General features: G+C 65.2%; 41 protein-coding genes, 4 tRNA genes and 1 pseudogene (1 of these 46 running past the window's edge). 20 read left to right on the forward strand and 26 right to left on the reverse strand.

The annotated features are described in order from the left end of the window. The 9 genes from ACYPXD_RS14220 to ACYPXD_RS14260 all read right to left on the reverse strand — a co-directional run. Positions 1–695, reverse strand: partial view of a 3-hydroxyacyl-CoA dehydrogenase gene (locus ACYPXD_RS14220; protein ID WP_459712248.1) — the 5' portion only. 301 nt of this gene lie to the left of the window's left edge; the window shows 695 of its 996 coding nt (coding positions 1–695); its start codon is at positions 693–695; its stop codon lies beyond the left edge, outside the window. Between the two features lie 120 nt (positions 696–815). Continuing rightward, a complete protein-coding gene (locus ACYPXD_RS14225; RefSeq protein ID WP_459712250.1) occupies positions 816–2,927 on the reverse strand; it encodes an ABC transporter permease in 2,112 nt (703 codons plus the stop codon). 57 nt (positions 2,928–2,984) lie between these two features. Further along, on the reverse strand, positions 2,985–4,514 hold the full coding sequence (locus ACYPXD_RS14230; protein WP_459712253.1) for a sugar ABC transporter ATP-binding protein: 1,530 nt from the start codon (positions 4,512–4,514) through the stop codon (positions 2,985–2,987). 112 nt (positions 4,515–4,626) lie between these two features. Beyond that, a complete protein-coding gene (locus tag ACYPXD_RS14235) occupies positions 4,627–5,778 on the reverse strand; it encodes a sugar ABC transporter substrate-binding protein (RefSeq protein ID WP_459712255.1) in 1,152 nt (383 codons plus the stop codon). 117 nt (positions 5,779–5,895) lie between these two features. Next, positions 5,896–6,666 carry an N-acyl homoserine lactonase family protein gene (locus tag ACYPXD_RS14240; RefSeq protein WP_459713316.1) on the reverse strand — a complete coding sequence of 257 codons (771 nt, stop codon included), beginning with the start codon at positions 6,664–6,666 and terminating at the stop codon, positions 5,896–5,898. Between the two features lie 44 nt (positions 6,667–6,710). After that, positions 6,711–7,643, reverse strand: coding sequence for a beta-keto acid cleavage family enzyme (locus ACYPXD_RS14245; RefSeq protein ID WP_459712257.1), 933 nt, complete (start codon positions 7,641–7,643; stop codon positions 6,711–6,713). 151 nt (positions 7,644–7,794) lie between these two features. Then, a complete protein-coding gene (locus ACYPXD_RS14250; RefSeq protein WP_459712260.1) occupies positions 7,795–8,613 on the reverse strand; it encodes an SDR family oxidoreductase in 819 nt (272 codons plus the stop codon). Between the two features lie 188 nt (positions 8,614–8,801). Continuing rightward, positions 8,802–9,506, reverse strand: a complete 705-nt coding sequence (locus tag ACYPXD_RS14255) for a GntR family transcriptional regulator (RefSeq protein ID WP_459712263.1) — start codon at positions 9,504–9,506, stop codon at positions 8,802–8,804. A 173-nt stretch (positions 9,507–9,679) separates the two neighbouring features. Further along, a complete protein-coding gene (locus ACYPXD_RS14260; protein ID WP_459712265.1) occupies positions 9,680–10,120 on the reverse strand; it encodes a hypothetical protein in 441 nt (146 codons plus the stop codon). 501 nt (positions 10,121–10,621) lie between these two features. Between ACYPXD_RS14260 and ACYPXD_RS14265 the strand changes: the two genes are divergently transcribed. The 5 genes from ACYPXD_RS14265 (at position 10,622) to ACYPXD_RS14285 (ending at position 11,861) form a co-directional block, all read left to right on the forward strand. Beyond that, a tRNA-Glu gene (locus ACYPXD_RS14265) sits at positions 10,622–10,697 on the forward strand. Between the two features lie 101 nt (positions 10,698–10,798). Further along, positions 10,799–10,875 (forward strand) — tRNA-Asp (locus ACYPXD_RS14270). Positions 10,876–11,002: 127 nt separating this feature from the next. Then, a tRNA-Glu gene (locus ACYPXD_RS14275) sits at positions 11,003–11,078 on the forward strand. Between the two features lie 48 nt (positions 11,079–11,126). Next, a tRNA-Asp gene (locus ACYPXD_RS14280) sits at positions 11,127–11,203 on the forward strand. 193 nt (positions 11,204–11,396) lie between these two features. After that, the gene (locus ACYPXD_RS14285; RefSeq protein WP_075156839.1) at positions 11,397–11,861 is read left to right on the forward strand and encodes a GNAT family N-acetyltransferase; all 465 of its coding nucleotides are present in this window, start codon (positions 11,397–11,399) and stop codon (positions 11,859–11,861) included. Here ACYPXD_RS14285 and ACYPXD_RS14290 read toward each other — a convergent pair whose 3' ends face one another. Next, complete coding sequence (locus tag ACYPXD_RS14290) at positions 11,862–12,767, reverse strand: AraC family transcriptional regulator (RefSeq protein ID WP_459712268.1); 906 nt, start codon at positions 12,765–12,767, stop codon at positions 11,862–11,864. It lies immediately after the preceding gene. A gap of 326 nt (positions 12,768–13,093) precedes the next feature. Between ACYPXD_RS14290 and ACYPXD_RS14295 the strand changes: the two genes are divergently transcribed. Continuing rightward, positions 13,094–13,498 carry a gamma-glutamylcyclotransferase family protein gene (locus ACYPXD_RS14295; RefSeq protein WP_459712272.1) on the forward strand — a complete coding sequence of 135 codons (405 nt, stop codon included), beginning with the start codon at positions 13,094–13,096 and terminating at the stop codon, positions 13,496–13,498. Between the two features lie 106 nt (positions 13,499–13,604). On the opposite strand, the gene aceB is transcribed toward ACYPXD_RS14295, so the two are convergent. After that, a complete protein-coding gene (gene aceB / locus ACYPXD_RS14300; RefSeq protein WP_459712275.1) occupies positions 13,605–15,197 on the reverse strand; it encodes a malate synthase A in 1,593 nt (530 codons plus the stop codon). Between the two features lie 166 nt (positions 15,198–15,363). Between aceB and ACYPXD_RS14305 the strand changes: the two genes are divergently transcribed. Further along, a complete protein-coding gene (locus tag ACYPXD_RS14305) occupies positions 15,364–16,266 on the forward strand; it encodes a LysR family transcriptional regulator (protein ID WP_459712278.1) in 903 nt (300 codons plus the stop codon). A gap of 231 nt (positions 16,267–16,497) precedes the next feature. Further along, positions 16,498–16,932: a universal stress protein gene (locus tag ACYPXD_RS14310; protein ID WP_459712280.1), complete on the forward strand. Its 435-nt coding sequence runs from the start codon at positions 16,498–16,500 to the stop codon at positions 16,930–16,932. Positions 16,933–17,154: 222 nt separating this feature from the next. Here the strand turns inward: ACYPXD_RS14310 and aceA are convergent, their stop codons facing one another. The 3 genes from aceA to ACYPXD_RS14325 all read right to left on the reverse strand — a co-directional run bounded on the left by aceA (position 17,155) and on the right by ACYPXD_RS14325 (position 21,286). Then, the gene (aceA, locus tag ACYPXD_RS14315) at positions 17,155–18,477 is read right to left on the reverse strand and encodes an isocitrate lyase (protein WP_459712282.1); all 1,323 of its coding nucleotides are present in this window, start codon (positions 18,475–18,477) and stop codon (positions 17,155–17,157) included. 395 nt (positions 18,478–18,872) lie between these two features. After that, positions 18,873–20,600 (reverse strand): DEAD/DEAH box helicase, encoded by a 1,728-nt coding sequence (locus tag ACYPXD_RS14320; protein ID WP_459712284.1) that lies wholly within the window; start codon positions 20,598–20,600, stop codon positions 18,873–18,875. A 422-nt stretch (positions 20,601–21,022) separates the two neighbouring features. After that, positions 21,023–21,286 (reverse strand): acyl-CoA-binding protein, encoded by a 264-nt coding sequence (locus tag ACYPXD_RS14325; protein WP_459712286.1) that lies wholly within the window; start codon positions 21,284–21,286, stop codon positions 21,023–21,025. Positions 21,287–21,438: 152 nt separating this feature from the next. Between ACYPXD_RS14325 and tsaB the strand changes: the two genes are divergently transcribed. Genes tsaB through ACYPXD_RS14345 form a run of 4 tightly spaced genes read left to right on the forward strand, consistent with a single transcriptional unit; the run spans position 21,439 to position 25,094 of the window. Continuing rightward, complete coding sequence (gene tsaB / locus ACYPXD_RS14330) at positions 21,439–22,476, forward strand: tRNA (adenosine(37)-N6)-threonylcarbamoyltransferase complex dimerization subunit type 1 TsaB (RefSeq protein ID WP_459712289.1); 1,038 nt, start codon at positions 21,439–21,441, stop codon at positions 22,474–22,476. Next, the gene (gene rimI, locus ACYPXD_RS14335) at positions 22,473–22,967 is read left to right on the forward strand and encodes a ribosomal protein S18-alanine N-acetyltransferase (protein ID WP_075156847.1); all 495 of its coding nucleotides are present in this window, start codon (positions 22,473–22,475) and stop codon (positions 22,965–22,967) included. The genes tsaB and rimI overlap by 4 nt, the downstream gene beginning before the upstream one ends. Then, the gene (locus tag ACYPXD_RS14340; RefSeq protein WP_459712292.1) at positions 22,954–24,123 is read left to right on the forward strand and encodes a uracil-DNA glycosylase; all 1,170 of its coding nucleotides are present in this window, start codon (positions 22,954–22,956) and stop codon (positions 24,121–24,123) included. Before rimI ends, ACYPXD_RS14340 begins: the two co-directional genes overlap by 14 nt. After that, positions 24,123–25,094: a DUF1853 family protein gene (locus ACYPXD_RS14345; protein WP_459712294.1), complete on the forward strand. Its 972-nt coding sequence runs from the start codon at positions 24,123–24,125 to the stop codon at positions 25,092–25,094. Before ACYPXD_RS14340 ends, ACYPXD_RS14345 begins: the two co-directional genes overlap by 1 nt. 30 nt (positions 25,095–25,124) lie before the next feature. On the opposite strand, the gene thiD is transcribed toward ACYPXD_RS14345, so the two are convergent. Both thiD and lplT read right to left on the reverse strand, forming a co-directional pair. Further along, positions 25,125–25,931 carry a bifunctional hydroxymethylpyrimidine kinase/phosphomethylpyrimidine kinase gene (gene thiD, locus ACYPXD_RS14350; protein ID WP_459712297.1) on the reverse strand — a complete coding sequence of 269 codons (807 nt, stop codon included), beginning with the start codon at positions 25,929–25,931 and terminating at the stop codon, positions 25,125–25,127. Between the two features lie 70 nt (positions 25,932–26,001). After that, positions 26,002–27,309 (reverse strand): lysophospholipid transporter LplT, encoded by a 1,308-nt coding sequence (gene lplT / locus ACYPXD_RS14355; RefSeq protein WP_459712300.1) that lies wholly within the window; start codon positions 27,307–27,309, stop codon positions 26,002–26,004. A 219-nt stretch (positions 27,310–27,528) separates the two neighbouring features. On the opposite strand from lplT, the gene alr reads away from it, so the two are divergent. The 3 genes from alr (at position 27,529) to ACYPXD_RS14370 (ending at position 30,510) form a co-directional block, all read left to right on the forward strand. Then, positions 27,529–28,599 carry an alanine racemase gene (gene alr, locus ACYPXD_RS14360; RefSeq protein ID WP_459712302.1) on the forward strand — a complete coding sequence of 357 codons (1,071 nt, stop codon included), beginning with the start codon at positions 27,529–27,531 and terminating at the stop codon, positions 28,597–28,599. 103 nt (positions 28,600–28,702) lie between these two features. Next, positions 28,703–30,079, forward strand: coding sequence for a DNA repair protein RadA (radA, locus tag ACYPXD_RS14365; RefSeq protein WP_459712305.1), 1,377 nt, complete (start codon positions 28,703–28,705; stop codon positions 30,077–30,079). Between the two features lie 167 nt (positions 30,080–30,246). Then, positions 30,247–30,510 (forward strand): DUF2866 domain-containing protein, encoded by a 264-nt coding sequence (locus ACYPXD_RS14370; RefSeq protein ID WP_459712307.1) that lies wholly within the window; start codon positions 30,247–30,249, stop codon positions 30,508–30,510. Positions 30,511–30,705: 195 nt separating this feature from the next. Here the strand turns inward: ACYPXD_RS14370 and ACYPXD_RS14375 are convergent, their stop codons facing one another. Beyond that, a complete protein-coding gene (locus tag ACYPXD_RS14375; protein ID WP_459712309.1) occupies positions 30,706–31,827 on the reverse strand; it encodes a CaiB/BaiF CoA transferase family protein in 1,122 nt (373 codons plus the stop codon). A gap of 120 nt (positions 31,828–31,947) precedes the next feature. Next, positions 31,948–33,930, reverse strand: a complete 1,983-nt coding sequence (locus ACYPXD_RS14380; RefSeq protein ID WP_459712311.1) for an ATP-binding cassette domain-containing protein — start codon at positions 33,928–33,930, stop codon at positions 31,948–31,950. Positions 33,931–34,055: 125 nt separating this feature from the next. On the opposite strand from ACYPXD_RS14380, the gene ACYPXD_RS14385 reads away from it, so the two are divergent. Continuing rightward, positions 34,056–34,556, forward strand: coding sequence for a glutathione peroxidase (locus tag ACYPXD_RS14385; protein WP_459712314.1), 501 nt, complete (start codon positions 34,056–34,058; stop codon positions 34,554–34,556). 37 nt (positions 34,557–34,593) lie between these two features. Here the strand turns inward: ACYPXD_RS14385 and ACYPXD_RS14390 are convergent, their stop codons facing one another. From ACYPXD_RS14390 to dapC, 7 genes and pseudogenes are all read right to left on the reverse strand, one after another. Continuing rightward, the gene (locus tag ACYPXD_RS14390) at positions 34,594–36,021 is read right to left on the reverse strand and encodes a cardiolipin synthase (RefSeq protein WP_459713318.1); all 1,428 of its coding nucleotides are present in this window, start codon (positions 36,019–36,021) and stop codon (positions 34,594–34,596) included. Between the two features lie 171 nt (positions 36,022–36,192). Beyond that, positions 36,193–36,357, reverse strand: a pseudogene (locus ACYPXD_RS14395) (cardiolipin synthase); the annotation flags it as partial. A gap of 326 nt (positions 36,358–36,683) precedes the next feature. Continuing rightward, positions 36,684–37,613 carry a 50S ribosomal protein L3 N(5)-glutamine methyltransferase gene (prmB, locus tag ACYPXD_RS14400; protein WP_459712316.1) on the reverse strand — a complete coding sequence of 310 codons (930 nt, stop codon included), beginning with the start codon at positions 37,611–37,613 and terminating at the stop codon, positions 36,684–36,686. Between the two features lie 17 nt (positions 37,614–37,630). Then, a complete protein-coding gene (gene dapE, locus ACYPXD_RS14405) occupies positions 37,631–38,770 on the reverse strand; it encodes a succinyl-diaminopimelate desuccinylase (RefSeq protein ID WP_459712318.1) in 1,140 nt (379 codons plus the stop codon). A gap of 125 nt (positions 38,771–38,895) precedes the next feature. Then, positions 38,896–39,270 (reverse strand): ArsC family reductase, encoded by a 375-nt coding sequence (locus ACYPXD_RS14410; protein WP_459712320.1) that lies wholly within the window; start codon positions 39,268–39,270, stop codon positions 38,896–38,898. After that, positions 39,270–40,097 carry a 2,3,4,5-tetrahydropyridine-2,6-dicarboxylate N-succinyltransferase gene (gene dapD / locus ACYPXD_RS14415; protein WP_459712322.1) on the reverse strand — a complete coding sequence of 276 codons (828 nt, stop codon included), beginning with the start codon at positions 40,095–40,097 and terminating at the stop codon, positions 39,270–39,272. The genes ACYPXD_RS14410 and dapD overlap by 1 nt, the downstream gene beginning before the upstream one ends. 52 nt (positions 40,098–40,149) lie before the next feature. Beyond that, the gene (gene dapC / locus ACYPXD_RS14420; protein ID WP_459712324.1) at positions 40,150–41,391 is read right to left on the reverse strand and encodes a succinyldiaminopimelate transaminase; all 1,242 of its coding nucleotides are present in this window, start codon (positions 41,389–41,391) and stop codon (positions 40,150–40,152) included. A gap of 258 nt (positions 41,392–41,649) precedes the next feature. On the opposite strand from dapC, the gene ACYPXD_RS14425 reads away from it, so the two are divergent. The 3 genes from ACYPXD_RS14425 (at position 41,650) to ACYPXD_RS14435 (ending at position 47,704) form a co-directional block, all read left to right on the forward strand. Beyond that, complete coding sequence (locus ACYPXD_RS14425) at positions 41,650–42,654, forward strand: DMT family transporter (protein WP_459712326.1); 1,005 nt, start codon at positions 41,650–41,652, stop codon at positions 42,652–42,654. Positions 42,655–42,769: 115 nt separating this feature from the next. Further along, positions 42,770–46,288 (forward strand): chromosome segregation protein SMC, encoded by a 3,519-nt coding sequence (gene smc / locus ACYPXD_RS14430; RefSeq protein WP_459712329.1) that lies wholly within the window; start codon positions 42,770–42,772, stop codon positions 46,286–46,288. Positions 46,289–46,429: 141 nt separating this feature from the next. Then, positions 46,430–47,704: a cell division protein ZipA C-terminal FtsZ-binding domain-containing protein gene (locus ACYPXD_RS14435; protein WP_459712331.1), complete on the forward strand. Its 1,275-nt coding sequence runs from the start codon at positions 46,430–46,432 to the stop codon at positions 47,702–47,704. Positions 47,705–47,791: 87 nt separating this feature from the next. On the opposite strand, the gene ACYPXD_RS14440 is transcribed toward ACYPXD_RS14435, so the two are convergent. Continuing rightward, positions 47,792–48,187: a hypothetical protein gene (locus ACYPXD_RS14440; protein ID WP_459712333.1), complete on the reverse strand. Its 396-nt coding sequence runs from the start codon at positions 48,185–48,187 to the stop codon at positions 47,792–47,794. Positions 48,188–48,429: 242 nt separating this feature from the next. Here ACYPXD_RS14440 and ACYPXD_RS14445 point away from each other — a divergent pair. Beyond that, on the forward strand, positions 48,430–49,181 hold a 752-nt coding region (locus tag ACYPXD_RS14445; protein ID WP_459712335.1), incomplete at its 3' end, for a DNA ligase LigA-related protein.

Raw genomic sequence — 49,181 nt, forward strand, 5'->3', positions numbered from 1 at the left:
TCGAGGTCGGCCGCGTTCGCGTAGCCCTGTTCGTAAAGGCTCAAGGCTTCGTCGAGCAACGCGCCTTGCAGGCGATTCAGCAGAAAACCCGCGATTTCGCCTTCGACCAACACCGGCTTCTGGCCGACCGCTTCATAGAGCGCGCGGGCGCGCGTCAGCGTGTCGGCGGCGGTCCATGGCGCGCCGCATAGCTCGACGAGCGGTACCAGCGAGGGCGGATTGACCGGATGCGCGACGAAGCAGCGCGCGCGGCCGGCGAGCGATTCGGTGAAGGTCGAAGCGGGCAGGCCGGAGGTCGAACTGGCGAGCAGCGCGCTGGGGCGCGTCAGGCGGTCGAGTTCCGCGAACATCGTACGCTTGAGCTCGAGCTGCTCGGGGATGTTTTCCTGCACGAGTTCGGCATCGCGCACGGCGTCGGCGAGCGTCGCGCAAGGCGTGATGCGCGCAGCGATGACGTCGGGCGTTGCGTCGATCAGGTTGAAGCGCGCGAGATCCGCAAGGCTGTCGCGAATCGCGGGCAGCGCGTTGTCGAGCATCGCACGGTTCGCATCATGCAGCTTGACGCTCAACCCCGCGCGCGCGAAGACGATCGCCCATGCGCGGCCGATGCGGCCCGTGCCGATGATTGCGATGGGGCCGGCGGGCTTGCCGTTGCCTCGCCCGGCAGTTCGATTCGATTGCTTCGGATTCGCCATCGATCACCTCGTCGTGGGCGGCGTGTGCCGCGTGGGTGTTGCCGCTTGCGTGACCTGTCTTGGGGTCTTATTCCCCGGGTTTTATCCCCGGGTCTTATCCCCGAGTCTTATCCCCGGGTCTTATCCCTTACGATCGCGCAACGTAATTACCGCCGCGAGCACGACCAGCCCGTTAATGATGTCGCGCACCGCGGGCGGCACGGTGGTGCCCGCGAGCAGCGTGCCGAGCGCCGTGAGCAGCAGCGCGCCGCCGAACACGCCGAGATAGTGGCCGCGGCCGCCGGTAATCAGCGCGCCGCCGACCACCACCACCGCGATCGACGGCAGCAGATACGGATCGCCCATCCCAAGAAACGCCTGGCTGCTGAAGCCCGCGAGCAGCACGCCGACAATCGCCGAGCACAGCGCCGACAAACAATAGACGGCGACGAGCGTCGCACCGACGCGCACGCCCGACAGCTTCGCCGCGACCGGCGAATTGCCGACCGCATACACACGCCGGCCGAAGGCCGTGCGATGCAACAGCAGCAGCGCGACGGCGAGCACGAGCGGCACGCTCCACGCGGCCAGCGACAGCGGACCCGCGCGGTCGTTCGTGAAGCTGCTGATGGCCGATGGCGCCCAGCCTTGCGGCGAGCCGTTGCAATAGATCAGCGTGATGCCTTGCAGCAGGCCGTTGGCCGCCAGCGTCACGACGATCGGCGGCAAGCCGAGCACGACCACGCCGATGCCGTTGAAGAGGCCCACCACGAGACCCGCGGCGAGCACGGCGGGCACGGCCCACCAGGCGGCTTCGTTGACGCCATGCGTGAAGCCCGTGAGCAGCACGCCCGACATCGTGATCAGCCACGGCACCGACAGGTCGAGGCCCCCGGTCAGAATCACCGCGCCCTGCCCGAGGCCGAGAATCGCGAGGAACAACGTGAGCGTGAGCAGGCTGCTGTAGAAATTCGAACTGACGAGCACGCCGGGCCCGTACACCACGCCGGTCATCGCCACGACGCCGAAAAACAGCAGATACGCGGGCACGATGTACTTCGCCCACTCGCGATTGCGCTCGATCCAGTCGGTCAGCCAGCGTCCGGAAAGCTCGGTGTTCGCGATCGGTTTGAAGTGCTCCACTTCGAACGCGACGCGGCGCGCGCGATCGGGTCCGTTGCGGCCATGTCGCGCTCGCGTGCCCGTGCGCCACGCCTTGAACCACTGCAGCGCGTGCCGCGCGCTTTCGTGCGCAGCCGATTGCTTCCCGATCGACGAGCCGAGCACCGCGAGAATCAGGATCAATGCTTCGGCGATCGTCGTGAAGAATGCGGACACGTTGAGCACGAGCAGGATATTGACGGTCACCATCAGCGTCATCGCCGCGAACACGGTGCCGACACAGCCGCCGCGTCCGCCGCCGAGCCACGTGCCGCCGAGCACGACCGCGGTGAACATCGACAGCAGCAGCGGGCGTCCGACGAGCGGATCGGCCGAGCCGGTTTGCGCGGACACGTACAGGCCCGCGAGCGCATAGAACATGCCGGCGATCACATAGGTCGTAATGCGGTAGCGCGTGACGGGCGCGCCGTTCGCATAGGCGCTATCGGGATCGCTGCCGATCGCATAGAGGCCGACGCCGAAACGCGTGCGCCGGATAAACCCCCACACCAGCAGCGCGACGATCAGGATGCCCGCCGACATCGGCAGCTTGTCCGGAATCAGATCGGACGTGACGAAGCCCGAGAACTGGTCGCCGACACTGCCGCCCGGCTTGTTCTGGATCAGCAGCGTCAAACCCTGCACCATGAACATCGTCGCGAGCGTAACGACGATCGACTGCAGCCGGAACCAGGCGATCAGCGCGCCGTTGATGAAACCGACGCCGCCGCCGATCGCGACGATCAGCGCAGCGCCCGCCCATTGCTCGACGGGCGTGCCGTGCACGAAGCGCACCGCGAGCACGTTGGCGAGCGACAGCACGGCCGATGCGGACAGATCGAAGCCGCCGCTCAGCACGACGATGGTCTGGCCGATGGCGACCAGCGCGAGTGTCGCGGCGCTCGAAATCAATGAGCCGATGTCGTAGAGGCCGACCGGCGTCGCGGACAGCGCAACCCACGCGATCAGCATCGCGACCAGCGCGCCGATCGCGATGATCAGGCCGCGATAATGATCGATGCGGGCGCCGATACCGATGCGCGCGCCGGGCCGCACGACTTCGCTATCGGGAGAGGCGATTGCGTTGCTCATGATGTTTCCTTGTCACCTGAAGGGCGGGCTGCGCGCGCGAAGCGTAGTGCTCGCGGTTTAGCTCGCCAGCATCCTGCGCATGACGTTTTCTTCGGTCAGCCGGTCGCCGTCGAGCTCGGCGACGTTGCGTCCGCGGTACATCACCGAGACGCGGTCGCAGACGTTGACGAGTTCCGGCACGTCGGTCGAATAGAACAGCACCGCGCCGCCCGCCGCCGCGAACGCGCGCATCAGCACGAAGATCTGATGCTTGGTGCCGACGTCGATGCCGCGCGTCGGGTCGAACATCAGCCAGACGCGGCTTTGCGTGAGCAGCCACTTGGCCATCGCGATCTTCTGCTGATTGCCGCCGGAAAACGACAGGCACGGCTTGTAGACCGCGCGCGGGTTCACTTCCATCTGCGCGAGCACGCGTTCGATCGCCGCGCGTTCGCGCTTGCGGTCGATCAGGCCGAAGCGCGTATAGCGCTCGATGACCGGCAGCGAGATGTTTTCGCCGCCGGGCAGGCGCAGGAACAGGCCTTCGGTTTTGCGGTCTTCGGGCAAAAGGCTCGTTGCGACACCGGCCTTCAGCGAATCGGCGGTCGACGTCAAGGTGACGGGCTTGCCGTCGACGAGCATCTGGCCCGCGTCGATGTATTCGGCGCCGAACAGCGCCTCGAACAGCTCGCGCTGTCCCATGCCTTGCAACGCGGCGATGCCGTGCACTTCGCCGGCTTTCAGCGTGAGGCTGAAGTCGTCGACCACACCATCGACACGCACGTTGCGCAACTCGAGCGCGGGCGAGGGCGCGGTGAAGGTGGGCGGCGTTTTCGGCGGGTACTTCGCTTCCATCGAGCGGCCGATCACGAGGCGGATCACTTCGTCGTCGGAAATGTCCTTTGTTTCGAATGCGCCGACATCGCGGCCGTTGCGATAGATCGTGAGGCTGTCGCAGAACTCGCGCACCTCCTGCATGCGGTGCGAGATAAACACGAAGGTGACGCCGCGCGCCTTCATTTCGTCGATGCGGCGCGCGAGCCACGCAACGTCGCGGCCCGATAGCGCGGAGGTCGGCTCGTCGAGCAGCAGCACCTGCGGGGCGCGCACCATGGCTTTCGCGATTTCGATTTTTTGCCGCACCGGCAGCGAGAGGTCGCGTACATACGTGCCGGGACGCACGTCGGTCAGTTCGAGCTTGTCGAGCCACTGCGCGACGCGGCGCTGCGCTTCGGCGCGTTTGATGCGGCCGAGCAGCCCGGACGGCTCGTCGCCGAGCAGCAGGTTCTGCGCGACCGTGAGGTCGCGCACCAGCGTCATCTCCTGAAACGCGGTCTGCACGCCCGCGCGATGCGCGTCCTTCGGCTCGCGCATCTGCACGTCGCGGCCGAGTATCGCGATGCGGCCTTCGTCGGGGCGGATCAGGCCGGACAGCAGCTTGACCGTGGTCGACTTGCCCGCGCCGTTTTCGCCGAGCAGCGCATGCACGGCGCCGCGCCGCACGCGAAACGACGCGTTGTTCAGCGCGACCGTCGCGCCGAAGCGTTTCGTGACGTGCGCGACGTCGATCGCCCAGTGATCCGCGTGGGCTTCGCGAGATTCGGTCATGACCGTCATCGTGTGGACTCCGTGACTGCGGGTGGCGCGTGCTGCTCTTGCGTCGACCGTGTGCGGGTTTGGCATCGTCGTGCCCGCCGGCGCGGACACGACGATGCGGGGCTTAGTCAGGCGTGCCGTGTAACGCCGCATTGAAGCCGACTTCGCGCGTCTCTTCCGAATAGATGTCCGCGAACCAGCCCGGCGGCACCTTGTCCGGCGGGAACGCCGTGCAGCCCGCGCGCAATTCGTCGATCGAGCCGCTCTGGCACAGCTTCGATTGCGCGGTTTCGACGAGCGGAAGCTTCAGCGTCACGCGCGCGGGGAAGTCCTTGCCGTCGAGCTTCTGCACTGCGAGCTTGAGCGCCATCGCGCCGGAGTAGGGCGGCGCGCCATACGAGATCGAGCGGTAGCCGATCGCGCGATACGCGCCTTCGCCCTTCACGCTGCCGGGCGGCAGCATCTGCACGCGGTGGCCATTCGACGATTCGCCCGCGCACGGCTTGATCCTGTCGTCGGCAACGCCGGCGTCGAGCTGCATCGATGCGGCCGTGAAGCAGCCGACCTGCATCCACAAGCCATCGATCTTGTCCCAGCTGTTTGTCGCGAGAATCTTCGACAGTTCGGTCTTCGCGGTCGCCTGGCTCCACATGCCGGTGCCTTCCGCGATGATCTTGATGCCCGGATACTTCGCGAATACTTCCTTGGCGGCTTCGGTGCGCTCGCGGTCGACCGAGGTGCCCGGCACGCCGGTGATCATCACGATGTTGCCCTTGCCGTTCAGCGTCTTCGCCAGCCACTCGGCCGTGACGCGGCCGGCCTGATGCTGGTCGATCGCGACGTTGTGCGCGCACGGCTCGGTGACTTCGCCGTCGTACGCAACCACCACCACGCCCTTCGAGCACGCGTTCTTGATCGCGCGATTGAGCGCGGTCGGCGAGATCGGATAGATGACGATCGCCTTCGCGCCGGCCTGCACCATCGAATTGATCTGCTGGATCTGTTTTTGCGCGTCGGTGCCGGCGACCTGCACTTCGAGGTCGACCTTGTCCTTCAACGCGGGCGTCGCGGCCATCGCCTTGATCATGTTCGCCGCTTCGGTTTGCCAGTCGTTGCCGACGTAGCTCATCGACAGGAAGATCTTGTACTTGCCGGCGGCCGCGGCGCTCTGCGACAGCGTGAGCCCGCCGATACAGGCGGCCGTGAGCGTCGCGCCTAGCGCGGCGCCGCGTAGCAGCCGCCCCGCACGACCAAGGATGTGCGTCAAAACGTTCATGTCTGCCTCCAGATCCTGCAAAGGTTATGGTTCTTACGTTGTGTTTTCTTCGGTTATCGTTGTTTGTCGTGCTGCTGCTGCTGTTGCTGCGTTGCTGCGGTTTGCTGCTGCGAGGTTTCAGGTGGTTGACGGTTGCACCGCCGTGTTTTCGACATGCGGCACGCGTGCCGCAGCGGGCAGACGCAGCCCTGCCGAACCGGGCACGACGTCCGGGTCATGCCCGGGAATCACGATGTCGGCGATCTGCCGGATCCGTTTGAGCGACGCGAGCTCAGCCGCGGTCTCGTACACGATGCCGACCGGCACGCCATCGACGATGTTCTCCATGCAGTTCGCGCAATCGCCGGTAATGACGACGATGCCTTCGGCCGTGTTCACTGCAATCGACTGGTGCCCCGGCGTATGACCCGGCGTCGGAATCACGCGCACGCCGGGCACGATATCGGCAATGCCGTTGACGAACTGCCAACGGAACCACGCGATCGGTTCGCGGCCGATCAGGAACTCCTGGTAGAACGACGCTTGCGTCGGCAGCGGCCGCCCCGCGTATTCCCATTCGATCTGCTGCACGATAAAGCGCGCGTTGCGAAACAGCGTGTTGCCGCCCGAGTGGTCGTAATGCAGGTGCGTGTTGATCACGATATCCACATCGTCGGCGAGCCAGCCGACGTATTCCTTCAGCGCGCGTTCGAGCCGTTCCTCGGGCGCCTGATCGCACGGGCAGATAAAGCTGCTGACCCAGGCGGGATCGTGAATGCCGGTATCGACCACGATCTTCTTCTCCGCGCCGACGATCGCGGTCGACCACACCGGAATGCGGATCTGCTGGCCGTAGTGGCGCGCATAGACCAGCGACGAATGGTCGACGGTGAGCCAGCCGGTCGGCATCGCGACGACCTTCAGTTCGGGAGTAGCCACGCTCGTCTCCGCAATCAGAAATTGACTTCGTTCGCGCCCTTGAGCTTGAGCATCGCGCGCGCTTCGGCCGGCGTCGCGACTTCGAGCGACAAACCTTCGATAACCTGACGGATCTTCAGCACCTGCGCGGCGCTCGATTCGGCGAGCTTGCCGGGCGCGATCCACAGCGAGTCCTCGAGACCGACGCGCGCGTGCGAGCCCTGCGCGACGCCCATCGACGCGAGCGGAAGCTGATTGCGGCCGGCGCCGAGAATCGACCACACATAGTCGTTGCCGAACAGGCGGTCGGCGGTGCGGCGCATATGCGCGAGGTCTTCGGGATGCGCGCCGATACCGCCCAGCAGGCCAAAAACGCTTTGCACGAAGAACGGCGGCTTGACGAGCCCGCGGTCGACGAAATGCGCGAGGTTGTACAGGTGCGAAATGTCGTAGCACTCGTGCTCGAAGCGCGTGCCGTTGTCGCTGCACGAGGTCAGGATGTATTCGATATCGGCGAACGTGTTCTTGAATACGAGGTCGCGGCTTTTTTCGAGGTGCTGGCGTTCCCAGTCGTGCTTCAGGTCCTTGTAGCGCGCGAGCATCGGATACAGGCCGAAATTCATCGAGCCCATATTCAGCGACGCGACCTCGGGCTTGAAGTGATGCGCGGGGCGCAGCCGCTCGGCAACCGTCATATGCGGGCTGCCGCCGGTCGTCAGATTGATCACTGCGTCGGTTTCGGCCTTGATGCGCGGCAGGAATTCCTGAAACACGGCCGGGTCCTGGGTCGGATGGCCGTCGTTCGGGTCGCGCGCGTGCAGATGCAGAATCGCGGCGCCTTCTTTGGCCGCGGCGAGCGCTGCGTCGGCGATTTGCTTCGGCGTGACCGGCAGATACGGCGACATCGACGGTGTGTGGATCGCGCCGGTCGGCGCGCAGGTGATGATGACTTTACGCTTGGATGCCATGTTGTCCTCGGGTTTCGTCGGGCTTCGTTGCTGTGCTCGGTTGCTGTGCTCGGTTGCTGTGTTTCGTTGTTGCGTTTCGCTGTTGTGTTTCGATACTGCGCGTGGTTGCCTTGCTACGCAGCGGGTTCGACAGGCGAAAGAGAAACAGGCGCTACAGCACTTCGACGTTGCCGCACACCGAGATCGCCTGACCGGAAATGCCCATGCCGGCGGGCGAACACAAGAAGAGCGCGGTGGCGGCGACTTCCTCCGGTGTCGTCATCCGGCGCAACGAGATCTTGTCGAGATAGCGCCGCTCCATTTCTTCGTACGACAGATTGAGCTGCTGGGCGCGCGCGGCGATCACGCGCTCGATACGCGGCCCTTTGACGATGCCGGGCTGGATCGTATTGACGCGGATGCCGGACGGGCCGAGCTCGATGGCGAGGCTTTTCGTGAGGCCGACGATCGCCCATTTGGTCGCGGAGTAGGGCGTGCGATACGCGTAGCCGAGGCGTCCCGCCACCGACGACAACGCAACGATCGAGCCGCCGTCGCGCGCGTCGCGCAGGAGCGGCACCGCGCGGCGCGCAAAGTAGAACTGCGCGTTCAGATTGATCTCGACGGTCTGTTCCCATTCGCCGACGTCGATCTCGTCGACGCCGCCGGTCGGGCCGGCGATGCCCGCGTTATTGACGAGCACATCGAGGCCGCCGAGCTGTCTGGCGACGTCGTCGAAGACGCGCTCGACAGCGTGACGGTCCGCGACGTCCGCGAGGGTGGCGGTGATGGGGGAGGGTTTGCGCTTATCGGACGCCTGCTCCTGCGAACGTTGCAGCGCGTCGATGATCTGCTCGCTCGCGTCGCATACGTGCACGCGAGCACCTGTTTCGACGAACGCCTGCGCGATCGCGAGGCCGATGCCGGAGGCGCCTCCGGTCACCAGCACGCGCAGGCCCGCGCGCGGCGTCAACATTGATAGAACGGTCATGCTGTCGTCTCCGTCGTTATTCGTATGAGTGATGACCCGCCGCGTTTGCGTTGCACCACAACGATCTGCAACGATTGCTTACAACGCTTCGGGCTACTACGCGATACTTCGACTTCGGTATGCATGTGCCGCGAGCCGGCGCGGCCGCGCGTGCGGCGTTCGATGCACACCGGCGCGCGCGTGTCCGGTCAGGCGCTTGCTTCCTGCTGTTCGATCAGCCGCTCGCGCAAATCGTCGGCCGCTTCGCCGATGTCCTGCGCGATGCCTGCGCGCGCACCTTCGCCGTCGCCGCGCCACAGCGCTTCGACGATCTTGCGGTGCGCATCCATCGAGCGCCGCATATGCGGAATGTCGGGCGCGACGAGGTTGAGGAACGGGCCGATGCGCATCCACAGGTTCTGGATCGTCGCGAGCGTCACTTCGCTCGCGCCATGCGTGTAGATCGCCACGTGGAATTCGAAATTGCTGCCGAGGTAGGCGCCGACCTCGCCGGCTTCGACATGCGCGTCCATCGTGTCGAACACGTCCTGCAGCGCGGCGAGATGCGCCTGCGACATGCGCGTCGCGGCGCGCGCGGCGACGCAGCCTTCGAGCGCGATGCGCACGTCGCGCAGCTCTTCGAGCAGCTCGAGCGTCATCGGCGGCACCATCAGCGCGCGGCCGGGGCCGTCGATCAGCGCGCCTTCGGCTTGCAGCCGCGTGAGCGCGGCGCGCACGGGCATCGTCGACGATCCGACAGCGTCGGCGACGCCGCGCAGGCTCAGCAACTGGCCCGGCGCAAAGCGGCCGGTCATGATCGCTTCGCGCAATTGCGCGTAGACGCGGCCGGCCATCGTGTCTCTTGCCACGAGCTCGAGCGGCGGCAATTCTTTTGTCGCTACGCGGGTTGTCATGGCTTTCCTCCGGCGCGTCCTATGCAGACTGATTGCGATGTGTGACCTGTGATCACACTTGTTGAGATGCAGTCTGCGCGGCGCCGCCGGAGGCGTCAACTGAGGGAAAACGCGGAGCGCCTGGGTGGCGTGGCCGGTGTGGTGTGCCTGGGGCGGCGTGTCCGGGCGTCGCGCTACGACGGAGGCGTCAGCCGGTTCGACATCAGCTTGGCGCGACGCGGGCTGTCGCCGATCGTTTCGCATTGCTCGGCGGAGAGCCCGAAGGACACGTGAAATCCGTCTTCGGTACGCAGCGTCAGGATGAAGGTCCGCTGGTCGCTCGCAAGTTCGACCGTGCACGTGTACGCGGGGTAGACGATGCGCAGGGTGTCGTCGTTGTGCTGCGCGCGCATCGCCTTCAACGCGAGGTTCGGCAGCGTGAGGATTAATTGCTGCAGGCAGTCGCTCGGCAGATGCAGCGACCAGTCGGCGCCGCCGCCGTCGACGCCTTGCAGCGTGAAGCGCGAGCCGTCTTGCGCAAGCTCGAGGCCGGTCAGGTGACGGGCGTCGATCCGGCTCGCCGCCGTCGCCGCTGCCGTCGCGTTCGTCGCCTTGATAGCGTTCGTAGCCTTCATCGATTCCGTCGGTCGGTTTGCCATTCCTGTTTCGCGAGAGTCGCAGTCGGCCGTGCGTGGCGCCGGCTCCGATGCTGATCGAATCAAAGCTTAGTGATTTGCGGCGGCGGGCAGTGTTCCCAGGTTGTCAGGTTAGTTGACTGCCAGTGGCATTGCGGTCGGAACTGCGCTTAGGATGACGATCGTGCGGGTCGGTGTGGAATGTTCAGCATGCTGTCAAAATCGCTTGCCTGGCAGCAAGACTGCTGCGTATAATCGCAGGCTTCGCTGACGCAGCAGAACTTTGTGAAGTTAAAGCGCGCTCTGCCGGTAAAAGTCGCTTAAAAACCGCGGAACTTGTAGTAAAAAGCGCTTCACAAAGCATGGTGAGCCAGTTAGAATGGCGTTCTTCGCTGTTTCGCCAGTCAGAAGTTAGCAGAAAATAAGCGAGGAAAGCCGGTGGTAGCTGTCAAGCCGCCGCAGTTTGCAGCAGATGGTGTGCGACAAATCTGTAAAGATTATGTCCCCTTCGTCTAGAGGCCTAGGACATCACCCTTTCACGGTGAGTACAGGGGTTCGAATCCCCTAGGGGACGCCAGAATATCGGCGTGGTTTGCGGTAAGGGCGGTGCAGCGCCTATATTGCAGGCAGCGCAACTTGCGGGAATTAACCGACGCTCGCAAGCAAGGTAGAAAGACTGGAGTGGTAGTTCAGTCGGTTAGAATACCGGCCTGTCACGCCGGGGGTCGCGGGTTCGAGTCCCGTCCACTCCGCCAGCTTTAAACCACTTGGTTTGAGCCAAGTTGGGTTTAAGCCAGAATGAAAGCCCGTTAGGGTGCGCGTCGAAGGAGCGCCTCAACGGGCTTTTTCATTAAAGGTGTAAGCGTAGTCGCAGTAGCGTATGTCCCCTTCGTCTAGAGGCCTAGGACATCACCCTTTCACGGTGAGTACAGGGGTTCGAATCCCCTAGGGGACGCCAGACATCAACCGCGGAAATACCGACTTCCGCGGGGTAACGCGCAGTACTGGAGCGGTAGTTCAGTCGGTTAGAATACCGGCCTGTCACGCCGGGGGTCGCGGGTTCGAGTCCCGTCCGCTCCGCCAGTCAAGAGAAAGCCCGCTGATCCGTCAGCGGGCTTTTTGCTTTGTGCGGCTTCGTTTGCTTTCCGGCCTGGCATGATTCGCTGTCCGACCCGAACGCCGGGGCATTCGTCGGGCAATCAGCCATTGTCAGCCGGTCCGGGGTATCTTAACGTGATCGCACCCTGCCGAATCCACCCGATTGCCGCAAGCAAGCATGCTCGACCCCACCGAAGAACCGTGCCCGTTCCAGTTACGCGAGGCCAGCATGGACGACTTCCCGTTCGCGGAGGCGCTCACGCGCAACAACATGGGCGGCTACTACCGTCGTCATCATCTGGTCTGGCGCGGCGATCTGTTCCTCGCGAGCTGGCGCGAATCGGAAAACTTCATTCTCGAAGCCGACGGCGAACGCATCGGCGTCCTGCGCATTACCGAAGAAGGCGACTCGCTGCATATTCGCGATGTGCAGATCGCGGAAGGGCACCGGCGGCGCGGCGCGGGGACCTATCTGCTGAACGTGTCGCACCGCTGGGCGCGCGCGCGCGGATTGCGCGAACTGCAGTTGCGGGTATTCGTCGATAATCCGGCCGCGCGGCTCTATCAGCGCATGGGCTATCGGCTGGCCGGGCCGCGTCTCGCGCAGCTCGGCTCGATTCGCCATATGGCGCGGCGGGTTTGATCAGCTTGCCGCGCGATCCGGTAGCGCGGCGTCTTCAGATTCGTTGTCCGCAAGCATCGGCTCCGCGTCCGAGATCTCCTCGCCATTCGCCTCGCGATGCTCGGCGCCGCGCACGATAAACGCGCGCGGGCTTTCGCCGAATTGCCGGCGGAACATCGCCGAAAACGCGCTCTGGCTCTGGTAGCCGAGCGCCTGCGCGACCTGCGCTAGCGGCCGCCCCTGGCTCAAGAGCGGAATCGCGCGCGCCAGCACCGCTTGCTGGCGCCATTGTGAAAAGCTCACGCCGAGTTCTTGCCGAAAGAGCCGCGCGATCGTGCGCGTGCTCGCCCCGACGGCCGACGCCGAACGTTCGAGCGAATCGGTGGCGGCCGGGTCGGCGAGCACCGCTTCGCAGAGCGCGCGCAGACGCTTTTCGGTCGGCATCGGCACCGCGAGCGGCAGCGGCTCCGAGCGAATGATTTCATCGAGGGCGAGCGAGCCGAGCAGCCGTTCGCGCGCGGGAGCGAGACCCGGCGTATCGAGCGCCGCAATCACTTCGCGCAGCAACCCCGATACCTCGACCACACGGCACGTATCGAGCGCGGGCGGCACCGCGTCTTCGTACACGTAGAGCGTGCGCAAGAACGCCTCTTCGACGATCGTGACTTCGTGCAGCACATGCGGCGGCACCCAGATCGCGCGCGACGGCGGCACCATCCATGTGGTGCCGACGGTCGTCATGCGCAGCACGCCGCGCGATGCGTAGGCGACTTGCGCCCACGCGTGCGTGTGGCGCGCGACGCGCACGCCGGCTGGCATCGGCCGCGAGCGCACGCGGATCGGATGCTGCGGCGTCGGCGCGAATTCGGGCGGAATATCGGCGAAGTCGACGCGCTCGGACAGAACAGGTTTCGTGGGCTCGATCATGGTGTGCGTAGTGGGCGCGAGCAGGATGAGCGGGTCGCGCGACGGTAATGCATATTGTAGAGGCTCGGCATCGCAAGCCTGACATGTCGGGGCGGCGCACGCGGCACATCGATACCAGGAGCATGTGCGCGTCGCCGATCGCTGGGCGCACCGCGAGGCATAATGGCTGCCGGTTCGTTGACCGCTGCGTTGGCAACGCATTGCCAACCTTGCCGCTGAGTTGCCGACCGAGGCGCCCGACTCGCGCCCCCGACTCGCGCACCTCGCGCACGATAGTACGCGTCATTCATTGCGGTCTTCATCTGACGACGGAGGAACCTGGGGCTATGCGATACGTGTTCGTATACGGCACCTTGCGCGCCGGTGAAGTGAACGACATCGGCAAGGCTGCCGCGCGCAGCGCGCTTGCGATGCCGATTCTGGTCGGCGAGGCCTCGATACGCGGCCGGCTGTTCGATTTCGGCAGTTATCCGGGCCTCGTGCCCGACAACGACGGCATTCACGTGAAGGGCGACGTCTATCAGATCGACGAGCGTCTCGTGTCCGTGCTCGACGAGATCGAGCAGGTCTATCCGGGCGAGACGGGCCTTTTCATGCCGCAGGAGGTGACGATCGACGTCAACGGCGCGGCGCTGCCTTGCCTTTACTATCCGGTGCAGCGCCATGCAGTGGAAGGGCTGCCGGAGATCGGTTCGGGCGATTGGGTCGCGTACCGGCGCACGCGCGGATAAATCGCACCAACACCGGTCACAAAGACAAACGGTGCCGTGAGCAGCGACTGCCCACGGCGCCGTTGATCCGACGCTGAATCAGCGTTGAATCGAAGCCGCCCGCGCGTCAAATCTCCTCATAAAGCGGCAACGTCAAAAACTCGGTGAAATTCGCCGACGTCGACATTTCGCCGAAAATCTGCGCCGCGCGATCGTATGTTTTCGTGTCGCCGCCAACCACCGCTTTGACCTTCTCGAGTTCCTGCGTCGTCAGCGCCCGCACGAGTTCCGCAGTCACCTTGCGCCCGTCGTCGAGCGTGCCCTTCGACGAGCGGATCCATTGCCACACCTGCGAGCGCGAGATCTCGGCGGTCGCCGCATCTTCCATCAGATTGTGAATCGGCACGCAGCCATTGCCCGCGAGCCAGGAACCGAGGTAGTGAATGCCGACGTTGATGTTGTTGCGCAAGCCTGCTTCGGTGATCGGCGCTTCGGGACGGAAGTCGAGCAGATCGGTTGCCGTCACGTTGACGTCCGCGCGTTGCTTGCCGATCTGATTCGGCCGGTCGCCGAGCACCTTGACGAACTCTTCCATCGCGATCGGCACGAGCCCCGGATGCGCGACCCAGCCGCCATCGTAGCCGTCGGTCGCGTCGCGCGCCTTGTCCGCGCGCACCCCGGCCATCGCTTTTTCGTTGGCGGCCGCGTCGCTTTTGATCGGAATCAACGCGCTCATGCCGCCGATCGCCGGCGCATGGCGGCGGTGACAGGTTTTCAGCAACTCGAGCGCATAGGCGCGCATGAACGGCACCGTCATCGTGATCTGCGCGCGGTCGGCAAGGCAGAAGTCCTGATCGTTCCTGAACTTCTTGATCGCCGAAAAGATGTAGTCCCAGCGGCCCGCGTTGAGGCCCGAGCTGTGTTCGCGCAGCTCGTACAGGATTTCGTCCATTTCGAACGCGGCGAGAATCGTCTCGACCAGCACAGTCGCGCGGATCGAGCCGCGCGGTACGCCGACCGCTTCCTGCGCGGCGATAAAAAGGTCGTTCCACAACCGTGCCTCGAGATGGCTTTCGAGCTTCGGCAGGTAGAAATACGGGCCGCTGCCGCGCGCGAGCAATTCCTTCGCGTTATGAAACAGGAACAGCGCGAAATCGAAGATGCCGCCCGACACACGCGCGCCGTCCGCCGTCACATGCTTCTCGTCGAGATGCCAGCCGCGCGGACGCACGATCAGCGTCGCCACCTTATCGTTGAGCCGATACGTCTTGCCGTTCTGCTCGAGCGAAATCGTGCGGCGCACCGCGTCTTTCAGATTGATATGGCCGGTGATCTGGTTGTCCCAGCTCGGCGCATTCGAATCTTCGAAGTCGGTCATATACGAATCGGCGCCCGAGTTCAGCGCATTGATGACCATCTTGCGTTCGACCGGGCCGGTGATCTCCACACGCCGGCATTCGAGATCTTTCGGCAGCGGCGCGATGGTCCAGTCCGCTTCGCGGATCGATTTCGTGTGCGCGAGAAAATCGGGGCGTTCGCCCTGGTCGAGCCGTTTGACGCGTTCGGCACGCGCGGCGAGCAGTTCGCGGCGGCGCGGCTCGAACGCGCGATGCAACTGGGCGACGAGTTCGAGTGCTTCGCGCGTCAGAATCGTTTCGAAACCGGGCTTGATGTTACCGGTGATGTTCATCCCCTGCGGGAGCGGCAGTGGGTGCGCCATGGTTTTCTCCTGGGTCGGTCGGGCTGCAGATTCAGAAAATAATTTTATTAATGACTGAATAGGTTTGAAAAGACGACAGACGTCACTTGATCTTTTACTTCCATCCACCTAATCTGGGGCGATTCGCCATTTCTGGGCGCGCTGCAGTGCCAGCGCGCATCGCTCGATGGACCGCTTCAAGCAGATCGAAACCTTTGCCACCGTTGCCGCGCGCGGCAGTCTGTCGGCGGCCGCGCAGGTCGAAGGCGTGGCGCCCGCCATCATCGGCCGCCGCATCGATGCGCTCGAGGAGCGGCTCGGCGTCAAGCTGTTCGTGCGCACGACGCGCCGCATTACGCTGACGTTCGAAGGCTCGGCGTTTCTCGAGGACTGTCAGCGCATCCTCAACGACATGAACAACGCGGAAGCGAGCGTATCCGCAGGCGGCGTCAAGGCGAGCGGCCATCTGCGCGTCTCGGCGCCCGCGGGCTTCGGGCGGCGCCACGTCGCGCCGCTCGTTGCCGCCTTCACCGCCGCGCATCCCGACGTCACGGTCACGCTCGATCTGTCCGACCGGCTCATCGACCTCGTCAACGAAGGGTTCGACTGTGCGGTGCGTCTCGGCGAATTGCCCGATTCGTCGCTCGTCTCGCTGCGCCTCGGCGAGAACCGGCGCGTCTGTGTGGCAGCGCCGCTGTATCTGACGCGGCGCGGCACGCCGCAGACGCTCGCCGAACTCGCGCAGCACAACTGTCTCGCGCTCGCGGCGAGCGCAAACCAGCAGCGCGGCTGGATGTTCGAGCAGGACGGCAAGATCGCCACGATCAAGGTATCGGGCACGATGGAGTGTTCGGACGGTGCCGTGCTGCACGAGTGGTGCCTCGCCGGCTACGGGCTCGCGTGGCGGTCCTGGTGGGAGGTCGGCGCCGATCTCGCCGCGGGGCGTCTCGTCACCGTGCTCGACGCATTTGCCGCACCGCCGATCGGCATCCACGCGGTGTTCGCGCAGCGCCGCCATATGCCGTTGCGCGTGCGGCTCTTTCTCGACTTTCTTAAGGAGACCTACGCCGAACCCGACTACTGGCAATGACGCGAAGGCGAGCGACGAGGTTCGCTGTCCTGCCGAATCGTGCGTCATGCATCGAAGTGCGCGCCGCGCGGGTTTCCGATATTCGGACTGACCCTCAAACGCCGCGTGTGGGTTATTTCGGCGCACTACAATCGTCTCAGCAGGCCTTCCGCCGCCGCGCCGGTGCACGCGCTGCCGGTGTCGCGGCGCGCGAGGCCCAACGTGCACCCGCAGTCGACGACGGAGAGCACCATGTTCAAACATATCCTCGTACCGACCGATGGCTCGGAACTGTCGAAGAAAGCGATCGACGGTGCGATCGATCTTGCGCAAGCGGTTGGCGCGCGCGTGACCGCTTACGCATGTCTGCCGCAGTATCCGTATTCGCCGTTTTCCGAAGTGGTGGTCGAGCCGCCGGTCGAATTCCAGGACCGCAGCGAGCGCGAGGCGCGCGACCATCTGCGCGAAGTCGAAGAGGCGGCGCGCGGCGCCGGCGTCGCGTGCACGAGCCACACGAGCGTGCATCCGTCGCCGTATCTCGGCATTATCGAAGCGGCCGAGCGGGGCGGCTGCGATGTGATTTTCATGGCGTCGCATGGGCGGCGCGGCCTCGGTAGTTTGCTGATCGGCAGCGAGACGCAACGCGTGCTCACGCATACGAAGATTCCGGTGATCGTTTATCGGTGAATCCGGATCGGCGCCGATCCGGCGCCTGCGCTCGCAGGTGCGCAGGTGGCCGCTCAGGGCGCGCGCGTCCTGGACGTGTCGCACGTGTCACGCGTGCGCGCGTGTGCGTGTGTCGCACGTCTCGCAGGTCTCGCAGAGCAGGCAGGCAGGCCGGGCGGCTTGAACCTGCCGCCCGGCTCGCGCGGCGATATGCGCCGCCCCCGTTGGCTTCCGTTTGCCCGGTTAAGCGACCTTCTTGTCGAGCGTGACCGGCTTCTCGAAGAATTGCTCGTCTTCGGTCGACCCATGCAACGCGGTCGTCGATGCTTCGCGTTCGACCGTCTGCGTGACCGCGTCGAAATACCCGGTGCCGACTTCGCGCTGATGCTTGACGGCCGTGAAGCCCTGTTCCGCGGCCGCAAATTCGGCCTGCTGCATTTCGACGAACGCGCTCATCTGCGTGCGCGCATAACCGTGCGCGAGATGGAACATCGAGTAGTTGAGCGCATGGAAGCCCGCGAGCGTGATGAACTGGAACTTGTAGCCCATCGCGCCGAGTTCCTTCTGGAACTTCGCGATCGTCGCGTCGTCGAGGTTCTTCTTCCAGTTGAACGACGGCGAGCAGTTGTACGAGAGCATCTTGTCCGGGAACTGCTTGTGAATCGCTTCGGCGAACCGCTTCGCGAACTCGAGATCGGGCTTGCCGGTTTCGCACCAGATCAGGTCCGCATACGGCGCATACGCGAGGCCGCGCGACACTGCTTGCGCGAGACCCGGTTTCGTGCGGAAAAAGCCTTCGACGGTGCGCTCGCCGGTCAGGAACGGCTTGTCGTTTTCATCGATGTCGGAGGTGATCAGGTCCGCGGCTTCCGCGTCGGTGCGCGCGAGCAGCACGGTCGGCGTGCCGCAGATATCGGCCGCGAGACGCGCGGCGGTCAGCTTCGCGACGTTTTCGCGCGTCGGCACGAGCACCTTGCCGCCCATGTGGCCGCATTTCTTGACTGATGCGAGCTGGTCTTCGAAGTGCACGCCGGCCGCGCCCGCTTCGATCATCGCCTTCATGAGCTCGAACGCGTTCAGCACGCCGCCGAAACCCGCTTCCGCATCGGCGACGATCGGCGCGAAGTAGTCGAGATAGCCTTCGTCGCCCGGATTCTTGCCTTCCGACCACTGGATCTGATCGGCGCGCGTCAACGTATTGTTGATGCGTTTGACGACGAGCGGCACCGAGTTGGCCGGATACAGCGACTGATCCGGATACATTTCGCCGGCGACGTTCGCATCGCCCGCGACCTGCCAGCCCGACAGATAGATGGCCTTGAGGCCGGCCTTCACCTGCTGCATTGCCTGGTTGCCGGTCAGTGCGCCGAGCGCGTTGACGAACGGCTCCGATGCCATCGCAGCCCAAAGCTTTTCGGCGCCGCGCCTGGCGAGCGTGTGCTCGACCGCGACCGAACCGCGCAGCCGCACGACATCCTCGGCCGTATAGCTGCGCTTGACGTCTTTCCAGCGCGGGTCGGTGTTCCATTGCTGCTGCAGCTGTTGAACCTGTTGTTCGCGTGACATGGTGTGCTCCCTTTCGATGAAGACCGGTTTGAACAGCGAAATGGCTGGCTTCAGTGAGCCGGGGCGGGGTGCGGCGTCTCCGGTTCGCGAAGTCTTATATAAGAGTCTAGACGCGCAGCAGGAACGTCAACAAGCGGTAGCGAACGTTTTTCGATTTAATTTATTTCAATAAAATCAACTATTTGATTGGGTTATTCCGTAATGTGGAAAGCGTTTTTCCATGCTGCAACATCATCGGTTGTGCCTTGCAACACGATTTTTTACGACGCAAAAAAATTTTTCGTATTGTGAAATTTGAGTGGGGCAAAAAAAAGCCCGCCGAGGCGGGCTTTTGCGATGCAGCGTGTTACCTGTTTTTGAAGGCTTCGCTTGCGATCGATTGATGACGCGGGTGCTTAGCTGCCGCGACGCGGATTGCGCGGACCGTCACTGCGGCGTGCGCCGTAGCCGCCGTCGCGCGAACCGGCATAGCTGCCGCCGCCTTCGCCGCGCGATGCGCTGTAACCGTCGCGGCTGCCGCCGGACGGCTTGCCGCTCCAGCCGCGACCGCCGCCATTACCACCCCCGCTGCCGCCGCCGTTGCCGACGTAGCCGCCGCCTTCACGCGAACCGCCGTAGCCGCTGCTGCCGCCCGGCTTGCCGCCGAAGCGCCGGCCGCCACCATTGCCGCCCGGACGGCCACGGCCGCCGCCGAAACCGCCACGGCCACCGGCGGGCGGCGCCTTGCGCGGCTCGAAGCCTGCGATAACGTTGACGGGCAGCGGCGCGCGCACGAAACGCTCGATGCGCTTCAACGCGCCCTGTTCCGCGTGATGCACAAGGCTCACCGCGATACCCGAGCGGCCGGCGCGGCCCGTGCGACCGATACGGTGCACGTAGTCTTCCGCGAACTTCGGCAGATCGTAGTTGAACACGTGCGTGATGCCGGGGATATCGATGCCGCGCGCGGCGACATCGGTGGCGACGAGCACGCGCACGCGACGCTCGCGCAGCGCGCGGATGGTGCGGTTACGCGCGCCCTGCGGCAGGTCGCCGTGCAGCGCGGCGGACTGGAAGCCCGCGTCGGCGAGACGCCCGGCGAGCTGGTCCGCGTCGCTCTTCGTTGCGGTGAAGACGATCGCCTGGTCGAGACCGGCATCGCGCAACAGATGGTCGAGCAGACGGTCCTTGTGGTCGCGGTCGTCGACGTAGTGCACGGTTTGCGCGATATTCGCGCGCTGCTCGATACGCTGCGTAATTTCGATGCGCTCGGGATTCTTCAGCAGACGGCTCGTCAGCGAACCGATCTTGCCGTCGAGCGTCGCGGAGAACAGCATGGTCTGGCGCGAGGCGGGCGTCGCGGCGACGATCGTTTCGATGTCGTCGATAAAGCCCATGTCGAGCATGCGATCGGCTTCGTCGAGCACGAGCATCTGCAGTTCCGACAGATCGATACGGCCGCGCTCCAGATGGTCGAGCAGACGACCCGGCGTGGCGACGAGAATTTCGGGGTTCTTCGCGAGCAGCATCAGCTGCTGGCCGTAGGCGACGCCACCGAGAATGCTGACCGTGCGCAGCCGGCGCAGGTGCTTGCCGTACGTCGACGCGGCCGTGGTGACCTGCATGGCGAGTTCGCGCGTCGGTGTGAGCACGAGCAGGCCCGGACGGGCGACCGGCTGCGGACGGCGCGTGCGGCGGTCGGCGTTGCGCGGGTCGCGTGCATCGCCCGCTGGTCGCGGTTGTTGCGCCTGGGTTTTTTGCAGCTGGGCGAAGCGCTCGATGGCCGGCAGCATGAAGGCGGCCGTCTTGCCCGAACCGGTCGGGCTCGAGACGAGCAGGTCGCGCCCGGCGATGCCCGCCGGAATCGCGCGCTGCTGGACCGGCGTCGGCGCCTTGTATCCAGCTGCGATCACGGCCGAAAGAATCTCCTCGGAAAGCCCGAGCGACGCGAACGTCGGGCCTTGATCGGCGCCAGCCGCGTCCGCTGCATTGGCCGCATGCGCTGCTTCAATCGGTGCGTTGGCCGGTGCGTTGGCCGGTACGTCGGCACGCGCCGCCGTCGGTTCGGCGGTGGAGGGCGTGTCAAGACCGAGGGCGGCGTCGGCGATTGCGTTCAACGGGCTGGTGGTGTTGCTCGAAGTCATGAAAATCCTTGAAGCATGGGAACGAACCCCTTGGATAAAACCAGGGGATGAAACGTCGGCGCCAATCGGCATTACCCAAGTTGTCGGATTCAGCGAGCAAACAGCAGCGAGCAAACCGTAAAACGGGGGCAGCTCGCGACAATAAAGGCGAGCTTTTCGTTAGAAGCTGTATCGGATGCGACACGCCGGGAGGGCTTGCCGCCAGCCTTACGTGGTGGCCCGTAGATGCAGGGCCCGTGGCAGGGAGGTGACAGGTTCTAAACTGGATTGGAGCAAAACGCTTAGCTGCACCCGCTATTGCAAGTGCAGCGGCGATTATAACTAACTTTGCTGCACTGCGCCAGTTGTTTGACACGAAACGTTCACGCGTCAGACAAATCGCACAACGGATGGGTCCTGGAAGCTGAGCCTTGGCGCGCCGCTCAGGTGCCGCCTTTCAGCGATTCGACAAGTTCGGTGTATTCCTGTTTGGCTGCCTCGGGCGCGAGGCCTTTCAGCGCGGCCCACGCGTCGTGTTTGAATTTGCCGGCGATATCGGCGAAGCCCGGCCGTTCGTCGGGCGCGTCGCCGGCGGTCGCCTGCTTGTAGAGTCCGTAAAGACGCAGCAGCGTGAGGTCGCCGGGGCGTTCGGGCAACTGTTTTACGTCGTTGACTGCCTGGTTAAAGCGGGTGTCGACGTCGCTCATTGAAGTCTCCGCGAAAATTCGGATCGGCCGACGATCATAACAAGCGCGGCGACAGAAGTGCGCACGTGTGCGGCCCGCGCGACATGCACGACGTGTTGCGCCGCTGACGCTTCGCGCCCGGCCCGCCAGGGTCGCGCATTACAATACCGTCCATGACTGAAACTGTGCTGCTTGCCCTCGATACATCGACCGAATTCTGCTCGGTCGCGTTGCTTGCCGTTGCGAATCCGCCTGCCGGTTCGTCCTTGCGTTCGTCGGCCGGCGGTTTGCCGGCTGCTTCCGATATTTCTTCCGCGAGCGTTTCCCAAGGGGCCGCCGCTTTGTCGTCTGCTTTGTCTTCCGCTTCCTCGTTAGCGTCGCGCGATGCGTTTCACGAGCCGCGCGTCTGGTCGCGTCACGAATCGACCGGCGCGGTGTCGAGCACGCGCCTTCTGCCCGCGATTCGCGAGCTGTTCGACGAAGCCGGTTACATGCTGCGCGCGTGCAATGCGATCGCATTCGGCGCCGGGCCAGGTTCGTTCACCGGTTTGCGCACGGCGACCGGCGTCGCCCAGGGGCTCGCGTTCGGACTCGGCTGTCCGGTCGTGCCAATCGGCACGCTGGCTGCGTGCGCGGAAAGCGCGCGACGGCGCGACCCGTCGGCGACGCGCGTGCTCGCCGCACTCGACGCGCGAATGGACGAAGTCTATTGGGCTGACTACGCGTGGGACGATGCGCTGCAAGACTGGCGCGCGGTGCGCGCCGCGGCGCTCGATGCGCCCGAACGGATCGTCGCGCCCGACGTGCCGTACACGCTTGCCGGCAATGCAGCGGCGGTGTTCGGCGCAAGGCTCGCGGTGGCTGCCGGGGCACGCGCGATCGATGGCGAAGCGCTGCCGCATGCACTGCCGATCGCGTTCGCCGCGTGGCGCGCATGGCGCGCGGGTCGCGCCGTGCCGGCTGATCGGGCGGCGCCCGAATATGTGCGTGACAAGGTTGCGCTGACCACGGCGGAACGGCTTGCGGCGAAGGCTGCTCAAGGTCTATCGAGTGGCCCATCAAGCGGTCTATCAAGCGGTCTATCAAGCGCCCCATCAAGCGCCCCATCAAGCGGCCAGCCAGGCGGCGAGTCAAGCGGCCAGCCCGGCGGCGAGTCAGGCGGCCAGAGCGGCGCTCAATCAGGCACTCAACCGGAAGAGCGTCGGCAATGAGCGGCGTGTTGCTCGCGGACCGCTACATGTCGCCGATGACCGAGGGCGACCTCGATGAGGTCGCCATAGTCGAACGACTTGCCTACGAGTTTCCGTGGTCGCGCGGCAATTTCGAAGACTCGCTGCGCAACGGCTATTTCGGTATCTGCCTGCGACACGTCACAGGGACGCTGATCGGTTATTGCGTGCTGATGCCGGTGGTCGACGAGATGCATCTGCTGAATCTGTGCGTCGCGCCGCCCGCGCAGCATGCGGGCGCGGGGCTCGCGCTGCTGCGCGAAGCGGTGCGCATTACGCACGCGGAAAAGCTGACGGGACTGCTGCTCGAAGTGCGGCCGTCGAACCATCGCGCGATCCGGCTTTATGAGCGGTTCGGCTTCGCGTCGATCGGCCGGCGCAAGAACTACTATCCGGCGCGGCATCGCAGCCGGGAAGATGCAATCGTGATGCGATTTTCTTTTGAGAAGGAGGGTGCCGATGGCGTTGCATGAGTCCGCGCTGGAAGAACTCGGCCTCGCGCCGTTGTGGGTGAGGCGCGGCAGCGCGAATGCGCCGGCGGCGCTCGAAGACGCTGAGGCCGGCGCGACCGCGGAGGCCGCGCGCTCGCGGGACGCCGTGTTGGCACAGGCCCAGCCGAATGCGTCGCCCGATGCCGCGCGTGCTGATCGGGCGACGGATGCTGCCGTGCCTGCTTCGCAGTCTGCATCGCCCGTGGAGCGCCACGCCCCGCGCGAGACGCCGTCGCAAAGCGCGCCGCCGGAGATCGGCCGCAGGCCCGTCACGGCACGTCCGGAGCCGGCGCCAGCGGCGCCTGCGGCTCAACCCGCGCCACCCGGCGACGACTTCGCGTGGTTCGACGATCTTCCCGCGCAGCCGTCGTCGCGCGCGCGTGCCCCGGCACCCGACGACGCAGCCGGCCTCGCCACCGGCGATGCCGCCATCGAGCCGTCACGGCCGCCGGTCGCCTCGCTCGACTGGGACGCGCTCGTCGAACGCGTGGCCGGCTGCGAACGCTGCCGCCTCTGCGAGAAGCGCACGCAGACCGTATTCGGTGTCGGCGACCGCGACGCGGACTGGATGCTGATCGGCGAAGCGCCGGGCGAAAACGAGGACCGCCAGGGCGAACCGTTCGTCGGCCAGGCCGGCAAGCTGCTCGACAACATGCTGCGTTCGCTGTCGCTTGCGCGCGGCGCGAATGTCTATATCGCGAACGTGCTCAAATGCAGGCCTCCGGGTAACCGCAATCCGGAGCCCGAGGAGGTTGCGCGCTGCGAGCCGTATCTGCAACGCCAGGTCGCGCTCGTCAAACCGAAGCTGATCGTCGCGCTTGGCCGCTTTGCCGCACAGAGCCTGCTGAAGACCGACGCGAGCATTTCGTCGCTGCGCGGGCGCGTGCATACGTATGAAGGGGTGCCGGTGATCGTCACGTATCACCCCGCGTATCTGCTGCGCAGCCTGCACGACAAGGCCAAGGCGTGGCAAGACTTGTGTCTTGCGCGCGATACGTGGCGCAAGGCAGGCGCGAGCGCCGGTTCGACCGACGCTGGCTCAGTTGCCGGTTCAGTTGCCGGTTCAGTTGCCGGTTCAGTTGTCGGCTCAACTGCGGCCTCAACTGCTGGTTCGGCAGCCGATCCCGCGACCGACTGATGGCAGCCGACGGCCCATCTGGCGGATTGACGCCGCGCGATGCCGCGCGGCTCGAGCGTCTGGCCGAGCCGGCGGTGCGCGATCTGGCGTGGCTGCTGTTCAGCCCCGACTTGTTGCGCGCGCAACCGCCTGCGGGCGTGCTGGCCGAGCCGTTCGGGTCGTCCGACGAAGCGGCGGCGACGCTCGACTGGCTCGTCGCCGAAGATGCGCACCCCGATGCGCTGCATCGGCACATCGCCGCCGCGCCTATGACGCGGCTTGGCCGCTACGCGGAATGTTTGCTCGCGTGGTTTTTGCGGCATGGCCCCGCCGCGCGGCTCGTGGCCGCGAACGTCGCGTTGCGGCGCAATGGCATCACGCTCGGCGAATGCGACTTCCTCGTTCGAACGCGGGCAGGCCGGCGTCTGCATTGGGAACTCGCGGTCAAATGCTATCTGCATGCGGGCGAAAGCCGCGCGGCGCTCGCGGACTATGTCGGCCCGAATCTGCAGGACCGCTTCGACGTGAAGCTGCGCCGCTTGCTCGATCATCAGCTGCCGTTGAGCGCGCGTGCCGAATTCGCGTCGCTTGGCTACCTCGGGCCGTGGGACGCGCAAATGTTCGTCAAAGGGTGGTTGTTCTATCGCGAGGGCGGCACGCCGGCCGAGCCGGCCGAGATCGATCCCGGTCACGCGCGCGGCTGGTGGACGACGCGTGCGGACTGGCCGTCGTTTGCCGCGGCGCGGGGCGACGCGTGGGCCGTGCTGCCGCGTCTGCAATGGCTGTCGCGGCGGCGCCGCAGCGGCGATGCGGCTGCCGCGGGCCTATTCGAGATACCGGCATTGAGCGCGCAACTGGCGCAGCATAGCGGTCCGACGATGATCGCGGCATTTGCCGCCGATGACCAAGATGGCGGTTGGCGCGAGACGTCACGCGGATTTATCGTGCCGGATGCGTGGCCCGCGCAGGCGCTTGCGTTTGCGCGCGCTTAGGGATCGCCCACGCTTACGGATTGCTCGCGTTCACCACCACCGATGAAAGTGATGCACGGGCCCGACGCCGCTGCCGACGTCAAGCCGCGCACTCTGCTCGAGTGCCCCGGTTAAATATTGTTTCGCATCGACGACCGCACTCGCGAGATCGCGCCGCTGCGGCAATAACGCCGCAATCGCGGACGACAACGTGCACCCCGTGCCGTGCGTATTTTTGACAGGCACGCGCGGGCCGCCGACGCGCAGCGTGCCGCCTGCTTCGATGAGCCAGTCCGGGCTGTCGGCGGCCGCGAGATGGCCGCCCTTCATCAGCACCGCGCGCGCCCCGAGCGCGCGTAGCGCTTCCCCTTGGCTCACCATCGCGCCTTCATCGGCAGCCGCCGGCGCGCCGAGCAATGCGGCCGCCTCGGGCAGATTCGGCGTCAGCAGATCGGCGAGCGGCAGCAGTTCGTCGCGCACCGCGTCGACCGCATCGGGCGCGAGCAGCGCATGGTTGCTCTTCGAGATCATCACCGTGTCGAGCACGACATGCGACGGACGGTGGCGCCGCAGCGCGTCGGCGACCGCGCGCACGATCTGTGCGTTCGCGAGCATGCCGATCTTCACCGCGTCGATGCGGATATCGTCGAACACCGCGTCGAGTTGCGCCGTGACGAAATCGGGGTCGGGCGTGTGAATCGCGGTCACGCCGCGCGTATTCTGCGCGGTCAGTGCGGTAATCACGCTCGCGCCGTACGCGCCGAGCGCCGAAAACGCTTTCAGGTCGGCCTGGATGCCGGCGCCGCCGCCGGAATCGGAGCCGGCGATCGTCAGGACGTTGGGAATGGCGTGGGTCATGAAAGGTCGAAGATGGCAGGGCGGTTGAAACCGCGGCGCACTGTCAGCACTGTCAGGACTATCGGGGCCGTCAGTGCCGCGCTTCGCCGATCAGCGCGACCGAATCGAACGCGCGCTGGTTCGCCTGATGGCGCCGCATGACGAGCCACATCATCACGCAGACGAAGGTGCCGAACAGCACGATGACGACCGTGATCGGCACGTCGAGCCAGACGAGCACCGCATAGAGGCACAGCATCACGAGCACGGACAGGTTTTCGTTGAAGTTCTGCACCGCGATCGAGTGGCCGGCCGACAGCAGCACGTGGCCGCGATGCTGCAGCAGCGCGTTCATCGGCACGACAAAGAAGCCCGACAGCGCGCCGACCACCATCAGGAACACATACGCGAAGATCAGATAGCCGCCGATATGCATGCGGCCGACATAGATGCCCCAGTGCGGCGGAAACAGATGCCGCGTGTAGAACGCCATCAGCATCACCGCGATGCCCATGATGATGCCGACCGGCAGCACCGACAGCGATTTCTTTAGCGGCACGCGCGCGGCGGCGATCATCGCGCCCGCCGCGACGCCGACCGCGACCACGGCCTGCAGGATCGCGCCCTCCGACAGCGACATGCCGAGCGACACCTCCGCCCATTTCAGCACGATGAACTGCAGCGTCGCGCCCGCGCCCCAGAAGAGCGTGGTGACCGCGAGCGAGATCTGACCGAGCTTGTCGTGCCAGAGGATGTTGAAACAGTCGGCGAAGTCGGTGATGAGCTTGAGCGGCCCGCGTTCCTGTTTCGGATAGCGCGCGCCGGTGTCGGGGATGCGCAGATTGAAGAGCGCCGCGATCACGTAGATGATGATGATGATCAGCATCGCCGCTTCGGCGGGCGTATGGATCGCGGCCGGCGTGTGTTTGATGATGTGCGAGGCGATATGCGGGCTGATCAGCGCGCCGCCGAGCACGGTGCCGAGGATGATCGAGCCGACTGTCGTGCCCTCTATCCAGCCGTTCGCGGCGACGAGGCGATCAGGCGGCAGCAGCTCGGTGAGTATCCCGTACTTGGCCGGCGAATAGGCCGCCGCGCCGAAGCCGACGATGCCGTATGCAATGAGCGGATGGGCCCCGACCAGCATCGTGACGCAGCCGACCACCTTGATCGTGTTCGTCACGAACATCACGCGACCCTTGGGCCGCGAGTCGGCGAACGCACCGACGAAGGCGGCCAGCACGACGTACGACAGCACAAAGAACAGCTTGAGCAGCGGCGTCATCCAATTGGGGGCATGAAGGTCTTTCAGCAGTGCGATAGCAGCGATCAGCAGCGCATTGTCGGCCAGCGACGAGAAGAACTGCGCGGCCATGATCGTGTAAAAACCTTTTTTCATCTGATGCGATGCTGTCCTCGCGACGGTCAGGCGGGCAAGACCGTGGATATGACGTTCGGGCTTATTCCGTTCGAAATGGGTTGTGCGCACGGCTTTATATCATGAAAATAGCTGAATACTGACTAGCAAAATCCTTGATCGTCCAGTCGCAGCGGGCTTCGTGGCGCTGAAAACGCGCTGTAAGCTGCTGATTCGAAAGTGTCTTTACGTAAAATTCCCATGCCGCGCCCGCTCCTTGCCACGATCCATACCGCCGCTCTCGCCAACAATCTCGCTGTCGTGCGCCGCTACGCGCCGAAGTCCAAGATCTGGGCAATCGTCAAGGCGAATGCGTATGGCCACGGGCTTGCGCGAGCGTTCCCCGGATTGCGCGCAACGGACGGCTTTGGGTTGCTGGACCTCGAAGAAGCGGTGAAGTTGCGCGAATTGGGCTGGGCGGGCCCGATTTTGTTGCTCGAAGGCTTTTTTCGTCCGACCGATATCGACCTGATCGACCGCTACAGCCTCACCACGGCGCTCCATTCGGACGAGCAGTTGCGCATGCTCGAAATGGCGCGGCTGTCCAAGCCGGTCAATATCCAGCTCAAGATGAACAGCGGCATGAATCGCCTCGGCTACACGCCGGAGCGGTTCCGCGCGGCCTGGGAGCGCGCGCGCGCGTGCCCCGGCGTCGGCCAGATCACGCTGATGACCCATTTTTCGGACGCCGACAGCGCGCGTGGCATCGAGCATCAGATGGACGCGTTCGAGCGCGGCGCGAAAGGCATTGCCGGTGCGCGCAGCCTCGCGAATTCGGCGGCGACGCTGTGGCATCCGAAGTCGCATTTCGACTGGGTGCGGCCCGGCATCATGCTGTACGGCGCAGCGCCGTCCGGCGTGCATACCGACATCCGCAGCACCGGGCTTCAGCCGGCCATGACGCTCGCTTCGGAACTGATCGCCGTGCAGACGCTGCCCGAAGGCGAGACCATCGGCTACGGCTCGATCTTCAAGGCCCGCGCGGGCATGCGCATCGGCGTAGTGGCATGCGGCTACGCAGACGGTTACCCGCGCAATGCACCCGAAGGCACGCCTGTGATTGTCGACGGCATTCGCACGCGCATCGTCGGACGCGTGTCGATGGACATGATCACCGTCGATCTGACGCCGTGTCCGCAAGCCGGCGTCGGCTCGCGCGTCGAACTCTGGGGCAACGCGCTGCCGATCGACGACGTCGCGCAGGCATGCGGCACGATCGGCTACGAGCTGATGTGCGCCGTGGCGATGCGCGTGCCGGTCCGCGCCGAATAGGCCCCGGCAAAAGAAGCCGCCGTGAACGCGGTGCAGGCGATGAGAAAGGCGGCGGCCTGCCGCTTTTCCTAACCTATGACAATACGAATCCGGCAAGGTCTGCGTGGCTAAACAGAAAACGTTGTACACCTGCACCGAATGCGGCGCGACGTCGCCGAAGTGGCAAGGGCAGTGCCCGTCCTGCCATGCGTGGAACACGCTGGTCGAGACCGTGGCCGAATCGGCCTCCGCGCACCGCTTCCAGTCGCTCGCGAAGAGCGCGCCGGTGCAGCGCCTCGCCGACATCCAGGCATCCGACGTACCGCGTTTTTCGACCGGCGTCGGCGAATTCGACCGCGTGCTCGGCGGCGGGCTCGTCGCGGGCGGCGTCGTGCTGATCGGCGGCGACCCGGGCATCGGCAAATCGACGCTGCTGCTGCAGTCGCTCGCGCAGATCGCCAGCGAGCGGCGCGCGCTCTATGTGAGCGGCGAGGAATCGGCCGCGCAGATTGCGTTGCGCGCACAACGTTTGTCGCTGCTCGAACCGGGCTCGAACGCGAACGAACTGAAGCTGCTCGCCGAGATTCAACTCGAAAAAATTCAGGCGACGATTGCCGAAGAGCGGCCTGACGTGGCAGTGATCGATTCGATCCAGACCGTCTATTCGGAAGCGCTGACGTCGGCGCCCGGCTCGGTCGCGCAGGTGCGCGAATGCGCGGCGCAACTGACGCGCGTCGCGAAGCAGTCGGGCACGGCAATCATCATGGTCGGGCACGTCACGAAAGAGGGCAATCTCGCCGGCCCGCGCGTGCTCGAACATATCGTCGATACGGTGCTGTACTTCGAAGGCGATACGCATTCGTCGTTTCGACTCGTGCGCGCGTTCAAGAACCGCTTCGGCGCCGTCAATGAGCTCGGCGTGTTTGCGATGACCGAGCGCGGTTTGCGCGGCGTCGCGAATCCGTCCGCGCTTTTTCTGTCGCAGCACGAACAGATCGTGCCGGGCTCGTGCGTGCTCGTCACGCAGGAAGGCACGCGGCCTTTGCTCGTCGAAGTGCAGGCTCTCGTCGATACCGCGAACGTGCCGAATCCGCGGCGGCTCGCGGTCGGCCTCGAGCAGAACCGGCTCGCGATGCTGCTCGCGGTGCTGCACCGGCACGCCGGCATCGCATGCTTCGATCAGGACGTCTTTCTGAATGCGGTCGGCGGCGTGAAGATCACCGAGCCCGCCGCGGACCTCGCGGTGCTGCTCGCGATTCACTCGTCGATGCGCAACAAGCCGCTGCCGAAGGGGCTTATCGTGTTCGGCGAGGTGGGGCTCGCGGGCGAGATCCGGCCGTCGCCGCGCGGCCAGGAGCGGCTGAAGGAAGCCGCCAAGCTCGGCTTTTCGGTCGCGCTGATTCCGAAGGCCAATGCGCCGAAACAGGCGATCGACGGGCTGCAGGTGATCGCGGTCGAGCGTATCGAACAGGCGATCGACCGCGTGCGCACGCTTGAGTGACGAAGCCACGTGATGCACGCTACGTAGGTTAAGCACGCTACGCACGCCGATGGTGCGCGACGTAATCCGCTGTAAATATCATGCCGGCGGCTGTAACCCAGAATCCACACGATTTCCCTATTCTTTGGCGCATAGGCAATCCGTCATAAACGGAAAAAGGATGCGTCTTGAAACAGACTCGTGAACCCGAAGCGGATCGGCTCGCGAACCTGCGCGGTTGCCGCGTATCGCCGCCAATTCCCCAGCCGTGGGGCGGCAGTTGCCGGATCGTCGAATGGATCGACACGGGCGGACAGATTTCTCGCCGCGTGGTTGCCGAAGACATCACGCCCGACGAAGTACGGGCCACGATTCGCCGCCACGTCCAGGGGCGCAAACACGTGCTCGTCGACGACGAGCGGCCGCCGAGGCAGACTTTGCCGAGGCGATGAGTGACGTAGGAATAAGGTAGAAGAGCGGCTGGTTTTCGTTGTGGGTTAGGTTGGCCGCATCGTGTTCTGCGCCGCTTGTCGCGCGCCGGCCTATGCTGCCGGTTTCAGGCGCGGCCGGCATAGGCGCGGCCGGCATAGGCGCGGCCGGCTTAGGTGCGGCCGGCATAGGCGCAACTGGCTCAGACGCAGTCCAATTCAGCTTTCATATCCTTTCACCGCGTTCGCGCCGCCCCATGCTTGCGCAATGGCGCCGTCGCCCGGGTTATCCGCGTGGTCCGGTGCGGCAGGCGCGTACAGTTCAGGCGCAAACAGCGGATGCTGTGCCGCCTCCGCCGGCGTCAACACCGGCGCCACGCAGCAGTTCAGCGGTTCGAGCAACTCGATCCATTCGGCGAGCGTGCGTGTCGCGATCAAGGCCATCAGTTCCTGCGTCAACGCCACGGCATCGGGACCGCCGAGCGCCTGACCGAGGCTCCAGTGGCGCTTCGCCCAATCGGGCCGGTTGAGCGCGGTGCACAGCGTTTCCCAGAATTTGAGTTCGAGCGCCGCGATGGCGAGCCAGCGGCCGTCGCGCGTGCGGTAGAGGTTGTAGCAGGGCGCGCCGCCATTCAGGAGCCCTGTACCGGGCGTGGGCGCCGTGCCGTCGTTGACGAGCCCGACGTGCGCGACGACGTTGTGCGCGTGCGTGGCATGCGTCATCGAGACATCGACGAAGCGGCCTTCGCCGCCGCGCGCCACGTGCCAGAGCGCGGCGAGAATCTGCGTGATCGCGCTCAACGCGCCGCCGAGCATATCGCCGATCTGGAAGTTCGGCACGATCGGCGTGCCGTCGCGCGAGGCGAGCTGATCGAGCACACCCGAGTAAGCGATAAAGTTGAGATCGTGTCCGGCGATGGTCGAGTAGACCCCGGTCGAACCGTAACCGGTAATCGAGCAATACACGAGCTTCGGATTCAGCTCGCGCAACGCTTCGTAGCCGAGCCCGAGGCGCTCCATCACGCCGGGCCGGAAACTCTCGACGATCACGTCGGCTTCGCGCGCAAGCGCGCGCAGCACCGTGTTGCCCGCTTCCGTTTTCAGGTCGAGCCGCGTGACGCGCTTGCCGCGGTTGACGATCTGGTAGAGCACGCTCGGCCGCCCTTCGAGCCGGTCCGTCTCGCTTTGCAACATCACGCGCGATGCATCGCCGTCGCCTGGCGCTTCGATCTTCAGCACGTCGGCGCCCATTTCCGCAAGCCGCAGCGTTGCGACGGGGCCCGGCAAAATGCGCGTGAGGTCGATCACGCGCAAGCCTTTTAGTGCATCAGCAGAAGACAAGGTTATCCTCCGGTCGTTGATGGTGCCCGCGCGTGACACGCGCGCAGTTGCGATTCCCGCCGTTGCCGATCCAACCGTTGCCCGACGGTTGCCACTCCGTTGCAAACACTTGCCGAACGGTCAACCAATCTGCTCCAGTTCCTCGTGCGCTTCGAGCCACTGCGCTTCGAGCGTTTCGAGCCGCGCGGCGACGTCGGCTTGCCGGCGCAAAGCCTCGGTCAGCTTCGTCTTCAGTTCGGCGTTGTAGCTGGCCGGGTCCGCGACGAATGCATCGAGCGTGGTCTTCTCGGCGTTCAGCGCGTCCATTTCCTTCTCGATCTTCGTAATGCGCGTTTGCAGCGGCTTTTTCAGATGCGCAAGCTTCTGGCGCGTCTCGGCTTCCTGACGGCGCTGTTCCTTGCGGTTCAACGGGGTGTCGCCGCTGTTGCCGGCATTGTTGCCGTCGCTTCCGTTCGCGATGCCCGCACCGTTGCTTTGCGCATTGTTCGCCTCGGCCTTGAGCGCCGCGCGCTGTTCGGCCGCGTGCTGCAGCAGCCAGTCGCGATAGTCGTCGAGGTCGCCGTCGAACGGCTGCAGCCGGTGTTTCGCGACGAGCATGAACTGATCCGTCGTCGCGCGCAACAGATGCCGGTCGTGCGAGACGAGGATCAATGTGCCTTCGAACTGCGCGAGCGCCATCGTCAGCGCGTGGCGCGTTTCGAGGTCGAGGTGGTTGGTCGGCTCGTCGAGCAGCAACAGGTTGGGCTTTTGCCAGATGATCAGCGCCAGCGCGAGGCGCGCCTTCTCGCCGCCCGAAAAGGGCGCGATGCGTGCGGTAGCCATCTCGCCCGAGAAGTTGAAGCCGCCGAGGAAGTCGCGCAATTCCTGTTCGCGCGTATCGGGCGCGAGGCGTGCGAGATGCTGCAGCGGCGAGTCGTCCGGACGCAGCGTTTCAAGCTGATGCTGCGCGAAGTAGCCGATACGCAGCCCCTTGCCCTCACGCATGTGGCCGCTCAACGCGTCGAGCGTGCCGGCGAGCGTCTTGATCAGCGTCGACTTGCCCTGGCCGTTCGCGCCGAGCAGGCCGATGCGCTGGCCGTTCTGGATGGAAAGCGTGACGGCATCGACGATCGGTATCGCGCCGCCATCGTCGGCACGATAGCCGCAACGCACGTCGTCCATTACCATCATCGGGTTCGGCGCGGCATCCGGCGCGCGGAATTCGAACGTGAACGGCGACGCGACGTGCGCCGGCGCGATCAGCTCCATCTTCTCGAGCGCCTTCATCCGGCTTTGCGCCTGACGCGCCTTGGTGGCCTTCGCCTTGAAGCGGTCGATAAAGCTTTGCAGATGCGCGACGGTTTTCTGCTGCTTCTCGTACGCGCTCTGCTGCAACGCCAGTTGCTGGGCGCGCAGGATTTCGAACTGCGAATAGTTGCCGCCGTAGCGCTTGACCTGCCGGTTCTCGAGATGCAGCGTAACATTGCACACCGAATCGAGGAACTCGCGGTCGTGCGAGATCACGACGAGCGTGCCCGGATAGCGATGCAGCCAGTCTTCGAGCCAGACGATCGCGTCGAGGTCGAGGTGGTTGGTCGGTTCGTCGAGCAGCAGCAAATCAGAGCGGCACATCAGCGCTTGCGCGAGATTCAGGCGCATACGCCAGCCGCCCGAGAAGCTGCTGACGCTCGCACGCGTTTGCTCGAGCGTGAAGCCGAGACCGAGCAGCAAGGCTTCGGCGCGCGCGGGCGCGGTGTAACCGTCGGCATCGGCGAAGGCCGCGTGCGCTTCGGCTTCGGCGCTGCCGTCGTGCGCGGCCGAGGCGGCGGCGATGCGCGCTTCGATCGCGCGCAAGGCGGCGTCGCCGTCGAGCGTGTACTCGAGCGCGCTTTTATCGGCGGCCGGTGTTTCTTGCGCGACATGTGCGATCTGCCACGACGGCGGCAATGAAAAATCGCCGGCGTCCGCATGCAGCTCGCCGCGCAGGACGGAAAAGAGCGTGGACTTGCCCGCGCCGTTCGCGCCGACCAGCCCGGCTTTTTCGCCGGGGTTCAGCGTGAATGAGGTCTGTTCGAAAAGCGGCTTCGTGCCGCGCGCGAGACTGAACTGGTTGAAGCGGATCACAACAGGGCCGGGCTTGAGAAAAACGCTATTTTAGACTGTGCCGCGTGTTGCCTGGCATCGTCCGTTCGGCCGACTGGCGCGAAAGCTCCGCGTACGTAAACTGATGGCTTTCTTCGGGAGCGCATATGGCAAATACCACTCAAACACCGACCTCCATCTATTCGTTCTCGGCTCGCGCGTTAAACGGCGAGGAGCTCAGCTTCGAACGCTATCGCGGCCGGCCTTTGCTGATCGTCAATACCGCCAGCGAATGCGGCTTCACGCCGCAGTACAAAGGCTTGCAGGCGCTTTACCAGCAATACGCGGCGCGCGGCCTCGAAGTGCTCGGCTTTCCGTGCAACCAGTTCGGCAAGCAGGAGCCCGGCGACGCAGAGCAGATCGGCAGCTTCTGCGAAAAGAACTTCGGCGTGTCGTTCCAGCTGTTCGAGAAGATCGAGGTGAACGGCGCCAATACGCATCCGCTTTTCAAATATCTGAAGGCGGAGGCGCCAGGGCTGCTCGGCTTCGACCGGATCAAATGGAACTTCACGAAGTTTCTCGTCGACCGCGACGGCAAGGTGCTCAAGCGCTACGGGCCGCCCAAAAAACCGGACGAGATCGCCGAGGATATCGAGAAGGTGCTCTAGCGCACCCGGCGCGCTGAAGCGGCGTGGGCTATACCGGCTACAGGATCGGCGCGAAGAGCCGCGCCACGTGCATTGCCATGCGGCGCCATGCCGGCGACTTGCGGTATTCGCCGCGATCGATCTCGTACGATTCGGCGAAATCGCGCAGCAGCATCGCTTCGACCTCGGCGGCGAAGCCGCGGTCGATGGTCAGCACCATGATCTCGAAGTTCAGGCGAAATGACCGGTTGTCGAGATTCGCGCTGCCTACCGCGGCGGCTTCGTCGTCGATCAGCACGACCTTCTGGTGCAGAAAGCCCGGCCGGTAGCGGAACACGCGCACGCCGGCGCGGATCGAGTCGTGCGCATAGAGCCGCGACGCTTCGAACACGACGATATGATCGCGCCGGCTCGGAATCAGGATGCGCACGTCCACCCCGCGCAGCGCCGCGAGGCGCAACGCCGAGAACACGGCTTCGTCGGGCACGAGGTAGGGTGTCGTAATCCAGATCCGCTTGCGCGCGGCGCCGATTGCTTCGACGAAGAACAGCGAACAGGTTTCCTGCTTGTCGGCGGGGCCGGACGGCACGACGAGACAGTGCATGTCGCCCGCGTGGTCGGCCGGGGCCGGCGCGCGTGTCTGCGCGGTTGTGCCGCGCGCGAGGGCCGACACGGAAGCCATTGCCGGCCGCGCAGGCGAGGGCGGCAGCGTCTTGAGCGGCAGCAGCGTGTCCGATGCCGATTCCGGCGGCATGTCGGACAAAGGCTCGTCGGGCAGCGGCGTAGCGGATGCGGCCAGCGCCATGCGCACCGACGCCGCCACGGAAGCGTGCACCGAAGCGGTCACGGCATCCGGCACCGAGTTCGGCACCGAGGTCGGCGCCGAGTTCGCCGCGGCAGCCGCCGCAACGCGAACCGGCGCCGGCTGTGCCGCAGCCACCGGCATCGGCGGCGGCGCCTCGAGCGGCGGCAACTGCTGCGTGGCCCAGTACCAGTCTTCGGTGAACACGAACTGGATGCTGGCGACCGCGGGACCGCGCACTTCGATATGCGTATCGCGCCACGGCGACAGCGGCGGCTTCGCACCGAGATATTCGACGCCGATATTGTGGCCGCCGACGAACGCGCATTCGCCGTCGACCACGACGATCTTGCGGTGATTGCGGAAGTTCAGCTGGAAGCGGTTGACGAAACGCCGGTTCGTCGCGAACGGATGCATCTCGACGCCGCCCGCGCGCATCGCGGCGACATAGCGGTGCGGCAGATCGAAGCTGCCGATACTGTCGTACAGCACATACGCGCGTACGCCTTGCTCGACCTTCCTGATCAGCGTGTCCTTGATCAGTTCGCCGAGCGCATCGGCACGCACGATAAAGAACTGCACGATCACATAGCTGCGCGCGCCTTCGATCGCTTCGAGAATCGCCGAGAACGTCGCCTCGCCGTTGACGAGCGTGCGCACTGCATTGCCGGGCAGAAACGGCATGCCCGAGAGCCGCGTGAGCGAGCGTACGAGATGTTCGCCGAGCGCTTGAGCGGGCCGCTCGTGCGATGACGGCTGGGTTTCCCATTCGGGCGGATGCGCGCGCGTGCGCAGCAGTTCGTTGCCGAAGCGTCGCGCGTCGACATAGCCGGCGAATTTGCTGCGGCCGAGAAACAGATAGGGAATAAGCGTCAGATACGGCATCGCGACGAGCGATACCGCCCATGCGATCGCGCCTTGCGATGTGCGCGTATGCAGGACCGCATGGCACGCGGCAATTACGCCGAGCAGATGGCAGATGAATATCAGCGTGCCGATGTGAAGCAGATCGAGTTGCATAAGCGTACGAAGGATCGTTCGACGCGCGGTTCGCGCATTCAGATGCGATCGGAATAGAGGCCTCAAGCGGGCTTCATGCTTGGCGGCTTCGGGCTTGATGCTGCCACTATCTTACCGAACCGCAAGCCGGCCACGGGCGGTTGGCCCGATCTTGCGTGTGGACAAGCGTATTGTCCATACGTATCGAGCGACGATCTCGCCGCAATGGTGGGCTCGCCAGGCGGTTCCTGATGCCGCTCAACGCTCAACGCTCAACGGGAAAGGATCATCTGGAAGCGCCCTCAACCTTCCTCGACGGGCGGTCGGCGTGGCGGGTCTATGTGCCTTCAGCCCGGCAAGTCGCCTGCCTGCAGCAGAAAGACGTTATCGTCGCCGGCGCTGGTCGACAGCCAGACGAGGTCGAGCCCGCCGAACGCCGCTTCGACGTTCGCGCGCTCGTTGCCGATCTCGACGACCAGCACGCCGTCGTCGGTCAGCCAGTTGCGCGCCTCGCCGATGATGCGCCGCACAATGTCCATGCCATCCGCGCCACCCGCGAGCGCGAGTTCGGGCTCATGCCGGTATTCGGCGGGCAGCGTCTGCATCGACGCCGCGTTCACATAGGGCGGGTTGGCGAGGATGACCTCGTAGCGGCGCTCGGGCAGCGGCGCGAACAGGTCGCCTTCGAATACGGCAATGCGCTCGTCGAGTTCGTAGTCGGTCACGTTGATCGTCGCGACTTCGATCGCGCCCGGCGACAGATCGACCGCGTCGACATCCGCGTTCGGAAACGCATGCGCGGCGAGAATCGCGAGACAGCCGGAGCCGGTGCAGAGTTCGAGCACGGCCGACACGGCTTCCGGGTCTTCGACGTACGGCTGCAGCCCGTCTTGCAGCAGTTCGCCGATAAACGAGCGCGGCACGATCACGCGTTCGTCGACATGAAAGCGATAGCCGTGCATCCACGCTTCCTGCGTGATGTACGCGGCGGGCACGCGCTCGGCCGCGCGCCGCTCGATCACCTTCAGGACCGCGTCGACTTCGTCGGCGGTCAGGCGCGCATCGAGAAACGGATCGAGCAGATCGAGCGGCAGATGCAGCGTGTGCAGAACGAGATACGCGGCCTCGTCATAGGCGTTGGCCGAGCCGTGTCCGAACGAGAGCTGCGCCTGGTTGAAGCGCGACACCGCATGGCGCAAGAGGTCACGCACCGTCGAAAACGGATGCGCAGCGGGATGAGACGCGAGAGAAGAAGCCGGGTAGGACGGGGTGGTCATCGCAACGGGTTCCTCGTTCAGGCGATCAGTTGTTCCAGCACGCGCCGGTACACGTTCTTGAGCGGCTCGATGGAGGCCAGCTCGATATGTTCGTCGATCTTGTGGATGCTGGCGTTCAACGGGCCGAACTCGACCACCTGCTCGCAGATCCGCGCGATGAAACGGCCGTCGGACGTGCCGCCCGTCGTCGACAGTTCGGGCGTGACGCCGGTTTCGGCGCGAATCGCGGCGCTCAGTGCATCGGAGAGCGCGCCGCGCGGCGTGAGAAACGGCAGCCCGCTCACGGTCCATTTCAGTTCGTAGTCGAGGCCGTGCTTATCCAGAATGGCATGTACGCGGCTCTGCAGACCTTCGACCGTGCTCGCCGTCGAGAAGCGGAAGTTGAACATCAGCTCCGCGTGGCCCGGAATCACGTTGGTTGCGCCCGTGCCGCTGTGCAGGTTGGACACCTGCCAGGTGGTGGGCGGGAAATATTCGTTGCCGTCGTCCCAGCGCTCTGCGACGAGTTCGGCGAGCGCCGGCGTCAGCAGATGGACCGGGTTCTTCGCCAGATGCGGATAGGCGATATGCCCCTGCACGCCCTTGACGATCAGCTTGCCCGACATCGAACCGCGGCGGCCGTTCTTCACCATGTCGCCGAAGCGCGCGCTCGAGGTCGGCTCGCCGACCACGCAATAGTCGAGCCGCACGCCGCGCGCGGCAAGCGCTTCAACCACTTTGACGGTGCCGTCGGTGGCCACGCCTTCTTCATCGCTCGTAATCAGAAAGCCGATCGAGCCGCGATGCTGCGTATGCGCGGCCACGAACTCTTCGCTCGCGACCACGAAGCCGGCCAGCGATGCTTTCATATCGGCGGCGCCGCGGCCATACAGCTTGCCGTCGCGATGCGTCGGCTCGAACGGCGGCGACGACCACTGTTCGAGCGGGCCGGTCGGCACGACGTCGGTGTGGCCCGCGAAGACGAGCAGCTTGCCATCGGCGCCGGCCGTGCCATGCCGGACCGCCCAGAGATTCGTCACGCCATTCGATTCGAGCGTTTCGCAGACGAAGCCGAGCGCCGCGAGGCGCTCGACGATCAGACGCTGGCAATGCTGATCGTCGGGGGTGACGGAGGCGCGCGCGATCAGCGCTTCGGTAAGGGCAAGGGTGCCGGACATGGGTTCAGAACTGCTCTTCAAAACAGCGGATGAAAAAATGCCGGCCCACGTAACTGGCGGGGCCGGCAACGGCTCATAAAACGTACTGCGGCAAACGGACTTCCGCACACATGCTGCGGCAAGGCTTACGCGAACAGCGCTTCGTATTGATCGGCGGCAAAGCCGAGCGCCTTCACGCGCCCGTTGACCACGACCACCGGCCGCTTGATCACCGAAGGTTTGTGGATCATCAGCGCGATCGCACCGGCTTCGCTATCGGCCTCTGCCTTCATGTCGTCGGACAGGCCGCGCCACGTCGTGCCGCGCCGGTTCACGAGCGACTCGAACGACACGTCCTTCATCCAGTCGCGCACGAGCGGCTCGGACACGCCGGCCTTCTTGAAATCGTGAAACTCGAACTCGACGCCGTGTTCCTCGAGCCACACGCGCGCTTTTTTCACGGTGTCGCAGTTCGGAATGCCGTACACGACGATAGTCTTCGCCGCTGACCGCGTTGCCATCAGTCGCCTCGCAGCAGTTCGTTCAAGCCGACCTTCGCGCGCGTTTTCGCATCGACCTTCTTGACGATGACCGCGCAATAGAGGCTATGCGTGCCGTCCTTCGACGGCAGGTTGCCCGCGACGACCACCGAGCCCGCCGGAATGCGGCCGTAGCTGACTTCGCCGGTTTCGCGGTCGTAAATCCTGGTGCTCTGGCCGAGATAGACGCCCATCGAGATGACCGAGTTTTCCTCGACGATCACGCCTTCCACCACTTCCGAGCGCGCACCGATAAAGCAGTTGTCTTCGATCACGACCGGATTCGCCTGCAGCGGCTCGAGCACGCCGCCGATACCGACGCCGCCCGACAGGTGCACGTTCTTGCCGATCTGCGCGCACGAGCCGACGGTGGCCCATGTATCGACCATCGTGCCTTCATCGACATACGCGCCGATATTGACGTACGACGGCATCAGCACGACGTTCTTCGCGATATACGAACCGCGGCGCGCGACGGCCGGCGGCACGACGCGAAAGCCGCCGGCGGCGAAGTCCGCAGCCGTGTAGTGGGCGAACTTGGTCGGCACCTTGTCGTAGAACTGGGAGAAACCGCCTGCCGGCATCGGCGCGTTGTCTTCGAGTCGGAACGACAGCAGCACCGCTTTCTTCAGCCATTGATTGACGACCCATGCGCCGTCTTTCTTCTCGGCGACCCGCATCTGCCCTTTGTCGAGCTGCTCGAGCGCATGCGCGACCGCGTCGCGCACTTCGGCGCGCGCGGCTTTCGGCGAAAGGTCTGCGCGGTTGTCCCACGCGGTGTCGATGATCTGCTGAAGTTGTTGCGACATAAGTGACGAGACCGGTTGAAAAGAATGGAGAGGTGGGTGAGATGCGCCGACTTCAATGCTTGAGCCCGCGGCAAAAATCGACGATCCGCTGCGCGCCCTCGGCGCACTCGTCGACGTCGGCGACCAGCGCGATGCGGATGAAGTCGCGGCCGGGGTTCGTGCCGTGTGCGGTGCGCGCGAGATAGGAGCCGGGCAGAACCGTCACATTATAGTCGGCGTACAGTCGGCGGGCGAATTCGGTATCCGACAGGCCGGTGCGCGCGACGTGGGTCCACAGGTAGAACGCGGCGTCGGGCAGCCGCACGTCGAGCACGCTCGCGATCATCGGCGTGACAGTCGCGAACTTCCGTGCGTACTTCGCGCGGTTCTCGCGCACATGCGCCTCGTCGTTCCACGCGGCGATGCTGGCGGTCTGATAAACGGTGGACAGCGCCGCGCCGTGATACGTGCGGTACAACAGGAACTGCTTCAGAATCGCCGCGTCGCCGGCGACGAAGCCCGAGCGCATGCCCGGCACGTTCGAGCGCTTCGACAGGCTCGACAGCACGACGAGCCGCTCGTAGCCGCGGTTGAGCCGGTGCGCGGCTTCGAGGCAGCCGAGCGGCGGCTTCGCTTCGTCGAAGTAGATTTCGGAATAGCACTCGTCGGAGGCGATCACGAAACCGTAGCGGTCCGACAGCGCGAACAGCTCGCGCCAGTCGTCGAGCGTGAGCACGGCGCCGGTCGGGTTGCCCGGCGAGCAGACGTAGAGCAGTTGCGTGCGGGCCCAGACGTCGGCCGGCACCGCTGCATAGTCGCAGGCGAAGTTGCGTGCCGGATCGCTGTTCACGAAGTACGGCTGTGCGCCCGCGAGCAGCGCGGCGCCTTCGTAGATTTGGTAGAACGGGTTCGGACAGAGTACGATCGCAGGCTCGCCGGCCGCGGCTTGGGCGCCGGGTTGCGTGCCGTCGCGGCGCGGGTCGATCACCGTTTGCGCGAGCGCGAAGAGCGCCTCGCGCGAGCCCGCCACCGGCAGCACCTCGGTGGCCGGATCGAGCGGCGGCAGGTGGTAGCGCGCCGACGCCCAGCTCGCGATCGCTTCGCGCAGCGGCTGCGAGCCAATGGTGGCCGGATACGAAGCGAGGCCATCAAGCGATGCGATCACCGCGTCGCGCACGAGGGCCGGCGTCGGGTGCTTCGGCTCGCCGATGCCGAAGCTGATCGGCTTGATGCCTGCGGGCGGCGTGACGTCCTTGAACAGCAGACGCAGCTTTTCGAACGGATAGGGTTGCAGCGAGTCGAGTAGCGGATTCACTTGACGGACCGGGTCGGAACGAAAACGGGCGATGATGGGCGGCCGCCGGTGTGACAGCGTGAGGCGCGATGGGCGTCACGCGGGTGGCGGATAAGCAGGCAATTATAGCTTGGCGGCGCGCGCCGTAATCGGCCGAAGCGCCGCTACGGCATGGGCTGAGTGCGATGAATACAGCCGGATGAGCGGCCAGATGAGCAAGAAAATGAGCAACAAACCGAACAGTCCGACGAGGCCCCATGAGCGACACAGCGCATCCCGATGAACGACACCGTGCACACGCAGCCTGACGCAGCGCGCGGCAGCGGCTTTTCCGCCGGCCCGACGCTCGCGATTCTGATCGGCGCGTCGGTATGGGGCGTCGTCTGGTATCCATTGCGCACGCTTGCTGCGCTTGGCATCAGCGGCACCGTGGCGGCGGCGTTGACGAGCGGCGCCGGCTGCCTGTTCGTGCTGCTGCTCAAGCGTCGTTCGATCGCGACGGTCCGCTGGCATTGGCTGTTGCCCGCGCTTGCCCTGGCCGCGGGCGTGACGAATCTCGGCTTCGTCTGGGGCGCGATCCACGGCCAGGTGATGCGTGTGCTGCTGCTCTTCTATCTGACGCCCGCGTGGACCGCGCTCTTTGCGCACTTTCTGCTGCACGAGCGGCTCCGCTGGTCGGGCGCGGCGCTCGCCGCGTTATCGCTGGCGGGCGCGATGCTGATGCTGTGGTCGCCGCGGCTCGGCCTGCCGATGCCCGGCAGCCTCGCCGAATGGGCAGGACTAGCCGGCGGCATGGGCTTCGCGATGAGCAATGTGCTGACGCTGAAGATGGTGCGCGAATTGCCGCGCATGAAGGCCGAAATGCGTACGGCGACGATCTTCGGCGGCGCGGCGCTCTTCTGCGCATGCGCATCGATTTTCGAAGCCATGCCCGCGCCGCCCGCCGGCGTGCATCTGGCCACGGCGGCCTTGCTCGTCGTCGCGCTCGGCGTCGTGTTGGGCACAAACAACATGCTTGTGCAATATGGGCTTGCACGCGTGCCAGCGAACCGCGCATCGATCATCATGCTCTTCGAGATCGTCGTTACCGCGCTGTCCGCGTGGCTTCTCGCCGGTGAAGCGCCGGGGCCGCGCGAATGGGCGGGCGGCGCCTGCATCGTGCTCGCTTCGGCGTTGTCGAGCCGGGTGCACCGAAGCCGGACGGCGTCGCAGGCGTCCGATGCGCCCCAAAGCGGGGACGACGGCGATCCGGACGGCCGGAATCGCTCACGTGCGATGGTATGATTGCCGCTGCTTTAGCGGCCGCTCGCGCGGTGCATCAATGGGGTAGAGCCATCGGTGCAACGCGGCGTGTACGCGGGTCCGCTTCCCTTTTCTCTTTTCAATCAGCGATATCGCCGTGCGTCTGACCTCGATCAAACTCGCTGGCTTCAAGTCATTCGTCGATCCCACGCATTTCCAGGTTCCGGGCCAACTGGTCGGCGTGGTTGGTCCGAACGGGTGCGGCAAATCCAACATCATCGACGCCGTGCGCTGGGTGCTCGGCGAGTCGCGCGCCTCCGAATTGCGCGGCGAATCGATGCAGGACGTGATCTTCAACGGCTCCACGGCGCGCAAGCCCGGCAGCCGCGCAAGCGTCGAACTGGTATTCGATAACGCCGATGGGCGCGCAGCCGGCCAGTGGGGCCAGTATGCGGAAATCGCCGTCAAGCGCGTGCTGACGCGCGACGGCACGTCGAGCTACTACATCAATAACCTGCCGGCGCGCCGCCGCGACATCCAGGACATCTTCCTCGGCACGGGTCTTGGGCCGCGCGCGTACGCGATCATCGGGCAGGGCATGATCGCGCGCATCATCGAGGCGAAGCCTGAAGAGCTGCGCGTGTTTCTCGAAGAAGCCGCGGGCGTGTCGAAGTACAAGGAACGCCGCCGCGAAACCGAAAACCGTCTGCACGATACGCGCGAGAACCTGACGCGTGTCGAAGACATCGTGCGCGAGTTGAGCGCGAATCTCGAGAAGCTCGAAGGCCAGGCCGTCGTCGCGACGAAGTTCAACGAGCTGCAGGCCGAAGGCGAAGAGAAGCAGCGCTTGCTGTGGCTGCTGCGCAAGAACGAAGCGGGCAACGAGCGCGAGCGCCAGCAGCGCGCGATCGAGCAGGCGCAGATCGACCTCGAAGCGCATACGGCGAAGCTGCGCGAAGTCGAAGCGCAACTCGAAACGCTGCGCGTCGCGCATTACTCGGCAAGCGACGCGATGCAGGGCGCCCAGGGCGCGCTCTATGAAGCGAATGCGGAGGTGAGCCGCCTCGAAGCCGAGATCAAGTTCATCGTCGAATCGCGCAATCGCGTGCAGGCGCAGATTGCGGCGCTCACCGCGCAGCGCGAGCAATGGCAATCGCAAGCGGAGAAAGCGCGCGGCGACCTCGTCGATGCCGAAGAGGAACTCGCGGCCGGCGACGAAAAGGCCGCGATCGCCGAAGAAACGGCCGCGGCAAAGCACGACGCGCTGCCCGCGCTCGAAGCGCGCTGGCGCGATGCGCAAACGCAGCTGAACGACGAGCGCGCGGGCATTGCGCAAACCGAGCAGGCACTGAAGCTCGAAGCCGCGCATCAGCGCAACGCGGACCAGCAGCTGCAGCAGTTGCAGCAGCGCCATGAGCGCCTGAAGACCGAAGCGGGCGGCCTCGATGCGCCCGACGAAGCGCAGCTCGAAGAACTGCGCATGCAGCTTGCCGAGCACGAAGCGGTGCTGTCCGACGCGCAGGCGCGTCTGACGGACGCGCAGGAAACGCTGCCCCGCCTCGACGGCGAGCGGCGCGAAGCGCAGGACCGCGTGCAGGCCGAAAGCGCGCAGATCCATCAGCTCGAAGCGCGTCTTGCCGCATTGAAGCAGTTGCAGGAGAACGTGCAGACCGAGGGCAAGATCCAGCCGTGGCTCGACCGGCACGAGCTTGGTGCGTTGCCGCGTCTGTGGAAGAAGCTGCATGTCGAAGCGGGTTGGGAAACGGCGCTCGAATCGTTGCTGCGCGAGCGTCTTGCCGCGCTCGAGGTGTCGAATCTCGATTGGGTCAAGGCCTTCGCCTCCGATGCGCCGCCGGCCAAGCTCGCGTTCTATTCGCCGCCGCTCGCGGGCCAGCCGGCTGCGGCGCAAGGCGCGCTGCGGCCGATGCTGTCGCTCGTGCGTATCGACGACGCGGGCTTGCGCGCGGTGCTCAACGACTGGCTCGGTAACGCATTCGTCGCCGACGATCTTGCTCAAGCGCTGCAGATGCGCTCGCAATTGCCCGAAGGCGGCGCGTTCGTCGTGAAGGCGGGACATGTGGTGACGCGCGTCGGCGTGCAGCTCTACGCGGCCGACTCCGAGCAGGCGGGCATGCTTGCGCGTCAGCAGGAAATCGAGAACCTGACGCGTCAGGTGCGCGCGCAGGCGTTGCTTGCCGACGAAGCGAAGGCCGCCGCGATTCGCGCCGAGGCTGCGCATACCCAGGCCTCGCAAACGTTGAACGACGCGCGCCAGCAGGCCGAGCGCGCCACCCAGCGCGTGCACGCGCTGCAGATGGACGTGCTGAAGCTCGCGCAGGCGCACGAGCGCTACACGCAGCGCAGCACGCAGATTCGCGAGGAACTCGAAGAGATCACCGCGCAGATCGACGAGCAGCGCGCGCTGCGCACCGAATCGGAAGCGAACTTCGAACGTCACGACGGGGAACTTGCGGAACTGCAGGCGCGTTTCGAAGACCATCAGCTCGCGTTCGAGTCGCTCGACGAGGAATTGACGAATGCGCGTGCCGAGACGCGCGACCTCGACCGCGCGGCGACCGACGCGCGCTTCGCGGCGCGCAATATCGCAAGCCGCATCGAAGAGTTGAAGCGCAGCATTCAGGTCGCGCACGAGCAGAGCGAACGCGTCGACGGCTCGCTCGAGGACGCGCGCGCCGAGCTCGAAACGATCAACGAGCAGACCGCGCATACGGGTCTGCAGGACGCGCTTGCGATACGCGCGGTGAAGGAAGAGGCGTTGCACGCGGCGCGTCTCGAGCTCGACGATCTGACCGCGAAGCTGCGCGCGGCCGACGAAACACGGTTGACGGCCGAGCGCGCGCTGCAGCCGCTGCGCGACCGGATCACCGAACTGCAGTTGAAGGAGCAGGCCGCGCGCCTGAATGCCGAGCAGTTCATCGAGCAACTGGCCGCGGCCGGCGTCGACGAAGCGCAACTGCAGGCGAAGCTTACGCCGGACCTGAAGCCGTCGTACCTGCAGGGCGAAGTGACGCGCATCAACAATGCGATCACCGCGCTCGGGCCGGTCAACATGGCCGCGCTCGACGAACTGAAGGCCGCGAGCGAGCGCAAGGCTTTCCTCGATGCGCAGTCGGCGGACCTGACGAACGCGATCGAGACGCTCGAAGACGCGATCCGCAAGATCGACCAGGAAACCCGCACGCTGCTGCAGGGCACCTTCGACGAGGTCAACCATCATTTCGGCGAGCTGTTCCCGCGCCTTTTCGGCGGTGGCCAGGCAAAGCTCATCATGACCGGCGACGAAATTCTCGATGCCGGTGTGCAGGTGATGGCGCAGCCGCCGGGCAAGAAGAATTCGACGATTCACCTGCTGTCGGGCGGCGAGAAGGCGCTGACGGCAACGGCGCTCGTGTTTGCGATGTTCCAGCTGAACCCGGCGCCGTTCTGTCTGCTCGACGAGGTCGACGCGCCGCTCGACGACGCGAACACCGAGCGGTTTGCGAACCTCGTGCGGGCGATGTCGGATAAAACGCAGTTCCTCTTCATTTCACACAACAAGATTGCGATGGAAATGGCGCAGCAGTTGATCGGCGTGACGATGCAGGAGCAGGGTGTGTCGCGTATCGTCGCGGTCGACATGGAAACTGCTGCCGGTTTTGCCCAGAATATCGTTTGAACCCGCGACGCGCGTGCCGGACAATCCCGGCGACGAATCGAGGCCGCGAGTGCTGTTGCAAGCGTGGCCTCGACGCGGGTTCAGACGAAGCCGGACGGCGAAAAGCGCGTCGCATAGAGAAGAATTGCTGATGGAGCGTGCATGGACGAGTTGACACTCGGGTTAATCGGCGCGGGCGCCGTGGTGGTGGGGGGCGTGGTCGTGTACAACGCGTGGCAGAGCGCGAAGGTGCGGCGACGGATGCCAAGACCGATGCCGAGCGACGCTGCCGATCCGCTCTCGCGTGACGATCACGAAGAGCAGAGCCCGTTTATTGCGCCGGCACGGCCGACGGCGCGCCGCGAGGGCGCGCCGGGCGAGCCCGCGGACGCGCCGCAGCGCGTCGAGCCGACTTTCGGCGCGGCCGCGCCGCTCGATACGCCGGCCGATATCCAGGCCGAAATGACGTCGCCCAACGGATTCCCCGAGACCGACGGCGAGACCGCGGAACCGCGCGCACAAGGGTCGGGGCAGGGCGGCCAGCCTGGTGTTGCCGGCGGTTCGGGCGAGCCCGTCGAGCCGGTCATGCCCGCGGCGACCACCATTTCCGCCGCGCCGCCCGCCGTCGTGGACCGGCGCATCGATTGCATCGTGCCGATTCGTCTTGGTGCGCCGGTGGCCGGCGACAAGGTGTTGCCGCTTGCGCAGCGTCTGCGCCGCGCGGGCAGCAAGCCCGTGCATATCGAAGGCAAGCCTGAAGGCGGCGGCGCGTGGGAGCTGCTGCAAAACGGCGTGCGTTACGACGAGTTGCGCGCGGCGGCGCAGCTCGCGAACCGCAACGGACCGTTGAACGAACTCGAGTTCTCCGAGTTCGTGAGCGGCGTGCAGCAGTTCGCCGATGCGCTCGACGGCGCGCCCGAATTTCCCGACATGATGGAAACCGTGTCGATGGCGCGCGAGCTCGACGGCTTTGCCGCGCAATGCGACGCGCAACTGTCGATCAACGTGCTGTCCGACGGCGCGCCGTGGTCCGCCAACTACGTGCAGGCGGTCGCCTCGCAGGACGGCCTGCTGCTGTCGCGCGACGGCACGCGCTTTGTGAAGCTCGATGCGAAGCAGAGCCCGGTCTTCATGCTGCAATTCGGCGACACCAACTTCCTGCGCGACGACCTCACGTACAAGGGCGGCCAGATGATCACGCTCGTGCTCGACGTGCCGGTTGCCGACGAAGACATCCTGCCGTTCCGCCTGATGTGCGATTACGCGAAGTCGTTGTCCGAGCGTATCGGCGGGCGCGTGGTGGACGATCAGCGGCGGCCGTTGCCGGAGACTGCGCTGCTCGCGATCGAAAAGCAGCTCATGACGCTGTACGCGAAGCTCGAGCAGGCGGGCATCCCCGCCGGCTCGCCGGTAACGCGCAGGTTGTTCAGCCAGTAAGCGCCGTGCGGGTACGGGTCGGCCTGCTGCCCCTTCGGCTGACCCTTGCCGCACGGATGAAGGCCGCCGGCGGCGTGCGATGCTTCGTCATTCGATCTCCTTCGGCCACTCGCCGCCACTGATCCACGCCTTGATCGCCGCGACCACGGCATGGTCCTTTCGATAGAACCCGTGGTGCGACAGCGCCTCGCACGGATTGTTTTTCACGTCGCCACCGTACACGGCGATCGACGGGTACCCGCCGCTTTCCGCAAAACGCTTTGCGGCGGCGGACGACCAGAGAAAACACGCGTCGTCGACGATCGATGCGCCGCCAGACGCACCTGCCGGCAGCGCGACCTGCACGATCTGTTCGACGGCGCGTGCCGCGTTCGCGAGCAAAAGCAAAAGCATGACCGCGGCCCACACGGCTATGCGGCGAATCACACGGCTCGTGACGGCCGCGGGCAAGCGCACCGTTTCCACACGTCCAACAGCGCTCATCGATTTTCCTCGCGATGCATCTTCAGGGTTGCCAAGGTCGCATTGACGCGATGCACTGTCAACGGTCGAACGCAAGCGTTAGCCGAATGGCCAGGGAAAATCGAAGCTTCGGCATGCGATGCACGCGTTGCACGCATTCGCGTGTTTGTATGCGCACGGAACTGGCCGTTCGGTCTATGTCACGCGCGACGCTTCCTGAGATAATCTGGCGTCTGAACCTTATCTGCGAAAACGCTGACAGCATGGCTCGAACCAGGTCCTCCAGCTCCGCCGGCTCCGCCGCGTCGAACGCTCCGTCCGAGCGCGCGTTGTGGCTGCGCGAACAGCTCGAACGCGCGAACTACGCGTACTACGTGCTCGACCAGCCGGAGCTGCCGGACGCGGAGTACGACAAGCTCTTCAAGGCGCTCGAGCAGATCGAGCGCGAGCACCCGGACCTGATCACGCCCGATTCGCCGACGCAACGTGTCGGCGGTGAAGTCGCAAGCGGCTTCGAACCCGTCGTGCACGATATGCCGATGCTGTCGCTGAACAACGGCTTTGCCGACGAAGATATCGCCGCGTTCGACAAGCGTGTGTCCGACGCGCTCGGCCATACGCCGATCGACTATGCGTGCGAGCTCAAGTTCGATGGGCTCGCGATCTCGCTGCGTTACGAGGACGGCAGGTTCGTGCAGGCGGCGACGCGCGGCGACGGCGCGACCGGCGAGAACGTCACCGAAAACGTGCGCACGATCCGCTCGATCCCGCTCAAGCTCAAGGGCCGCCATGTGCCGAAGGTGCTCGATGTGCGCGGCGAAGTGCTGATGTTCAAGCGCGATTTCGAGCGTCTGAACGAACGTCAGCGCGAGGCGGGCCATCGCGAGTTCGCCAATCCGCGCAATGCGGCGGCAGGCAGCCTGCGGCAGCTCGATCCGAAAATGACGGCGCAGCGGCCGCTGTCGTTTTTCGCGTATGGCATCGGCGTGCTCGACGGCATGCCGATGCCCGACAC

Source organism: Paraburkholderia sp. 2C (assembly GCF_054589215.1).

What these genes read in the sequence shown, in the direction of transcription:
- lplT (WP_459712300.1), bottom strand. Translation starts at nt 27,309, where the DNA reads ATGAAAAAAGGTTTTTACACGATCATGGCCGCGCAGTTCTTCTCGTCG.
- ACYPXD_RS14385 (WP_459712314.1), top strand. Translation starts at nt 34,056, where the DNA reads ATGGCAAATACCACTCAAACACCGACCTCCATCTATTCGTTCTCGGCT.
- tsaB (WP_459712289.1), top strand. Translation starts at nt 21,439, where the DNA reads ATGACTGAAACTGTGCTGCTTGCCCTCGATACATCGACCGAATTCTGC.
- rimI (WP_075156847.1), top strand. Translation starts at nt 22,473, where the DNA reads ATGAGCGGCGTGTTGCTCGCGGACCGCTACATGTCGCCGATGACCGAG.
- ACYPXD_RS14245 (WP_459712257.1), bottom strand. Translation starts at nt 7,643, where the DNA reads ATGGCATCCAAGCGTAAAGTCATCATCACCTGCGCGCCGACCGGCGCG.
- dapE (WP_459712318.1), bottom strand. Translation starts at nt 38,770, where the DNA reads ATGTCCGGCACCCTTGCCCTTACCGAAGCGCTGATCGCGCGCGCCTCC.
- ACYPXD_RS14310 (WP_459712280.1), top strand. Translation starts at nt 16,498, where the DNA reads ATGTTCAAACATATCCTCGTACCGACCGATGGCTCGGAACTGTCGAAG.
- ACYPXD_RS14345 (WP_459712294.1), top strand. Translation starts at nt 24,123, where the DNA reads ATGGCAGCCGACGGCCCATCTGGCGGATTGACGCCGCGCGATGCCGCG.
- dapD (WP_459712322.1), bottom strand. Translation starts at nt 40,097, where the DNA reads ATGTCGCAACAACTTCAGCAGATCATCGACACCGCGTGGGACAACCGC.
- ACYPXD_RS14225 (WP_459712250.1), bottom strand. Translation starts at nt 2,927, where the DNA reads ATGAGCAACGCAATCGCCTCTCCCGATAGCGAAGTCGTGCGGCCCGGC.
- ACYPXD_RS14295 (WP_459712272.1), top strand. Translation starts at nt 13,094, where the DNA reads ATGCGATACGTGTTCGTATACGGCACCTTGCGCGCCGGTGAAGTGAAC.
- ACYPXD_RS14410 (WP_459712320.1), bottom strand. Translation starts at nt 39,270, where the DNA reads ATGGCAACGCGGTCAGCGGCGAAGACTATCGTCGTGTACGGCATTCCG.
- ACYPXD_RS14440 (WP_459712333.1), bottom strand. Translation starts at nt 48,187, where the DNA reads ATGAGCGCTGTTGGACGTGTGGAAACGGTGCGCTTGCCCGCGGCCGTC.
- prmB (WP_459712316.1), bottom strand. Translation starts at nt 37,613, where the DNA reads ATGACCACCCCGTCCTACCCGGCTTCTTCTCTCGCGTCTCATCCCGCT.
- thiD (WP_459712297.1), bottom strand. Translation starts at nt 25,931, where the DNA reads ATGACCCACGCCATTCCCAACGTCCTGACGATCGCCGGCTCCGATTCC.
- ACYPXD_RS14230 (WP_459712253.1), bottom strand. Translation starts at nt 4,514, where the DNA reads ATGACCGAATCTCGCGAAGCCCACGCGGATCACTGGGCGATCGACGTC.
- ACYPXD_RS14340 (WP_459712292.1), top strand. Translation starts at nt 22,954, where the DNA reads ATGGCGTTGCATGAGTCCGCGCTGGAAGAACTCGGCCTCGCGCCGTTG.
- ACYPXD_RS14255 (WP_459712263.1), bottom strand. Translation starts at nt 9,506, where the DNA reads ATGACAACCCGCGTAGCGACAAAAGAATTGCCGCCGCTCGAGCTCGTG.
- aceA (WP_459712282.1), bottom strand. Translation starts at nt 18,477, where the DNA reads ATGTCACGCGAACAACAGGTTCAACAGCTGCAGCAGCAATGGAACACC.
- ACYPXD_RS14320 (WP_459712284.1), bottom strand. Translation starts at nt 20,600, where the DNA reads ATGACTTCGAGCAACACCACCAGCCCGTTGAACGCAATCGCCGACGCC.
- aceB (WP_459712275.1), bottom strand. Translation starts at nt 15,197, where the DNA reads ATGGCGCACCCACTGCCGCTCCCGCAGGGGATGAACATCACCGGTAAC.
- ACYPXD_RS14240 (WP_459713316.1), bottom strand. Translation starts at nt 6,666, where the DNA reads ATGCCGACCGGCTGGCTCACCGTCGACCATTCGTCGCTGGTCTATGCG.
- ACYPXD_RS14325 (WP_459712286.1), bottom strand. Translation starts at nt 21,286, where the DNA reads ATGAGCGACGTCGACACCCGCTTTAACCAGGCAGTCAACGACGTAAAA.
- ACYPXD_RS14305 (WP_459712278.1), top strand. Translation starts at nt 15,364, where the DNA reads ATGGACCGCTTCAAGCAGATCGAAACCTTTGCCACCGTTGCCGCGCGC.
- ACYPXD_RS14435 (WP_459712331.1), top strand. Translation starts at nt 46,430, where the DNA reads ATGGACGAGTTGACACTCGGGTTAATCGGCGCGGGCGCCGTGGTGGTG.
- ACYPXD_RS14260 (WP_459712265.1), bottom strand. Translation starts at nt 10,120, where the DNA reads ATGAAGGCTACGAACGCTATCAAGGCGACGAACGCGACGGCAGCGGCG.
- ACYPXD_RS14390 (WP_459713318.1), bottom strand. Translation starts at nt 36,021, where the DNA reads ATGCCGTTTCTGCCCGGCAATGCAGTGCGCACGCTCGTCAACGGCGAG.
- ACYPXD_RS14285 (WP_075156839.1), top strand. Translation starts at nt 11,397, where the DNA reads ATGCTCGACCCCACCGAAGAACCGTGCCCGTTCCAGTTACGCGAGGCC.
- ACYPXD_RS14290 (WP_459712268.1), bottom strand. Translation starts at nt 12,767, where the DNA reads ATGATCGAGCCCACGAAACCTGTTCTGTCCGAGCGCGTCGACTTCGCC.
- alr (WP_459712302.1), top strand. Translation starts at nt 27,529, where the DNA reads ATGCCGCGCCCGCTCCTTGCCACGATCCATACCGCCGCTCTCGCCAAC.
- ACYPXD_RS14250 (WP_459712260.1), bottom strand. Translation starts at nt 8,613, where the DNA reads ATGACCGTTCTATCAATGTTGACGCCGCGCGCGGGCCTGCGCGTGCTG.
- ACYPXD_RS14425 (WP_459712326.1), top strand. Translation starts at nt 41,650, where the DNA reads ATGAACGACACCGTGCACACGCAGCCTGACGCAGCGCGCGGCAGCGGC.
- ACYPXD_RS14235 (WP_459712255.1), bottom strand. Translation starts at nt 5,778, where the DNA reads ATGAACGTTTTGACGCACATCCTTGGTCGTGCGGGGCGGCTGCTACGC.